Source organism: Rhodoferax sp. LS1P39 (assembly GCF_056521425.1).
Window position 1 is genome coordinate 173,015 of the sequence record NZ_JBWMAV010000001.1, and the last position, 56,775, is coordinate 229,789.

The 56,775-nt window shown below is 60.0% G+C and carries 55 protein-coding genes and 5 pseudogenes (2 of these 60 only partly in view); 16 read left to right on the forward strand and 44 right to left on the reverse strand.

Translation table 11 applies throughout. The annotated features are described in order from the left end of the window. From AC097O_RS00665 to AC097O_RS00700, 8 genes are all read left to right on the forward strand, one after another. Positions 1 to 213 carry the 3' portion of a hypothetical protein gene (locus tag AC097O_RS00665; RefSeq protein ID WP_479590824.1) on the forward strand. 336 nt of this gene lie to the left of the window's left edge, so only the last 213 of its 549 coding nucleotides appear in the window; its start codon lies beyond the left edge, outside the window; it ends in the stop codon at positions 211 to 213. A 171-nt stretch (positions 214 to 384) separates the two neighbouring features. Next, on the forward strand, positions 385 to 828 hold the full coding sequence (locus tag AC097O_RS00670) for a hypothetical protein (protein ID WP_479590827.1): 444 nt from the start codon (positions 385 to 387) through the stop codon (positions 826 to 828). Between the two features lie 92 nt (positions 829 to 920). After that, complete coding sequence (locus AC097O_RS00675) at positions 921 to 1,082, forward strand: DUF4926 domain-containing protein (RefSeq protein ID WP_479591460.1); 162 nt, start codon at positions 921 to 923, stop codon at positions 1,080 to 1,082. Next, entirely contained in the window at positions 1,079 to 1,381 is a 303-nt protein-coding gene (locus tag AC097O_RS00680; RefSeq protein WP_479590829.1) for a BPSL0761 family protein, read from the forward strand. Before AC097O_RS00675 ends, AC097O_RS00680 begins: the two co-directional genes overlap by 4 nt. Before the next feature lie 116 nt (positions 1,382 to 1,497). Beyond that, positions 1,498 to 1,935 carry a hypothetical protein gene (locus AC097O_RS00685; RefSeq protein ID WP_479590831.1) on the forward strand — a complete coding sequence of 146 codons (438 nt, stop codon included), beginning with the start codon at positions 1,498 to 1,500 and terminating at the stop codon, positions 1,933 to 1,935. Further along, entirely contained in the window at positions 1,932 to 2,402 is a 471-nt protein-coding gene (locus AC097O_RS00690; RefSeq protein WP_479590833.1) for a hypothetical protein, read from the forward strand. Before AC097O_RS00685 ends, AC097O_RS00690 begins: the two co-directional genes overlap by 4 nt. A 762-nt stretch (positions 2,403 to 3,164) precedes the next feature. Then, positions 3,165 to 3,575, forward strand: a complete 411-nt coding sequence (locus tag AC097O_RS00695) for a hypothetical protein (protein WP_479590835.1) — start codon at positions 3,165 to 3,167, stop codon at positions 3,573 to 3,575. Then, positions 3,553 to 4,344, forward strand: coding sequence for a metallophosphoesterase (locus AC097O_RS00700; protein WP_479590837.1), 792 nt, complete (start codon positions 3,553 to 3,555; stop codon positions 4,342 to 4,344). The genes AC097O_RS00695 and AC097O_RS00700 overlap by 23 nt, the downstream gene beginning before the upstream one ends. A 563-nt stretch (positions 4,345 to 4,907) precedes the next feature. Here AC097O_RS00700 and fdhA read toward each other — a convergent pair. From fdhA to AC097O_RS00800, 20 genes are all read right to left on the reverse strand, one after another. Beyond that, a complete protein-coding gene (gene fdhA / locus AC097O_RS00705) occupies positions 4,908 to 6,104 on the reverse strand; it encodes a formaldehyde dehydrogenase, glutathione-independent (RefSeq protein WP_479590839.1) in 1,197 nt (398 codons plus the stop codon). A 60-nt stretch (positions 6,105 to 6,164) separates the two neighbouring features. Continuing rightward, complete coding sequence (locus AC097O_RS00710; protein ID WP_479590841.1) at positions 6,165 to 7,142, reverse strand: Bug family tripartite tricarboxylate transporter substrate binding protein; 978 nt, start codon at positions 7,140 to 7,142, stop codon at positions 6,165 to 6,167. A gap of 225 nt (positions 7,143 to 7,367) precedes the next feature. After that, positions 7,368 to 8,333, reverse strand: coding sequence for a PDR/VanB family oxidoreductase (locus AC097O_RS00715; protein ID WP_479590843.1), 966 nt, complete (start codon positions 8,331 to 8,333; stop codon positions 7,368 to 7,370). Positions 8,334 to 8,533: 200 nt separating this feature from the next. Beyond that, entirely contained in the window at positions 8,534 to 9,568 is a 1,035-nt protein-coding gene (locus AC097O_RS00720) for an aromatic ring-hydroxylating dioxygenase subunit alpha (RefSeq protein ID WP_479590845.1), read from the reverse strand. A gap of 139 nt (positions 9,569 to 9,707) precedes the next feature. Further along, a complete protein-coding gene (locus tag AC097O_RS00725) occupies positions 9,708 to 11,450 on the reverse strand; it encodes an arylsulfatase (protein WP_479590847.1) in 1,743 nt (580 codons plus the stop codon). A 67-nt stretch (positions 11,451 to 11,517) separates the two neighbouring features. Then, positions 11,518 to 12,660 (reverse strand): MFS transporter, encoded by a 1,143-nt coding sequence (locus AC097O_RS00730; protein WP_479590849.1) that lies wholly within the window; start codon positions 12,658 to 12,660, stop codon positions 11,518 to 11,520. Positions 12,661 to 12,696: 36 nt separating this feature from the next. After that, complete coding sequence (locus AC097O_RS00735) at positions 12,697 to 13,701, reverse strand: formylglycine-generating enzyme family protein (protein WP_479590851.1); 1,005 nt, start codon at positions 13,699 to 13,701, stop codon at positions 12,697 to 12,699. Between the two features lie 34 nt (positions 13,702 to 13,735). Continuing rightward, positions 13,736 to 15,082, reverse strand: coding sequence for a DUF1329 domain-containing protein (locus AC097O_RS00740; protein ID WP_479590853.1), 1,347 nt, complete (start codon positions 15,080 to 15,082; stop codon positions 13,736 to 13,738). A 20-nt stretch (positions 15,083 to 15,102) separates the two neighbouring features. Continuing rightward, positions 15,103 to 16,737, reverse strand: coding sequence for a DUF1302 domain-containing protein (locus AC097O_RS00745; RefSeq protein ID WP_479590855.1), 1,635 nt, complete (start codon positions 16,735 to 16,737; stop codon positions 15,103 to 15,105). Between the two features lie 85 nt (positions 16,738 to 16,822). Further along, positions 16,823 to 17,716, reverse strand: a complete 894-nt coding sequence (locus AC097O_RS00750; RefSeq protein WP_479590857.1) for an alpha/beta hydrolase — start codon at positions 17,714 to 17,716, stop codon at positions 16,823 to 16,825. After that, positions 17,713 to 18,945, reverse strand: a complete 1,233-nt coding sequence (locus AC097O_RS00755) for an amidohydrolase family protein (protein WP_479590859.1) — start codon at positions 18,943 to 18,945, stop codon at positions 17,713 to 17,715. The genes AC097O_RS00750 and AC097O_RS00755 overlap by 4 nt, the downstream gene beginning before the upstream one ends. A gap of 63 nt (positions 18,946 to 19,008) precedes the next feature. Continuing rightward, positions 19,009 to 20,025, reverse strand: coding sequence for a universal stress protein (locus AC097O_RS00760; RefSeq protein WP_479590861.1), 1,017 nt, complete (start codon positions 20,023 to 20,025; stop codon positions 19,009 to 19,011). Between the two features lie 14 nt (positions 20,026 to 20,039). Beyond that, entirely contained in the window at positions 20,040 to 22,472 is a 2,433-nt protein-coding gene (locus AC097O_RS00765; RefSeq protein ID WP_479590863.1) for an efflux RND transporter permease subunit, read from the reverse strand. After that, positions 22,469 to 23,545 carry a WD40/YVTN/BNR-like repeat-containing protein gene (locus AC097O_RS00770; protein ID WP_479590865.1) on the reverse strand — a complete coding sequence of 359 codons (1,077 nt, stop codon included), beginning with the start codon at positions 23,543 to 23,545 and terminating at the stop codon, positions 22,469 to 22,471. The genes AC097O_RS00765 and AC097O_RS00770 overlap by 4 nt, the downstream gene beginning before the upstream one ends. A gap of 36 nt (positions 23,546 to 23,581) precedes the next feature. After that, on the reverse strand, positions 23,582 to 24,211 hold the full coding sequence (locus AC097O_RS00775; RefSeq protein ID WP_479590867.1) for a glutathione S-transferase family protein: 630 nt from the start codon (positions 24,209 to 24,211) through the stop codon (positions 23,582 to 23,584). Positions 24,212 to 24,222: 11 nt separating this feature from the next. After that, complete coding sequence (locus AC097O_RS00780; RefSeq protein WP_479590869.1) at positions 24,223 to 25,764, reverse strand: bifunctional 3-(3-hydroxy-phenyl)propionate/3-hydroxycinnamic acid hydroxylase; 1,542 nt, start codon at positions 25,762 to 25,764, stop codon at positions 24,223 to 24,225. Position 25,765: 1 nt separating this feature from the next. Next, positions 25,766 to 26,632, reverse strand: a complete 867-nt coding sequence (locus AC097O_RS00785) for a fumarylacetoacetate hydrolase family protein (protein WP_479590872.1) — start codon at positions 26,630 to 26,632, stop codon at positions 25,766 to 25,768. Between the two features lie 24 nt (positions 26,633 to 26,656). Then, positions 26,657 to 27,562 carry a VOC family protein gene (locus AC097O_RS00790; protein WP_479590874.1) on the reverse strand — a complete coding sequence of 302 codons (906 nt, stop codon included), beginning with the start codon at positions 27,560 to 27,562 and terminating at the stop codon, positions 26,657 to 26,659. 13 nt (positions 27,563 to 27,575) lie between these two features. Further along, complete coding sequence (locus AC097O_RS00795) at positions 27,576 to 28,586, reverse strand: amidohydrolase family protein (RefSeq protein ID WP_479590876.1); 1,011 nt, start codon at positions 28,584 to 28,586, stop codon at positions 27,576 to 27,578. 9 nt (positions 28,587 to 28,595) lie between these two features. After that, entirely contained in the window at positions 28,596 to 29,021 is a 426-nt protein-coding gene (locus tag AC097O_RS00800) for a GlcG/HbpS family heme-binding protein (RefSeq protein ID WP_479590879.1), read from the reverse strand. A 122-nt stretch (positions 29,022 to 29,143) separates the two neighbouring features. Here AC097O_RS00800 and AC097O_RS00805 point away from each other — a divergent pair, with 122 nt between their 5' ends. Further along, positions 29,144 to 30,058, forward strand: coding sequence for a LysR family transcriptional regulator (locus AC097O_RS00805; RefSeq protein ID WP_479590881.1), 915 nt, complete (start codon positions 29,144 to 29,146; stop codon positions 30,056 to 30,058). Positions 30,059 to 30,172: 114 nt separating this feature from the next. Next, positions 30,173 to 30,556, forward strand: a pseudogene (locus AC097O_RS00810) (IS66 family transposase); the annotation flags it as partial. 152 nt (positions 30,557 to 30,708) lie between these two features. On the opposite strand, the pseudogene tnpC (AC097O_RS00815) reads toward AC097O_RS00810, so the two are convergent. The 19 genes and pseudogenes from tnpC (AC097O_RS00815) to AC097O_RS00905 all read right to left on the reverse strand — a co-directional run. Next, positions 30,709 to 31,722: pseudogene (tnpC, locus tag AC097O_RS00815) on the reverse strand (IS66 family transposase); the annotation flags it as partial. 68 nt (positions 31,723 to 31,790) lie between these two features. Continuing rightward, positions 31,791 to 32,123, reverse strand: a complete 333-nt coding sequence (gene tnpB, locus AC097O_RS00820) for an IS66 family insertion sequence element accessory protein TnpB (protein ID WP_479590885.1) — start codon at positions 32,121 to 32,123, stop codon at positions 31,791 to 31,793. Continuing rightward, on the reverse strand, positions 32,120 to 32,557 hold the full coding sequence (locus tag AC097O_RS00825; protein ID WP_479590888.1) for a transposase: 438 nt from the start codon (positions 32,555 to 32,557) through the stop codon (positions 32,120 to 32,122). The genes tnpB (AC097O_RS00820) and AC097O_RS00825 overlap by 4 nt, the downstream gene beginning before the upstream one ends. 86 nt (positions 32,558 to 32,643) lie before the next feature. Beyond that, positions 32,644 to 34,227, reverse strand: a complete 1,584-nt coding sequence (gene tnpC, locus AC097O_RS00830; RefSeq protein WP_479590891.1) for an IS66 family transposase — start codon at positions 34,225 to 34,227, stop codon at positions 32,644 to 32,646. An 82-nt stretch (positions 34,228 to 34,309) separates the two neighbouring features. Continuing rightward, positions 34,310 to 34,645: an IS66 family insertion sequence element accessory protein TnpB gene (gene tnpB / locus AC097O_RS00835; protein ID WP_479590893.1), complete on the reverse strand. Its 336-nt coding sequence runs from the start codon at positions 34,643 to 34,645 to the stop codon at positions 34,310 to 34,312. Beyond that, positions 34,642 to 35,001 (reverse strand): IS66-like element accessory protein TnpA, encoded by a 360-nt coding sequence (gene tnpA, locus AC097O_RS00840; protein ID WP_479590895.1) that lies wholly within the window; start codon positions 34,999 to 35,001, stop codon positions 34,642 to 34,644. Before tnpA ends, tnpB (AC097O_RS00835) begins: the two co-directional genes overlap by 4 nt. A gap of 32 nt (positions 35,002 to 35,033) precedes the next feature. Then, positions 35,034 to 35,303, reverse strand: a complete 270-nt coding sequence (locus AC097O_RS00845; protein WP_479590897.1) for a transposase — start codon at positions 35,301 to 35,303, stop codon at positions 35,034 to 35,036. Between the two features lie 84 nt (positions 35,304 to 35,387). Next, positions 35,388 to 35,731: pseudogene (locus AC097O_RS00850) on the reverse strand (IS3 family transposase); the annotation flags it as partial. Positions 35,732 to 35,947: 216 nt separating this feature from the next. Further along, positions 35,948 to 36,310 carry a DUF202 domain-containing protein gene (locus AC097O_RS00855; protein ID WP_479590899.1) on the reverse strand — a complete coding sequence of 121 codons (363 nt, stop codon included), beginning with the start codon at positions 36,308 to 36,310 and terminating at the stop codon, positions 35,948 to 35,950. A gap of 88 nt (positions 36,311 to 36,398) precedes the next feature. Further along, the gene (locus tag AC097O_RS00860; protein ID WP_479590901.1) at positions 36,399 to 37,217 is read right to left on the reverse strand and encodes an alpha/beta fold hydrolase; all 819 of its coding nucleotides are present in this window, start codon (positions 37,215 to 37,217) and stop codon (positions 36,399 to 36,401) included. A gap of 45 nt (positions 37,218 to 37,262) precedes the next feature. Further along, positions 37,263 to 37,616: a YidH family protein gene (locus tag AC097O_RS00865; protein ID WP_479590903.1), complete on the reverse strand. Its 354-nt coding sequence runs from the start codon at positions 37,614 to 37,616 to the stop codon at positions 37,263 to 37,265. Positions 37,617 to 37,669: 53 nt separating this feature from the next. Next, a complete protein-coding gene (locus AC097O_RS00870) occupies positions 37,670 to 38,029 on the reverse strand; it encodes a protocatechuate 3,4-dioxygenase (RefSeq protein ID WP_479590905.1) in 360 nt (119 codons plus the stop codon). Beyond that, on the reverse strand, positions 38,026 to 38,868 hold the full coding sequence (locus tag AC097O_RS00875) for a gallate dioxygenase (RefSeq protein WP_479590907.1): 843 nt from the start codon (positions 38,866 to 38,868) through the stop codon (positions 38,026 to 38,028). Before AC097O_RS00875 ends, AC097O_RS00870 begins: the two co-directional genes overlap by 4 nt. Positions 38,869 to 38,883: 15 nt before the next feature. Next, positions 38,884 to 39,321, reverse strand: a complete 438-nt coding sequence (locus tag AC097O_RS00880) for a nuclear transport factor 2 family protein (RefSeq protein WP_479590909.1) — start codon at positions 39,319 to 39,321, stop codon at positions 38,884 to 38,886. Continuing rightward, on the reverse strand, positions 39,314 to 40,042 hold the full coding sequence (locus tag AC097O_RS00885) for an alpha/beta fold hydrolase (RefSeq protein ID WP_479590911.1): 729 nt from the start codon (positions 40,040 to 40,042) through the stop codon (positions 39,314 to 39,316). The genes AC097O_RS00880 and AC097O_RS00885 overlap by 8 nt, the downstream gene beginning before the upstream one ends. Before the next feature lie 20 nt (positions 40,043 to 40,062). Continuing rightward, positions 40,063 to 41,148 (reverse strand): porin, encoded by a 1,086-nt coding sequence (locus AC097O_RS00890; protein WP_479590913.1) that lies wholly within the window; start codon positions 41,146 to 41,148, stop codon positions 40,063 to 40,065. 74 nt (positions 41,149 to 41,222) lie between these two features. Further along, a complete protein-coding gene (locus AC097O_RS00895; protein ID WP_479589142.1) occupies positions 41,223 to 42,512 on the reverse strand; it encodes a LysR family transcriptional regulator in 1,290 nt (429 codons plus the stop codon). 67 nt (positions 42,513 to 42,579) lie between these two features. Continuing rightward, on the reverse strand, positions 42,580 to 43,911 hold the full coding sequence (locus AC097O_RS00900; RefSeq protein ID WP_479590915.1) for a sulfatase family protein: 1,332 nt from the start codon (positions 43,909 to 43,911) through the stop codon (positions 42,580 to 42,582). Beyond that, on the reverse strand, positions 43,908 to 44,789 hold the full coding sequence (locus AC097O_RS00905) for a Bug family tripartite tricarboxylate transporter substrate binding protein (RefSeq protein WP_479590917.1): 882 nt from the start codon (positions 44,787 to 44,789) through the stop codon (positions 43,908 to 43,910). The genes AC097O_RS00900 and AC097O_RS00905 overlap by 4 nt, the downstream gene beginning before the upstream one ends. Before the next feature lie 219 nt (positions 44,790 to 45,008). Between AC097O_RS00905 and pcaQ the strand changes: the two genes are divergently transcribed. Next, complete coding sequence (gene pcaQ, locus AC097O_RS00910) at positions 45,009 to 45,971, forward strand: pca operon transcription factor PcaQ (RefSeq protein WP_479590920.1); 963 nt, start codon at positions 45,009 to 45,011, stop codon at positions 45,969 to 45,971. A gap of 20 nt (positions 45,972 to 45,991) precedes the next feature. Here pcaQ and AC097O_RS00915 read toward each other — a convergent pair whose 3' ends face one another. Together AC097O_RS00915 and AC097O_RS00920 are read right to left on the reverse strand one after the other, a co-directional pair. After that, positions 45,992 to 47,104 (reverse strand): Rieske 2Fe-2S domain-containing protein, encoded by a 1,113-nt coding sequence (locus AC097O_RS00915; protein ID WP_479590923.1) that lies wholly within the window; start codon positions 47,102 to 47,104, stop codon positions 45,992 to 45,994. A 24-nt stretch (positions 47,105 to 47,128) separates the two neighbouring features. Then, the gene (locus AC097O_RS00920) at positions 47,129 to 48,106 is read right to left on the reverse strand and encodes a PDR/VanB family oxidoreductase (RefSeq protein ID WP_479590925.1); all 978 of its coding nucleotides are present in this window, start codon (positions 48,104 to 48,106) and stop codon (positions 47,129 to 47,131) included. Positions 48,107 to 48,299: 193 nt separating this feature from the next. On the opposite strand from AC097O_RS00920, the gene AC097O_RS00925 reads away from it, so the two are divergent. After that, positions 48,300 to 49,190, forward strand: a complete 891-nt coding sequence (locus AC097O_RS00925; RefSeq protein ID WP_479590928.1) for a LysR family transcriptional regulator — start codon at positions 48,300 to 48,302, stop codon at positions 49,188 to 49,190. Between the two features lie 698 nt (positions 49,191 to 49,888). On the opposite strand, the gene AC097O_RS00930 is transcribed toward AC097O_RS00925, so the two are convergent. Further along, positions 49,889 to 50,542 carry a GntR family transcriptional regulator gene (locus AC097O_RS00930; protein WP_479590930.1) on the reverse strand — a complete coding sequence of 218 codons (654 nt, stop codon included), beginning with the start codon at positions 50,540 to 50,542 and terminating at the stop codon, positions 49,889 to 49,891. Positions 50,543 to 50,734: 192 nt separating this feature from the next. On the opposite strand from AC097O_RS00930, the pseudogene AC097O_RS00935 reads away from it, so the two are divergent. The 4 genes and pseudogenes from AC097O_RS00935 to AC097O_RS00950 form a co-directional block, all read left to right on the forward strand. Continuing rightward, positions 50,735 to 51,493, forward strand: a pseudogene (locus AC097O_RS00935) (transporter substrate-binding domain-containing protein); the annotation flags it as partial. Positions 51,494 to 51,535: 42 nt separating this feature from the next. Beyond that, positions 51,536 to 51,952, forward strand: a pseudogene (locus AC097O_RS00940) (amino acid ABC transporter ATP-binding protein); the annotation flags it as partial. A gap of 32 nt (positions 51,953 to 51,984) precedes the next feature. Next, entirely contained in the window at positions 51,985 to 52,941 is a 957-nt protein-coding gene (lhpI, locus tag AC097O_RS00945; protein WP_479590932.1) for a bifunctional Delta(1)-pyrroline-2-carboxylate/Delta(1)-piperideine-2-carboxylate reductase, read from the forward strand. Next, the gene (locus tag AC097O_RS00950) at positions 52,938 to 54,185 is read left to right on the forward strand and encodes an NAD(P)/FAD-dependent oxidoreductase (RefSeq protein WP_479590934.1); all 1,248 of its coding nucleotides are present in this window, start codon (positions 52,938 to 52,940) and stop codon (positions 54,183 to 54,185) included. Before lhpI ends, AC097O_RS00950 begins: the two co-directional genes overlap by 4 nt. A 1,122-nt stretch (positions 54,186 to 55,307) precedes the next feature. Here AC097O_RS00950 and istB read toward each other — a convergent pair. Next, positions 55,308 to 56,045, reverse strand: a complete 738-nt coding sequence (istB, locus tag AC097O_RS00955) for an IS21-like element helper ATPase IstB (protein ID WP_479590936.1) — start codon at positions 56,043 to 56,045, stop codon at positions 55,308 to 55,310. Between the two features lie 26 nt (positions 56,046 to 56,071). Further along, a protein-coding gene (gene istA / locus AC097O_RS00960) for an IS21 family transposase (protein WP_479590938.1) crosses the window boundary here: on the reverse strand, positions 56,072 to 56,775 show its 3' portion. 841 nt of this gene lie beyond the right edge of the window; the window shows 704 of its 1,545 coding nt (coding positions 842-1,545); its start codon lies off the right edge, out of view; the stop codon is at positions 56,072 to 56,074.

The following is a 56,775-nucleotide window of genomic DNA, read 5'->3' on the forward strand; positions in this document are numbered from 1 at the left end:
AACCTGATTCTCCCGGACATGGATGGGGCTGATTGCGATACCGCCCACCTAACCCTGCACAAAGCGACATGGCTTGCGACGCTGGTACTCACAAGGAACGGTGGATCCCGACTGATGCAGCAGATTCCCCGATCTCTGCAAGATTTGAGCGTGGGAGAGCTGTTTGCTGAAATGGCATCTCGACTGCTCCTTCGCAGGCCCTGGCTCTTCTAGTCCATCGCCAACGTGCAAAAAGTAGCAGGAACCCCTGCCATGCAGAGCTTCGTCAATAGGCGCACACGACCCGATGCGGCATGAAGCAGCCCACGGTTCATACCTCTTGCGACTTCATGGTGCCTTGTCTGATAGTGGGATCCATCAACACCGAAGACGCCACACCACCCTATGCAAAGCCCAATCGAAATGAAGCCCTACGAGCGCTATAAAGAAGAAGCGTTCCTGATCGAAACCATTCCGGGGCACTACGCCATCAAATTTCGCGGCGTGCAGTACCGCGATTCAAACAACGACACTGCCCTGGGTGTTCTGATGTTTGGGCTACGCCCGAGTGGCTTCAATGTCCGTTGCAGCACCGACCCCGCGGCGGCCATGCATTGGATGGAGCATGCTGCATACATCTTGCACCTGCATGCAAACGGAGACCGCTTCATGGATACCGGTGAGCGCCGTATTTCGTTGGAGGACCTGCATCGATGGGTTGCGATGGCGGTGGACCTTGCGCCAGACGCCGACAGTGCGGTGTTTGTTCGCATGTGCGTTGACGAAGCTTTGGGGCCCCACGCCTACCTGGGTGACAGGGAGTGGCTGGCGCTTAAGGAAACCCAGTGATGCCGAGGCGGGTACCCACCTTGACCGCCGCTCAAGAAGCGTTTCTTTCTGGGATTGACAAAGAACGGTTTTCGCTGGAGAACGCCGTGAATATGTATGCAAACAGAGTTACGCATGGAGCGGTCGGAGTCGTAGTTCACACGTACCCCAATAATGCCGCGTACGAGATAGAAGTCTTTCGATCTGATAGCAGCACTGTTGCCGTCAACACGGTGGCAGCATCCGCATTGCGACCGAAGAAGGCGCAGATATGACAACACCTTATGAGCGCAGCCGGGCACTTGTACAAACAAGAGACTTTCTGCAACGGCTTGTCACGCTTGGCGATGATGCCGTGCCGATTTCTCTGCTCATGGAAGCGGAAGCGCTTTTGCGGCACTACCCGGGACTGGCGCACATTGAACTTGCACACAAAGCATTGCCTATGTTTTTCGGACCAGTTCCGCCGTTTTCACGGTTGGCAGGGACGACAGAGGTTCAGGGCATGATCGATGTAACCAAAGACGGAGCGCACTCTCCGCATCTGCATGAAAAAACCCATTGCAATGACTGATAAGGAGGCGGGTCTGCATTACGTGGTGCCAATGTTCAGGCTGGGAGCCGAACATGCATAGTCTTCACGCACAGTACAAAGCAATGAGGGGTAGCGGCCTCTCGCGCTTGGGCGCCATGTGGTTTGTGACGTTGATGGTTGTCGCGTGGCCTTTTCTAGCGCTAGCTGATTGGGCAATTCCGCCCCAAGAGGTATTTGGCAAGTTCAAAAGGGAAGACGACCCAGATGGATGTCAAGCAGATTCCTTTGTAACGACGACTGACATGGCTGATCTTTCATCGGAAGAATCGGAGCAAAACTGGGAGTCAACGATGTGTACCGAGGGCAAGTACGCGCTCAACACGCCTATTCCGGCGGACCAGGCAGAGGCGTGGTGGCTACAGGAAACGAGGTTGTTGTGGATGTTGGAAGCCAAGGCGTTACTCGCTGCAGCCATCGTGCGGCGGCGCAGTGAAGCTGATGAGCGTCGGTTGAACTGGCTCACCGGCATCTGTGTCGGTGGCATGCTGGTCTGCCTTGCCGTCGCTGTGTATGCGATGAAGTACCTCAAATGACCAAGTGCAAGAGACCTACGCGCACCAGCGCCTCGTTTTTGCCACTTACGACAGCGCAACATACAGTGATTGCCGCAGCGGCGCCCCAAAAGCGCGGCCAAACGATCACCAGCATCGTTCCTGACGTTGACAGTAGCGTCTGGAACACATGCGCCGCGATTTCATATCCCCCCAATGCCCCTATCTTTAACCGGGAAGCCGCGCGACAACCGTTGGAACATGTGCGCGTTGATGGCGACTCTCATGCGCTGACAGATCGACTTCCCGCTGCACGGGAGTTGCACACAAGCGGGCAAATGTCGGATGCAGAGCTGTCGTATCTGGTGCTGCTTGCAAATACAAAAACCATGGCTGAGGCGGAAGTGATGGCAAGGGTTGAAAAAAAGTATCCAAGGGGAGACCAGTCGGTGTCGCTGGAGGACATCTTGTCGCCTGAGCGCATGGTTGAAATTCGGGCATTGCGCTAGGTGGAGTCGGGATGAGGTGGTGGCTTTACAGGACGGGCAGTCCTTTTTTGAGTTGCTGCGCTTGCTGTACCAGCACCGCTGCCTGAAGTACGTCAGCAGCAACCGCATGTAAAACCAAGGCCTGCGGGATCGATTCAATTTGCCCGAATCCAAAGCTTTTACCGCCTCGCAGCTGATCGGAGCGACCAAAGATGCGGGGCAGACAAAGGCAGACGAATCTGAGACGACTTCGACGCGGCATGCCCGGTAGTGGCCTTTCTGGGCTTGAAAGTGCTTAAACGCAAACCTGTTTACACCTTGGTCGGCATGGGAAAGTCAATTAAATCAAAGGTTTAATGGTTAATTGCAAACCGACCACTGGCTGTTGTCACACGTTGTGTCGGTCATGAAAGGCAGTGTGCCGCTTGCCTGCCATTGCTACGGTTCTGATTTGACGGCATATCGCAAGCGCATGGAAATCAGGCTGTTGTCGCCGACATTTGCTTGAGCCACCGCCAGCGGTGCCTTCCCCTGGCTATCGCCGGACACTGCAGGCCTCTGCCATGAAGCTGGGCACAGTTTCCCGGTATTGCGGCGTCATGGCATGCCACGGCATAGTGAAGAATCACCCACAACTTTCCATGAACACCCTTCCCCGCTTTGGAGAAACACCCATGCGGCGATAGCTGCGCATCGGCAGGACCTGGCCGCTTATCTTGTGAACCATCAGAAACGACCGCGCTACACGCCCCTCGAAGAGTAGTGTCTCCACGAAAGGAAAAAATGCAGACTAAAGAAGCCAAAAGACTGGCATGGTGCGCGATGGCCGAGGCCTACCTGCAAGATGCGCGACGCATCGAGAACTCCCTTCTAACGCGGGCCGACCTGGCTTTTGAAGCTTGTTACATGTGGTCCTTGTGCCTGGCTGAGGAGGTCTTAGGCCAGATCAACCATCCGGACCCGGCGATCTTCGGGTTGGCTGCCGACAAACTCGGCTGGCGCAACGCGGAATTCGCCTCCGCGCAAATGCATCTGGCCACACGACTGATCCCGGAATGCCATGGGGTGCTCTGGGATGCGCTGATACCCCTGGCAGAGCGCCTACAAGCCGCAGTGGCATCAGCAGACTTCGCAACCGCCTCGTCCAGCACCAATCCGGAGGAGAGCTCCCATGCACCTTCAAATCGCCAGTGACCTGCATCTCGAGTTCCTGAAACAACGGTTTCCGACCGAACGGCTGATCCAACCTGCTGCCGAGGCGGATCTCTTGGTACTCGCGGGCGATATCGGCCACGGTACTGATGCGATAGAGCTATTCCGGAATTGGCCCGTGCCCGTCCTCTATCTCGCAGGTAACCATGAGTTTTACAAATGCGACCTCCAAGCCACACGGGACAGCCTACGCGTAGCAGCCCAGGGCACCAACGTCCGGTTTCTGGACAACGATGCGATCGACATCGATGGCATCCGGTTTTTAGGTACGACCTTGTGGACTGACTACCGGCTAGGTGCCGATCGCACGCAGCAACAGCTGATGGCCTACGCCGAACCCCGCATCACCGACCACTCCCTGATCCGTTGCGGCAACAGCATGTTCACGGCACAGCGGGCGCTGGCAGAACATGAACTCTGCCGCGCATGGCTTGAAGCGGAACTGCGGGTTCCGTACCACGGCAAAACGGTGGTCATCAGCCACCATGGCCCGCATCCACTGTCGACCCATCCGCGTTACGCAGGTGAACCCTTGAATGCAGCGTTCAACAGCGACTTGAGTGCACTGCTTCCGTGCGCCGATCTGTGGGTCCATGGCCATGTGCACGACTCCTTTGACTACGCAGTCCATGGCTGCCGGGTGGTGGCCAATCCGGCGGGCTATGCCCGCAACCGGCAGTCAGCAAAGGAGGCTGCAGGCCTTGTGTTTGAGAATGCGATGTTTGCGCGGACCTTTGTGGTCGAGGTTTGAGTGCGACGGTTGTGCTCACGCACAGGGCTCGTGACATTGACCAACTGCTGCCAGCATCGCTGGCAGCCTTCCGACGTCTGAGCTTTAACCGCGACGGCCGTCAGCGGTCAATATGCGAGTGGGCCGGTCTGGAGAATGCTAAGAAAGAGTGGCGCAAGCCCGCTGCCATGTCCGTCTGCGAGGCCCCGGCGATGGGGTTGCTGCCGGGTGCTCCGGCGCTGACCGAGATCGCCAGCGCCCCGTCGTTTCCGATCTGACCTAGGCCCGCATATGCCGCCGTGCGCTTGGACAGCGCTGCACGTGCCGCGCACAATCGTCAACTGTGCCTTGTTGCCCGAGTCCTTGAACTTCAGCTGCGACAGCTGGGCGTCCACCGTGGAGCTGGGCGTCACGGGATAGCTAACACCGACAAAGATCAGATCGCTGCGCGGTGTGGCGGCGCTGCCCTCGTTGTTGCGACTGATCAGCCCGCCGACCACCTTGGCACTACCCAACTTGACGTAGCCATTGAGCGTGGTTCACCGGATGCGAGCCAGCCAGTCAACTGTCAGGGAGCACTCTCGTTATCGGATCAATTGGTTGTGCGGATCGATCACGAACTTGGTCGGCGCACCGGCATCGAACTGGGCGTAACCGGCCGGTGCCTCATCCAGCGAGATCAACTTGACGCCCACGATGTCGGCGATCTTGATGCGGTCCCACAGAATCGCCTGCATGAGTGCGCGGTTGTATTGCATCACCGGCGTCTGCCCGGTCATGAAGCTGTGCGACTTGGCCCAGCCCAGGCCGAGGCGGATGCTCAGCGAGCCGGTCCTGGCCGCCTTGTCCACGCCGCCTGGGTCTTCCGTGACGTACAGGCCGGGAATGCCGATCTTGCCTGCCGCTCGCGTGATCTCCATGAGGGAATTGAGCACCGTGGCGGGCGCTTCGTGCTGCGCGCCTTCGTGGCCGTGGCCTTTGGCTTCAAAGCCGACGGCGTCGATGGCGCTGTCCACTTCCGGAACACCCAGGATCTGCGCGATCTGGTCTGCAAGCGGCACGTCGGTGGAGAGGTCCGCGGTTTCAAAGCCGACGCTTTTGGCATGCTTTAGGCGTGCCGGATTGACGTCGCCCACGATCACCACCGCCGCGCCCAGCAGGCGAGCTGATGCGGCTGCGGCCAGGCCGACCGGACCGGCTCCTGCCACATACACCGTGCTGCCGGGACCGACGCCTGCGGTGACGGCGCCGTGGTAGCCAGTTGGCAGGATGTCCGACAGGCAGGTCAGGTCGCGGATCTTTTCAATCGCCTGGGCGCGATCCGGGAATTTAAGCAGGTTGAAGTCGGCATACGGCACCATGACATATTCGGCCTGGCCGCCGACCCAGCCGCCCATGTCGACATAGCCATAGGCTCCGCCGGGACGGGATTCGTTAACGGTGAGGCAGACGCCGGTCTGACGTTCCTTGCACAGGCGGCAGCGCCCGCAGGCGACGTTGAATGGCACTGAGACGATGTCGCCGACTTCCAGGGTTTCGACGTCCTTGCCGGCTTCGATCACTTCGCCGGTGATCTCGTGGCCGAGCACCAAGCCGGCAGGCGCCGTGGTGCGCCCGCGAACCATGTGCTGGTCGGAGCCGCAGATGTTGGTGGTCAGCACCTTGAGAATCACCCCGTGGTTGGCGGTGCGTCCCTTCGGGTTGAGCAGCTTCGGAAAGTCAATGGAACGGACTTCGACTTTGCCTTGCTCGACGTAAACAACGCCTTTGTTTGTTGACATGATGATTCCTTGTATTTGAGATAGTAGCGAAACCAGATGGAAAATGCTCTGCGGAACTGTTTACTCTGGCTCAATGCCAATTGATCGGGTCAGTCGTGTCCACAGCTCCTTTTCAGCTTGGACAAACTTCGCGGCGTTCTCCGGAGTCCCCGCAGCATCGGCCACAATGCCGAAGTCCCGCATTCTTGCTATGACGACGGGGTCCGAAAGTACCTTGTTCATCTCCGCATTCATGCGGCGAATAACATCGTTTGGAGTGCCAGATGGGGCTGCAAGAATGAACCATCCGTTGACTTCGAAGCCAGGCAGTGTTTCAGCAATGGTTGGTACGTCTTCAAAACCGGAAACTCTTGCGGACGAACTCACTGCTATGGCTTTCAACCCACCACTCTTCAGGAATGAAGCGGCAACGCCGACCGCTTGCACGGTTAGGGGCGTCGTGTTTCCTACGGTGTCCTGGAGTCCTTGTGTTGTCACCGTATAGGGGATCTGACGGAATTGGGTACCGGCAGACTTGTTTAGCCACTCTCCCAGCATACCCGCAAAGCCCCTGGTGCCATCGCTCGCAAATGCCAATTTCCCAGGAGATTTCTTGTCCAGTGCGATCAAATCACGAAGGTTGTCCACGGGGAGCGACGGATGAGCCAGCAGAAAGAAAGGGCCTTTGCCAACCAGTGACACGGCACTGAAATCACGATCTGGTTGATACGGCAGAGACTTGAAGGTGAGTGGATTTGTCACAAGCGCCGCGGCAGTTGCGAGAAAAAACGTATAGCCATCCGGTTGCGATTTGGCTGCGGCTTGCGCACCAATAATATTTCCCGCTCCAGGCCGATTTTCCACAATCACAGGCTGTCCCAATCCAGTGGACAGCTTGTCAGCAATTTGTCGAGCCAGAATGTCCGGAGCCGCACCCGCCGCTTGCGATACGATAATTTTCAGGGGGCGACTGGGCCATGCCTGGGCAAATGATGGCGCTGTAATTGTCAATAGAGTTGCCGCTGTGAGGACTCCAAATATGACGCTTCGAGATTTCATTATGCTGTCTCCTGTTGTTGATATAGAAAGCTGTGACTTACAAAGTGAAAATCAGTCGATCAGTAAGAGATCGTGAAGAACGCGGCAGAAAATGATCGTTGCATGCTTGTTCTTAAGGAGTCTTACCCCACGGAGGTGCGGCGCCAACACATGGCGGGCCTTAGCGCAATAAAGCCTCTCCGAATACAAGCGTGCATGCGGGTTGTGGGGGTTTTGCAGGGGCGGCTAGATATCGAGCGTCAATTGAGGCGTTTTGGAACGGGAACAACACGGCGTAAACTGGTCGTTGCATGCTTGTTCTTCTGGAGTCAGGTACAAATCCTTATGATCCGGCGTTCCTGTAAGTACACGGGTCAGGCATGTTCCACAGACGCCCTGTTCGCACGAGGTTGGGATCTCAATGCCTTCAGCCGCCAGCGCTTGAACCACAGTCTTATCCTTCGCCACCGTGATGACCCGGCCGGAACTGGCCAGTACGACTTCAAAACTCAGGTCATTTTCCGTGTTGAGGGATTCAGCGCCAAAGAACTCATAGTGCAGTTGCTCCGTTGGCCAGCCAGCTGCGCGGGCGGCATCGAGAACCCAATCCATGAAACCTCTTGGTCCACAAACGTAGAGATGCACTCCCAGACGCAACGATGACAGAACACTGTCAAGTTCAAGTTTTTCTGCGGCTTTTCCTTCGGTGGCATAGAAATTCACGCTCGAAGCGTATGAAGAAATTTCGATGCGATTGCGAAACGCCATCCGATCAGGCGAGCGGGCGCAATAGTGCATTTCAAATGATGCACCAATCTTCGCGAGCCGGTCGGCCATGCAGAGGATAGGCGTCACACCGATGCCACCGGCGATCAAGATGCTGTGAGCCGCGTCATGGGTGAGCGGAAAATGATTTTTCGGCGCGCTGATGTGTAGCACATCACCTTCGTGCACCTGCTTGTGCATGATCTGCGAGCCACCGCGTGACTGCTCACTTTGCAACACGCCGATGAGGTAGCAATGTGCTTGGTCAGGATCGTTGCAGAGTGAATATTGACGAGTGAGTCCATTGGGCAGATGCACGTCAATGTGCGAGCCGGCAGAGAATGCTGGCAAAGGCTGATGGTCATCACTGACCAACTCGAAACTGACGATGCCTGTTGCTTCAGTTTTTTTTCGTGCGACACGAACGTGCAATTCAAGTGTCTTCATTAATGTGTCCAGATTCGTGGTTAGGTCAGCTAAGTGTCTTGGTGATATTTGATAGCGCTACACCATCCTTGATAGAAGTCGGTGCGGCGGTCTTGTTCAGCAAATTGGCAATATGGCGGCGGGCCCTGTTTGGTCCCACGTCGACATGGATGTCTGCGAGCTGGCGTGAGGGGAGTTCGAGCTGTTCTGGCGTTTTCACTTCACGCTGCTGAAGCCGCTTTTGCTTCTAGCTGGATAAGTTGTTTAAGGACTCTTCGGGCGCGGACGGGGCCGCCATCAGTCGATAACATCACTGGCACGAGCGAATCCAGATCAGTAGTTCCCATGTTTTTCTGCACAGCCTCGATCATCGGCTTGTCCTGGGTGTCAAAGGCTTTGCGCAATGAGTCCAAGCGGAGTGCATCCATTTCCGGGTTGGGCTCACCCCAATTTCGACCTTGGGCCCAGAAATAATGTGTCGTCGTTTCAGTTGCGGGCGTCATCAGATGGCAGCCTTGACTTTCATGCGCTTGTTCACGCGATTCACCTACAGGCAACACCCCAACTGTGAGTTTCATTGTGGCTGCGGGATCCCAGCGGACGTTCAGCCAGCGCTGAACCGGTCGCTCTCCTACTTCGTACCACTTCTGCAATACCGGCGGCAACACCTCGTTCTCTGTCAGACGGTTGGAATGCACTGTGTTGCCTTGCTGGATGATTTCCGTGCCAGCCCGTCTTACTGCGTCGCTGCCAAGCAATCCGGGGTGCAAAAACTCAATATGACCCAGATCCATAATGTTGTCGGTCATGAGCTCGTAGTGCCCTTCCGCCAAGGTATAGCCTTTGACATTTTGGAAGTCAGGATTCGTTAGAAACTCAAACTCCGGAATAGTCTCCGGTTTCGCCTGGGAGGCGTCTCCCATCCAAATCCAGACCAGCCCATATCGTTCAACCAATTGATAGCTACGGACCATTGCCTTCACCGGGATTTGTCCACTGCCATGGGGGTTAACTACACATTTTCCGGTGCAGTCAAACTGCAGGCCATGGTAGGCGCATTCGATAGCGTCTCCCGCAAGCCGCCCCATGGATAGCGGCGCGAAGCGGTGGGGACACCGGTCTGCCATAGCCGTCACCGTACCATCTTGCCGGCGATAAAGGACGACTGGATCACCGAGTATCTGCCTTGCCAACAGTGAGCGAGAAATCTCGTCAGCCCAGGCAGCTACATACCAAGCATTTTTTAGGAAACTCATCAAACACCTCATTTAGGTTTAAAAATGGATAAAGGTACACCGTACAAATCGAGCACGAGAAGTTACCTTTTGCGTGTGGAAAGGCACGCGGTCAAGCGGCCTTTGCCTAGAAGCACTCGCCCCCTGCTTCTTGACTCCCCTACTGCATATCTTGCCCCGGAATCGGACGACGCCCCCAACGGAGATCGGGCATGCGGGTATTCGGTATCAACGCCGTTCCCGTACGGCGAGCGTAGTCCTCCCACTTTGCGGTCAATTGTTGGACGGTATCGGGATGCTGTGCCGCCAGATTCGTGGTCTCTCCACGGTCGGCATGAATGTCAAACAGCTGCCAGGTGTTGTCACCAAACGGAGTCATCACGGAAACCAGTTTCCAGCGGCCGTCGATCAGCCAGCGCCCACCAAACAACTCACCGGCGATCACGCGCTGCCTGACATCGGCCTGCGGCTCTGTACTTTTCAACGATGGAATCAGGTTCACACCTGTCATGGGCAGAACGGTGCGCCCCTGGTAGACGCCCGGGGGCTGCTGGATACCTGCAAGTTCGAGCACGCTGGGAGCAATGTCAGACACGTGCGTCGGTGCCGTGAACGTGGGCAGAGGCCGGGTCTGTCCGGGCATGCGAACAATGGATGGCGAAGCAATGCCGCCCTCGGAGTTCCAGCCCTTGAAATGCAGAAATGGTGTTGCGCTGACTTCAGCCCAGCGCGCGCCATAGCCGACATTGGACAAGCGCCGGCCGATGTTGTCGATGCTGTTGTCGGTGTTGGGGTTATTTGGGAAAAAGCTGTCACTAGGTTCGGCGCCGTTGTCCGACATGAACAGGATCATCGTGTTGTCGTACTGGCCAGTGTCCTTGAGGTGCTTAACCAGACGCCCGATGTTGCGGTCCATGTTGTGGACCATGGCGGCGTACACCTCCATCTTGCGTGCCTCCGTAGCCCGGTCTTGCGGGCTTAGCATCGACCACGTCGGGTAATCGGCGGAGGCGGGAATGGCTGCTGCTACCTTGAAGTCGGCAGGCAGCAAGCCTAGCGCCTTCTGGCGGGCCAGCCTTTCGTTGCGGATCACCTCGTAGCCAGCGTCATAGCGGCCTTTGAATTTCGCAATATCCTCGTCGGGTGCGTGCAGCGGCCAATGGGGCGCGGAGTAGGCCGCATAGGCAAAGAACGGCTTTCCAGTTGCCTGGTTGCGCTTCAAGTACCCGATCAGCTTGTCGGTGAAGGTAGTCGTCGAGTAGAAATCTGCGGGCAGCTCGACATTGGCATTGTCTTCCACATAATTGGGCCGGTCCGCCGCAATGGGCTTGCCTGGCACGGATGCAAAATGAGAGCCCCCTCCTTGCAACAAGGCGAACGAGGCTTCAAATCCTCGCGCCACTGGCCAGGCCGTGGGCTCATTGCCAAGATGCCACTTGCCCGCCATATAGGTGTGGTAACCAGAATCCTTCAGCAGTTCTGGCAACCAATTCACATGCTCATTCAGATAGCCTTCATAGCCGCGCCGACCACGAAACTGCGGTATGGACCGAAGGTTTTCCCCCATAGTGCCCAAACCCGACAGGTGGTGGTCGGTGCCCGACATCAGCGACGCCCGCGTGGGTGAACAGGTCGGGTTGACGTAGTGGTTCGTCAGCAGTCGCCCTTCCCCCGCCAGACGGTCGAGATGGGGCGTTGGGATCTCGCCACCGAAAGCACCGAGGTCGGAATAACCCAGATCGTCGGCAACGATCAGCAACACGTTAGGGCGGAACTTGGCTGAGGGAGCAGCCAGCGACTTGTCGGCACTATTCGGCAGGGCACAGCCACTCAGACCGATGACGGCGACGCCAATGACCAAAGTGATACAAGCAGACCTGATCGGGGTGATGTTGGATTTCATGTTTATCTCTGTCTCTTGGTTTAAGAATGAAGTTGCGTGACATTAACGCGAGCGGTTTCCAGGCAAATCAGGCGATCGCCGATTGAGCGGACGTGCGTGTCTGGCGAAAGCAGCCCATGGCGATCGCAGCGATCACGACGGCAGCGATGCCCAGGCTGCTGTAGCCTTGCAGCTTTACCAGCGTGCCGCCCAGAATCGGACCGATCGCCGAGCCGAGCATCAGCATGGCTGGCGTGGAGGCCGCCGCACGACCACTGGGGTCGAGCCGCGCCAACAAGCCGAACGCGAACGGCTGCGTGAAAATAATCACTGCGGTGAACACGATGGCACCGGCGGCATAGGGAATGAATGTCGAGCTTTGCGTGATGAGCAGCGCAATGATGGCCTGCATGAACGGACCCACCAACAGCACTGTGGGCGCCGACAGTCGGCGCTCCAATGCGACTGCCAGCGCGGAAGGCATCAGGTTCACAATACCCAGAGCAATGAGCACGCCCGTGATCGCGTCGACGCCAAAGCCCCGATCGCTCCCCATGCGCTCGACAAAGCTGAAGGTCATGGCTTGCACAAGCGACATCAGTGTCACGCCGGCAATGCAGAACCAGACGGCAGACGGCAAAGATACGGGTTTGCCAGTGTTGACCTCCTGCTCGCGGGGTTCGACCCGGGGAAACGCCACCCCACAAACCAAGGTCGCCACCGCCATCACCCCACCAAACACATAAAAAAGCGTCGGACCACCAAATGCCTCCACGAGCTTGGGCGTCGCTCCAAAAAAAAGAATCGCAAACACGCCGAGCGAAATACCGACGATGGCGAACAGCTGATGCGGGCGGGCAGAGCGCCCGATCGTCCCGTGCGTGAAGCTCAAGCCACAGCCAACAGCCACACCCGCCACCGCATGCAAAGCCGCCATAGCGGCATAGCTTTCGACAGCGGACAGCACAAAGAACGCCAGAGCCGCCAAGCCAAAACCAAGGGTCGCGGCCACTCTGCCGCTCATGCGGTTGAACCTTGACGAAAAAAACAGGCTGCTGACCACTGCGCCCACCAGGAACAGGGTCACAAGGCCACCGGCTTGCTGGGGGTCAAGCTGGTAGTGCGCGATCAAGGTACCTACCCAAACAGGCAAAGCCACCAGGTCCACCATACCGGCACAGTGCGCCACCATGAGGGCGATTCGGCCAGGCCATCGATCAGTGCTAGACATGAGTATTCCAATCTTTCAAAAATTTTAAGGCTGCGCTCAGGGACGAAGCACGGTTCTGAAGCCCACATGCGATGTCGCCATGTCCGCCTCGTGGGGGTGACGCGCCGCCACCCGGTAGCGCACACAATAGTTCGCCGCACACATGAATGACCCGCCCTTGATGACCATGGCTTCACCGCGGCGCGGCGCCCCGCCCATAGATGCAATAGAGGCCTTGGGGTCACCATTTCCATGGGCTTGGTGCGCACCGGTGTACCGGTCGCGCGTGAGTTCCCAGACGTTGCCGATCATGTCGAGCAGTCCGTAGCCGTTGGCGGGGAAGCACCCCACCGGCGCCAGCGCGGCATAGCCGTCCTCCTTGACGTTGATGTCCGGGAACATGCCCTGCCAGTAATTCGCCACCGGTCGGCCATTCGGATCGCGGGGCTCGCGGTCGATCTGTTCCGGTGACCCGCCGCCCAGGGCGGCGTACTCCCACTCGGCCTCGGTTGGCAAGTCCCGGCCCAGCCAGCGTGCATAGGCCAATGCATCGTGATAGGTCACCATCACGACCGGTTCGTTGGGCCGCGCCTTCACGGGGCTTTTCGGGCCTTCGGGCATGCGCCAGTTGGCGCCCGCCTCCCACGCCCACCAGTCGCCCTCTCGTTTAGGCGCCTGCCCTCGCGCAGGCGCATGGAACACGGCGGCGGCGCCCTCCCGCTCGGCCTGCGTCACATAGCCTGTTGCCTGCACAAAGCTGGCGAACTGCGCATGGGTGACTTCAGTGCGGTCCATCCAGAACGCAGCCACGGGCAGTTTCTCGCCCGTTGGGGCCTCGTCGGCATAGCCACTGCGAGAGCCGAGTTCCACCCTACCTGACGGCACCCAGACCATGCCGGCATGGGCCAGCTTGCCCAAGCCATCCGGCATGCCCGAACCCTCCGTGCAGAGCCTAGCGCTGGAGGCTGCTGACGGGTGCTCTGGAGCACCAACGGAGACCGCAGCGAGCCCGAAGGTGCCGGCAGCGGCCAGCGCCCAAAGATCCGCACGAACTGCACGCATCCAGCGCAAGACAGCAGAAACCCGGCCGCTCACCTCAACGCCCGCCCTGGGACGTGAGCCCGGTGGAGGTGAAGATCACAGCAGGCCAGCGCTCCGAAGCGCGTTGATGGAACGACTTGTCGTTCATCACGTTGGCCACATAGCCCGTGCCGGAAAGCAGATCGTAGTAGCCAAAGGTCTGCTGCACCGAACCGCCAATTTCCGGCATCGCGAAGTTAAAGCCCCACAGCGTCTTCCAGAGCTGCCCATTGGCATCCCAGCGGTCGCCCAGCATGGCCTGCCAAGAGTCTTCATCCAGGTAGTACACACTCTTGGGCGCCTGATGGCGTTCGCCCGCTGCGAGCTTGGCCTCCACAACCCACACCCGATGCAGCTCCCAACGCACATGGTCCGGATTCAGGTGGTTGCCCTTGATGATGTCGGACTCCTTGGCCTGCAGGAAGCGGTTCTGGTTGTAGGGAATGAGCATTTCCTTCTTGCCCACCAGCTTCCAGTCGAACAGCGATGTCTTGCCAGAAAAGACACTGAGCTCGTCAAAGGTCATCAAGCCCGCCGTGTTGGCCGTTGGCGTGTCGCAACAGGCGTTGGGCAGCTTGCGAACGCGGCGTTGTCCGGCCAGGTAAACATAGGACGAAGTCTTTTCTTCCTCCAGGTTCTGCCGTCCCACGACGCTTTCCCCGGCACGGATCGGCGGGCCTTTGCTGACCAGATTGATCTCCCAGAAGTAGCCGTCGAATTTGTCCGCACTTCCGTCCTCAAAGTAATACGGCATGCTCTGGCGCAGCTTAACGTCGTTGGTCAGTACCACCTTGCCGTCGCCCGTGATCTGGTATTGGTTCACGTCCACCTCCCATGAACTGCCACGCCAGTTGAGCTTGTGGTTCCACATGGCTTCAATGCCGTTTTTCGGGATAGGAAACGGAATGCCGCCGTACACGTCAACTGGCGAATGCCCATCAAGCTTGCCCTTGACTGCGTTCTTGGCCGTGTTCTGGTACACCCAGTCTGGCGCATTGGCCGTGCGACGCGTGGGGTACACGTCAATCCGGTAACTGTTGGGGTATTTCTTGAACAGGGCCTTGACGCCGTCACTGAGCTTGTCGGCGTACTGGTCCATGTTCTTTGCGGTCACGGAATACAAAGGCTTGTCGTCCTTGAAAGGATCGCCACGACGGCCACCCGGCTTATCACCCGCGATCGCTGATTTGAAGCCGCCTGTCCACGCCGGGATAGTGCCTGCCGCATTGGCAGCCTTTTCCGCCCCCAGAGGCGTGAGTTCGCTCTTGAGTTTGGCGGCCTCGTCTGCAGAAACGGCGGCCCAGGCGGGCAACACCGACAAAAATAATACGGCTGCGCCGATCACACTGCGTCGATTGGTCATGAATGTCTCCTAAATTGAGTTCAGAAAGTAGTGCGCACAGAAACCGACACGAAGTTACGGTCCTTGAAGGATTGCGCGTAGGAAAAAGTGGGCGCGCCCACACCATTGATGGGCGACGTGTTCAGGTCGGCCTTGCCAAAAAAGCGCGTGTAGTCCAGGCTGAAGAGCCACTTGTTCAGATAGGTTCCAGCCAAGCCGACACGCACGTCCCCGCCCTTGTCCGGACCGAATGCAGGGCCCAGAGCGGCAGAACGACCCAGGGTGTAGCCAATGCCCACGGGCACCGACAGATCCAGGCCGTCGAGCGCCTGGCGGTAGGTGGGGGTGTACTGCAAGCGAATGGCGGTTGCGTCGCGGGTGGCGCGACGCGCCAGCAGGCTCGCGCCGTAGTCGACGCTCAGCAAGCGGTTCCAGGCCAGCTCACCGACGAATGAAGCTTCCGTGGCCAGCCACGATGGGGCCAGGGTGGCAATCCAGTTGACTTGGAAATGCCCGGTCTTGCCCACTGCAAACGCTGGGTTGTCAGCGCCAATAGGCGCAAAGTTGGTCTTGTCCGCGACATCGCTGGCCAGCGCTACGTTGTTACGAACCGACCCCTCTGCGCCCCAGCTCACGTTGCCAATCGTCTTCGCTGCGCTGATGCCATAGGCCCGAGTCCCTTCATGGGTGACCCACTGCAGCTGCCTGGCGGCGGTTTGATAGAAGAAGTTGACCGGTCCATTGGCGTGATACCGGATGGCATGGAACCCAAAATCGGTATCGAGCGCCTCCGCGCGCCAACGCAGACTGACGCCGCCCTGTCCGCTGCTCTTTGGCTTTTGCGCATCAATAATGGTGAATGTCGTCGCACCGCGGTACGAAAGTTCCCCGGCGGGCGCCAGGTTTTCGCCTGCTGAAAAGTACGATCCCGCCCATGGCACCTTGGAGTTCTCCCACTCGTAGGGGACATAGGCCGATACCGACCAGTTCTCGGTCACTTGGGCATCAACAGACAGCTTGCCTACTGGCCGGATGATTTCCTTTGTCGTGGAGCCCGGCACTGACCGCGCCTTGATGACGTCGGTGGGGTTCATGCCGGCTGCAATCGAGTTGGCGGCAAAAAACAGACTTTCGCCCCACACCAGCGAGTGGCGTCCTAGGCGGGCCGTCAGCGGCTTTCCATCCAAGTCAAACTGGCCGTACACAAACGCATCAAGTAGTTCAATGTCTTGACCCAAATCCTTGCGAACGGCATCCGAGAATGCATTGCGAGGCTGCGAGGCCGGCCGGTTGGAGGTATTGCCTGCGGGATGATCATTGGCACCGAGGTAAGCGGCATCGCGCCAAGCCGCCGCGCTGACGCGCAGACCGAAATTCTTGTATTTCGCATCAAACTCGGACAGCAGATCGAAACGGTTCTGGATCAAACCTTTGCTGAAATTGCGGTCGCCATCATCCTGGTTGCGGTTGCTCACCAGAAGGGGCAGCTGTTCATCCAGCCGATAGGCGGCGCTGTACTTGATGGTGTTGTTCCAGCTCATTTCAAGATCGGGGTTGTCGGTCTTGATCTCAAAAGCATGCGCCTGCGTCGCAGCCATCAAGGCTGCTGCAGCGGTCAGGCGCAGCACGCCGGGAGGTCGCTTGGACTTTGTATCTTTGTCATCTTGTTTTTTCATGAATGTCTCCTGTTGTTATCGAAATGAAAACCGCTGTTCAGGCAGTGTCGTGGGGGAAAACGGATGAAATCGATGAACGGGTCTTTCAGGCCGTCGTCACGCGATGCAAAAAATCCAGCAGGGGCGCACTGACCGACGTGTCGGCGGTGCCAACGCTGTAGCCTTGAGAAAAATGGTTGTGCTGGGCGATCACTTGCAAATCGGGCGTGAAGCCGTGACGGCTGACCAGCCGGGCAAACAACTCGCCAGCCTGCACCTGCATTTGCAGCAAGTCGAGCTCGGTAAAGCTGATCAGCAACGGCAGCGGGTCGGCCGTGACGTGATCGACCGTGCAGGCCGCATCCCATGCCGACAGATCGGCCCCGAAATAGGCTTCGTTGCGCGGGTCCGGGGTGGCGATACCGAATTGCGGCCGGGCCAAGCCCTCCAGCCGGGGGTTGTATGGGCCGGACAACAGCGCCGCGCCGCGCACATCCCAGTCTGCGGGCTGGAATTCCTTGCGCAGCACGGCAGCCGCCACATGGGCCGCGCCTGCGGATTCACCAGCCAAGACGATGCCGGAAGGGTCCGCGCCGATCGACGGGGCGGCCTGCCGCACCCACTGCCAGACGGCCACGACGTCCTGAGGACCACAGGGCCACGCGCTCTCGGGCGCCAGGCGGTAGTTGGGCAGCACGGCCACGAAGCCTTGCCGGGCCAGGAACCAGCCCAGGTTCTCCCGGTGCTCCTTGTTGCCACGGATGAAGCCGCCCCCGTGAAAAAACACCACCACCGGCCAGCCGTTCGCCGGCGCCGGTGCGTCAGGCGCGTAGACATCGAGACGGTGACGCGCGTGCGGTCCATAGACCAGGTCGCTGCGCCTGGACACAGCGCTGCGGTCCTGCGCCGCCAGCAAGGGGGCGTAGAGCGCAGCCACCGCCGGCAGGTCATTGCCCATCTCGCGCAGCCGGGCTGCCATGGAGGCCGGCATGGCCGTCATGCAACCACCTCGAGCGCCTTGTGGAAGCAACCATCCTTCATGATGGCGGTCAGCTTGCGCTTGTCCTGCAACACCCGTACATCGACCGTGGGATCGCCATCCACCAGCAGCAAGTCGGCCAAGTAGCCTTCGCGCAGCTGGCCCAGCTCAGTGCCCATGCCCATGATCTCGCCGCCGAGCGCGGTGGCCGCGTGCAGGACCTCGGCCGGCGTGTAGCCAAAGTGGCGAACCCAAAGTTCCAGGTCCCAGGCATTGCGGCCATTGGGGTTGAAGGGAAAGCCGTAGTCGCCACCGGGCAGCAGCTTGACGCCCAGGGCGCGCAGCTTGGGCACCAGCGCTTTCTGGTGCTCCAGCACGATGGCGGCGTCCGCCTTCATGTGGGTCATGTTGAAGTGCGGCGGCGGGTTGGCGTCCAGGGTGGCCTGCACGATACCGATCGTCGGAGCAATGAAGATCGTGTCCTTGTGGGCCGCCAGCATCGCCAGCGCCTCATCGTCGGCATAGGTGCAGTGGTAAAGCACCCGAAAGCCCGCCTTCACGCCGAGCTTCACTGCTTCGGCGGCGTGGGCATGGCCGGTCAGCCACACATTGGACTTACGGGCCTGCTCGCCAGCGGCCATCAGTTCTGCCTCGCTGTACAGCAGCTGTTGCGAGGCGCCGGGCTTGAGGGCACTTTCCCCGGAGATGAGGAACTTCACCGCCTTGGCGCCAATGTCGGCGCATTCCTTGACGAAGGTGCGCATGCCCTCGGGGCCACGCTGGTGGTCAGCCACATGGCCAGGGTCCAGGTCGGTCTCGTTGGGCGGTTCGCGCTCGACCGACGACGGGATTAGGCGTGGGCCTGGCATGCCCCCGGAAATGATTTGCTCGTTCAGGAATATTTCAAGCTTCTTGCTCAAGGCACCTGCCGAGTAAGCGCTGGTATAGCCGTGGTCAAGGAGGATCCGCGCATTGCGCGCAGCTGTCAGCGCCAGCTCTTCGGGCGGGAGGTACATGCCAGGCACAAACTTCTCGACGGACGAGGGCCAAGTCAGGTGGGCGTGGGCCTCCACCAAGCCTGGCATCAGCACCTGGCCATGCCCGTCGATGAGAGCTGCATCAGCACGGGACACTGTCTCGGGATGCCGGGTCACCGACACGATGCGGTTGCCCTCGACGCGCAGTTCACCAGCAAACGGGGCGCTGCCCGTGCCGTCAAAGATCCGGACGTTGGTAAAGACGGTATTCATGGGATGACTCCTATTTGTGTTGAAGAAAGGGAAAATTTCTGTCGGCTGACGGCTTGCCAGCGATCAGTGGTGGTCAGCAGCCAAGTTCAGCAGCTGTGAAAAAAGTGCTTCAAACGGCATTTCTGCACTAAAACGTGGATCCGCATTGGCTTCAAAGGCCTCAGCGATCACGGACCAGTCCGAGGGCGTGAGGTGCTGGCTCGCAGCCGGCAGCACATAGCGCTCCTCAAGGCACATGTGGCTCCACTGCGCCTGGGCGAATTGCTCAAAGGCCGAGAAAAAAGCCGCCTGTCCACCGGGCAGGTCAGACTCCCAGGCTTGCAATTCACGGCGCAATGCCTGCATCTGGGTGGCGCCAGCCGCGTGCTGGCCTTCGAGCTCGGCCAGCACGGCGTTACATGAAGAGCTGCGGCGCTGCAGGGCCCGAAACAGGTAGTCGTCTTCCTTGGGGTGATGGCGCTTTTCGGGAAAAGCCCCGATGTAGCCCAGCATGGCGTGCAGCAGCGCAAACAAGGGCGTGGCCACGGGTGGGTGCTTGAGCGCCTCCTGCAGGCCATGAACCACTGCAGCCAGTGACCGGTGCTCGTCCTTGATCATGGCAATGGCGCGTTCTTCGTCGCTCAGAACCCGGTTGCGCTCGATGGCCGCCACCAACACCGGCAGCGTCGTGCCTTGCAGTACCTTGTCGACGACGGAACCGCCAATAATGCGCTGGAGGCCGCGTTGTCCCCTGGAGGACATGAAGATCAGGTCGCACCCCTTGGCATACGCTGTCGATAGAATGGCCTCGTGGGGTTTGTCTGTGGTCGAGATGACGGCCGCGCACTCCACGCCTGCCGCGCGAGCGGCAGCCTCTGCCTTCGCGACGATGCCGCGGGCGTTGCCTGCCGCCGTCTCGGCAAAGTCCCTTGTCGACATGGCGTGCAGCAAAGCGCCGTCGCTGCTGTTGGCCACATCGGGGCGGGCGTGCACAAAAGTGATGGCAGCGCCTGCCGCACGAGCGTAGGCCACGGCCTGTTCGACCGTGAGCGCAGACAAGGGAGAGCCGTCAACGGGAACTGCCAGGTGTCGGTAGATCATGGTGTGGTTCTGGGTTAGTGCGCAGTGGCGGACGAGGGAACCTGCAGCGCCAATGCCTGTCTGGCCTCATCACGCTCGGGTTTCAAAAGGAAGTGCGCCAGCGCGGGCAGCAGCACCAGGGCGCCGAGCATGTTCCAGATGAACATGAAGGCGAGCAGCACGCCCATGTCGGCCTGGAACTTGATTGGGCTGGCCACCCAGGTGATGACGCCGATGGCCAGCGTGACGCCGGTGAGCATCACCACCTTGCCGGTGAACAGCAGCGCCCTGTAGTAGGCTTCGGACAGGCTCTTGCCAGCGCGCATCTGGGCCAGCGTCACGCTCAGGATGTACAGCGCATAGTCCACACCGATGCCGACCCCGAGGGCAATCACCGGCAGCGTAGCGACCTTGACCCCCATTCCCAAGGCGACCATCAGAACTTCAGCAAGTACCGACGTCAGCATCAGAGGCAGCACTGCGACCACGACAGCGCGCCACGACCGGAAGGTGATGAAGCACAGCACGATCACCGCGCCGTATACTAGGAAGAGCATCTGGCGCCAGGCATCCTTGACCACAATGTTGGTCGCAGCCTCGATGCCCGCCGATCCTGCGGCGAGCAGGAACTGGACCTTGGCGGTATCGTTGACGCGGGCAAATGATTCAACATGGCTCACCACGCGACTCAGGGTCTCGGCCTTGTGATCCTGCAAATAGACGTAAACCGTCAGCAAGGCGCAGTTGGCGTTGTACAGACCGCGCGGCGCGCCCCCGGTCACGGAGTTAAGCATTTCCTGGTTTGGCAGAAACTCATACCACTTGGGATTGCCTTCGTTCAGGCCCGAGAGCATGCGCCGATTGAGCAGCGACAGCGTGTTAGTGGTTTCGACACCGTCGAGCTGACGCAGCTCCCACTCCAGCACGTCCACCTTGTTGAGTGTTTGGTAGTCGGCGCACTGCCCCTCAGGTGTCTTGACCATGATGGCCATTACATCGCTGGATGCGCCATAGGACGCATTGAGAAAGGCTGCGTCGCGGTTGTAGCGGCTGTCCGGGCGCAACTCGGGCGCGCCAGCGTCCAGGTCGCCGATCTTGAGCTGGGTGCTGACCGCGAAGCCGCCCAGGCCCAAGGCCAGGCCCAGCGCCACGGCCATACCAGCCCAGCGGCGCTGGGTGAACCGGTCCAGGAAGGCCCACAGGACCTGTTTTTGCGCTCCTGCGGCGTCGGCTATTTCGGCGCGCAGGCTGCGCTCGGCCGCCTTGGGGCTCACGCCAGCGTAGCTCAAGAGTATCGGCAGCAAAATCAGGTTGGTGAAGATCAGCGCAGCCACGCCAATCGACGCGGCAACCGCCAGTTCACGAATGACCTGGATGTCGATCACCAGCAGCACGGCAAACCCGACGGCATCGGCCAGCAAAGCCGTCAGGCCCGCGAGGAACAAGCGGCGGAACGTGAAGCGGGCGGCCACCAGCTTGTCCAGACCCCGCCCCACGTCCTGCATGATGCCGTTCATTTTCTGGGCGCCGTGGCTCATGCCGATGGCGAACACCAGGAACGGCACCAGGATGGAGTAAGGATCGAGCGCGTAGCCCAGCGTGGGGAGCAGGCCGAGTTGCCACACCACGGCCACGACCGACGCGGTCACCACCAGCAGCGTGGAACGGATGCAACGCGTGTACCAGTAAACCATGGCGGTCGCAATCGCCACGGCCAGCGCAAAGAAAGCCAGCACTGCTTTGACGCCATCGATCAGGTCACCAATGATCTTGGCAAAGCCGGTGACGTGGATGGTCACTCCCTGCGCCTCGTACTTCTTGCGCAACTGCTCGATGGCACTTGAAAGGGCAGCGTAATCCAGTGGTTGGCCATCTGCGGTTTGCGCCAGCAAGGGCACATAAATCACGGAAGACTTCGCATCGCGGGCCACCAGCTGCCCGATCTGCCCGGAACGCTGCACGTTGATCTCCACCTGCTGAAGGCTCTGGGGGCTGCCGTCGTACTTGTTCGGGATGACGGGGCCGCCCTCCATGCCTTCTTCGGTCACGCCAACCCAGCGGGTTCCGGGTGTCCACAGGGAGCGCATGAAGGAACGGTCGACTCCCGGCAGCAGGAAGACCTCGTCGTTGATCAGTTTCAGGGTTTCCAGGTATGCCTTGTCGTAGATCGTGCCCTTGGGGCTCGTCACCGCGATACGCACTGCGTTGCCAAGGCCGGTCAACTCATTTTGGTTTTCCAGGTAATTCTGGACGTAGGGGTGCTGGGTCGGGATCGTCTTCTCGAAGCTGGCATTCAAACCGATCTTGGTGGCCTGCCAGCCCAGGACGGCCGTGATCAGCGCACAGAGCGCCACGATCCACAGGCGGTTGTTGAATAGCAGGCGCTCGACCCAGGAGCCTGACTGGGGATCGAAGGCGCCAGACGCTGACGCCGTGCTCGTGTCGAGGGCGTTGGGGGTGCTGATCACGGGTTCACTCCTTGCGATTTGAGGGACACCGGCACGACACCGGTCATGGCCAGGCCTAAGGCCGTGTCGCTGCCCAGGGGCAGCAATTCGGTGAGCGGCGGCAGCTTGGTGCGTGCGACCACCAGCGCATTGCCGTTCAGGCGGAACAGCATGCCAGCCTGATTGGCCAGCCAGACACGACCTTGTTCATCCACAGCGGAGGTCTGAAAGTTAGCTTGCACAGGCACGGGCGAACGCAGGGCGGTCCAGGTGGCCCCGGCGTCGGTACTGCGCAAGGCGTTGCCGCGCAACCCGGCGACCACGATCTCGCCATTGCCCGGCAATGCAGCCGTGAAATAGCTGCCTTCGTAGGGAAGGGTCAGCGCCTGGAAGCTCTCGCCGCCATCCGTGGAGTGCAGCACCAGCCCTTGCTCGCCGGCCATCAGCACGTCCTGGCCTCGGGTGCGCACCGCGTAGAGGTGCAAGGCCCGAGGGTTGGGCAGTCGGCTGGACACCGGCTTCCACGAAGCACCGCCATCACTGGTAGCGAAAGCCAGGTTGTAGGCGCCCACCACGAGGCCGTGCTTTGCATCGCTAAAATGCAAGTCCAGCAAGGGCTTGTCGGCGCCATCAGCCACCAGGCGCTCAGCTTCGGCTTGCGCCTTGGCATCGCCGCGCGCCTTGGCTTCACCGAGCATCAGTTGGGCCGCTCGCACCCCATCGAATTGTTTGACCCAGGTCTGTCCGCCATCATGCGTGCCCAGCACCACCGCGCCGTGCCCCACGGCCCAGCCGAGCCGGTCGCCGACAAAACGCACCGCCGTCAGCCCGACGCTGGTCGGTACCGATGCCTGGCGCCAGCTTTTCCCCTGGTCGTCCGAGAAAACGATGACGCCGCGCTCACCGACCGCGACCAGTCTTGCGCCCGCCTTGGCGGCGCCAAGCAGCGCCACCCGCTGCGGGGCCTTGACCATCAGGGAGGGACGATCCAGCGCGGGCTGCACGGCTTGGCCCATCGCAGCGCCATGTATCGCGGCCACAACAGCCGTTAGTGCGAGGTGCCGGCCCAGGCGCACCATCCATTGCTTGTTCATTTTGTCTTGTCTCCGTTATTGCTTTTTTTGGGTGTGTCAGGATTCGCGCTCTACCGCACGGATCCACGGCGGGAACACGCTGCACCGCAGCGCCCACGCAGCAAGCGCCGTGTCGGCAGCCAGCGGGTAGCCCGACTGCACCGCCCGCTGCAACACCCACAGTAGGTAGCTGTCGGACAAACACCATGCACTGCCACACAGCCAGTGGCGCCCATCCGCCAGGTGGCGCTCGGCCAACAACAGCTGGGCGTCCAGCGCGTGCAGCGCTGTCGCCCGAAGGACGGCATGCGTCTGGACATCGGGGTGAATCCGTCCCGTCATGCGCAGCCGGTAGATCAGGGGATGCAGGGTCGTGGCGCACCAGGCGAGCCACGACAGGGCCGATGCCTCGGCAAAAATCCCCTCCGACGTCAGCAGGGCGGAGTGAGGATGGCGCTGGTGCAGGAAGAGCGCGATCGCCACGGTCTCTGTCAGGGGGCCCTCCGGCGTGATCAACAAGGGCACTTTGCCCTTGGGGTTAAGCGCCAGGAAGGCGGCTTGCTGCTGCTCGCCCTGCGCCAGTTGCACCGGCCGGGCGTCATAGGCCACCCCTGCATGCTCCAGCGCGGTCAAGGTGACACGCGAGCAGGCACCAAGCCCGAAATATACGATGTAGGAAGGCACCATGTTGAGCGTCCTCAAGCCGCCAGCGCCTGACCGAGCTGCGCCTGCAGCGCCGCCAGACCGGCACCGTCCACGGCAGTGCCGTACACATAGTTGTCCGGACGCACTAGGGCCGCACGCACGCCATGCCGGTCAAACCAGGCGGCCAGCACGCCATCTGCCTCGGTCAGATGCCCGAGCTCAAACACCGCCTGGCGCAGTCCCGCGGCCTCAACCAGCGACGGCGTCATCGCCGCTTCTGGCATCCCCAGGCAAACAAGACGCCAGCCGTTGCCCAGCGTCTCGTCCATGCGCTTGCGTTCACCGGCCACCCACAGCCAGGGCTGGGGAAAAAGCGTGCCTGCCGCTGCCGTCTTTGTCATAAGCCCGCCGCTCAGCGCAGGCAGCACGTCCTGGCGAGGCGTGTCTTTCACCACGCCACCACAGTCGGCAAGCAGCCGGGCATCGCGCTCACGCGCCTTGACTGGATCGCGCTCACAGATCACCGCACCAACCGCCTTGATGCGTGTCGTCAATTCCCGCACGTGCGCCTGACGCTCCTGGCCATAGTTGTCGAGCAAGCGCTCAGCCGCATCGCTTTGCACTTCACCCTTGGCCACAGCGATCAGCTTCCAGCAGAGGTTTGCCGCATCACGCACACCCTGGCACATGCCCTGCCCCAGGAAGGGTGGCTGCATGTGGGCGGCATCACCCGCCACAAACACACGCCCCACCCGCCAGCGATCAGCCACCAGCGCGTGGAAACGGTAGCTCGACTGGCGCCACAGCTCCCCGTCTTCCGGTGTCAGCCAACGCGACAGCAGCGCCCAGGTGCGGGCGGGCGTGGCAGCATCCTGGGGATCCTCGCCGGAATTAAGTGAAATCTCCCAGCGACGGTGATTGCCAGGGCCAATCACATAGGTGCAGGGCCGTTCAGGCTCGCAGTATTGAACGCTGGTCTTGGGCAGCTTGGCCAGACCCCGCTCATTCACCCGCACGTCTACCACCAGCCAGGGCTCGTCGAAATCCAGATCGATCAACCCAATGCCCAGCTGGCCACGCACGCCACTGCCACCTCCATCGCAGGCCAACGCCCAGCGCGCACGCACCTGCGCCGTCTGGCCATCGGGCTGATTAATGTCCAGCGTGACGCCCTCAGAATCCTGTTGTACGGAGCACACATCGGTCGAGAGCGCCACGGTGACCGAGGGCAATGCGGCAACGCGTTCGCGCAGCGCGCGCTCGACCGGTGGCTGGGTGAACACCATCGACGGTGTGTAGCCCTGCGGATACGGTGGTGCCACCATGGTCATGCGGCGGATCAGCTGGCCATCCACACCAAAGAATTCAGAAGGCGTGAAAGGCTCGAAATACGGCGCTATGGCATTTACCACACCGATCTGCTGAAACACCCGCATGATCTCGTGGTCCAGTGCAATGGCACGCGGGATCTCGTACACGCCGGGCAACCGGTCGCCCACCCAGACGCTTAGGCCAGCCTGCCCCAACAGAGCGGCCGCCACGGCGCCGACCGGGCCAAAGCCGATGATCGCCACGTCATAGACGCTGTCTGTCATCTCAGGCCTCTTCGTGGCGAATGGGGTTGACCAAGGTGCCGATGCGCTCGATCTCGATTTCGATGATGTCGCCATCCCTCATCCAGACCGGCGGGGTGCGAGCTTGGCCCACACCGGCGGGCGTTCCCATTGCAATCACGTCACCAGGTTCAAGCGTCATGCATTTGGAGAGCAGGGAGATGGTTTCAGCGACCGACCAGATCATGTCGGTGGTGTTCGCGTCCTGCATGACCTCGCCGTTCAGACGGGCCTGGATACGCAGATCCTGCGCACCCGCAGGCAACTCGTCGGCGGTCACGAGCACAGGCCCCAGACCACCAGTGGCGTCAAAGTTTTTGCCGATAGTCCACTGGGGTGTGCGCTTTTGGTAATCGCGCACCGACATATCGTTGAAACAGGTATAGCCAAATACATACTGGAGCGCCTGCGCCTGCGATACGTGCCGGGGCACCTTGTGCCCGATAACCACACACAGTTCGGCTTCGTAGTCGAATTTTTCGGAGACCTTGGGCAAACACCCTGGCTTGCCATGGGCCAGCAAGGAGCTCTTGCCACGATAGAAAAACCAAGGGTACTCGGGCTTTTCACGGCCGCCTTCCTTGGCATGATCGAAGTAGTTAAGACCCAGACAGATGATCTTGCCCGGCTCAGGCACCAAGGGCGCCAGTTCAAGCTCGGCCATGGGCAGCCGCGGTGCCTGGCTGGCCAATGCAGCCTGGGCCGCAGCAACCAAGTCAACACCCGCTTCCAGTGCGCCGCGCAGGCTCGCAGGAACCTGCGGCACGGCTGCATTGAGATCGATTACGGCATTCTGGTCAACAACGCCCAGGCGGGGGATTCCATTGAGAAGAAATGTGGTCAGTTTCATGGTGATTCTCGCAATAAAGGTTAGTCAAACATTGGCAAAGAAGAGGCTGCGTTGTGCCCGCTTCAGGGATTCGGCTGGAACGGCAGAGATGCCCCACTGGTCGATGCGCCCTGGCGCCCATTTCCAGTCGGCGGGGCCGCGTGGGTGGTAGTTGTCGTCGATCTGCTCAACTTCGGCGGTGTATTCGATGACTTCACCAAACGGACCGATAAAGTAGTTGAACGCGTTGTTGCCCGGCCCATGGCGCCCGGGACCCCAGGCAATGTCGAAGCCTGCGTCCTTCATGCGGCCGCCACCGCGCATGACCGAATCAATGTCGGGCATGAGGAAGGCGATGTGGTTTAGCGCATCGTTGTCGGTATCACCCAGCGCGATGGTGTGGTGGTCGCTGTTGCAGCGCATGAAAGCCATGATGCGGGTACGGTCCGATAGCGAGAAATCGAAGACCGATTCCAGGAAGCGCCGCGTCACTTCAACCTGAATGCTGTTGAGAACCACATGCGCCAGGCGCACAGGCCGGTCCACCGATTCAGTGGCGGCGACACCCAGGGCATCGCCATGCACCAACTGAAACTGCCGCCCGTCAGCATCGGCCACTGTGACCGACATGCCGCCGCCGGGCTCGCTCACCACTCCGACGGGAACAACCACCCGCCCGCCCTCTGCCAAGATCTTTTTCGCCACCGCATCGAGGTCTCCAGGATTTCTGGCCCGCAAGGTGATATGTCGAATGCTGGCGGGGCCCGCACGCTCATGCAATGACAGCAGGTGATGATCCACCCCCGCGCCCCTGAGGTAGAGAGCGTCTGCGGTGCGCGCGACCACCTCCAGGCGCCAGATGGAGGTGTAGAAAGATTCGGCGCGGACCAGATCCGGCACATAAAGGGCAACGCTACGCAGAGCGCTTACCCGTGAAGATGCGTGAGTCAAACAATTTCTCCTTTCAGGATGCATCCAGGCCGAGGAATCGCCTGGCATTGGAATGGATGAGTTGGCTGGTCACACGGTCGTCGAAACCAGCCTGTCGTATGCGCTCGATAGGCGCGCGATCGTGAAAATTGAAGGGATAGTCGGTGCCCACCATCAACTGGGTGTCGCCAAAAACAGCCACCAGATGACGCAGCGTCGGCGCGTCGAACACCAGCGTGTCAAAGTACAGCGAGCGCACCTGCTCGGCGGGGGACGCCAGCACGCTTTCTTGCAATGCCGGGAATACCGACATGGCCTGCTGCAGGCGTGGAAGCAACAAGGCTAGCGTGCCGCCCCCATGGCTAAATGCCATGCGTAGCTTGGGATGGCGCAGCAGCACATTGCCAGTCAACACGGAAGCCGCCGCCAAGCCCACGTCGGTGGGGTAAGCCAGCACCTGCTGCAGCGGCCCAGGCCCGACCAGCCGGTCCATGCCCACCGGTTTGAGCGCATGGACAAAGACAGGCATGTCCAGCGCCGCGCAGGCTTCGAAGAAGGGATCGAACCGGGCGTGCCCAATCACCATTCCGTTGATGTTGCTGCCCACCTCCACTCCGGTGATGCCCAGCACGAACTTCATGTGCCGCAGTTCGTTCAGCGCCAGGTCCATGTCCTGCAGAGGCACGGCACCCAGCCCAAGCAGACGCCCCCCCGAATCAGCAACCATGGTCGCAATCTGCTCGTTGAGGTAGCGAGCCAAACGCGCGCCGTCGGATGCAGGCAACCAGTAGCTCAGCAACTCGGGCATGGGCGAGATGGCCTGCAACTGCAGCTCCATCTCGTCAAGATCAGCAATGCGGCGGGAGGTAGTCCAGCACTTGTCAGACACCGTGCGGTAGTTCTTGCCATCAATCATCACGTGCCGGTGGCAGGCATCGGCGGCAGCCATGGATGGCCAGCCCTTGGGCACGGCGTCACCTACGTAGGCCGGGAAGTCGGCAGGAATGACGTGAGCATGCACGTCCACACCACAAGCGCAAGTCATGGCCTGGTCTCAGCCGGCGCTGAAGCCGGCGCCCTCGACGCCGGCGATGCAGATCAGCTCATCCTCATCGCCAGTGCCTCCGCTGGCGCCCACCGCACCCAGCAGACGTCCATCTGCCGACAAAATGGGCACGGCACCGGCCTGGGGCAAAAATCGTCCGGAAGAAGTGGACGCCAGGGAAACGAAGAAGTTGGGGTTGTCCTTGGCGCGCTGCGCCAGTTGCCGGCTGGAAATACCCATGCCGACCGTGCCCCATGCCTTGGCCTGGGCAATGTCGCAGCGAAACATGCTGGCGCCATCTTCACGCACAAAGGCCTTCAGGTGCCCTGCCTCGTCAAGCACCGCCACGGCCATTGGCTTGTAGCCAGCGGCTTGTGAAGCGGCCAATGCGCGCGCAGTGATGCGCTGCGCTGCATCCAGCGAAATCGTGTTCATGTCTTGTCTCCTTTATGATCTGCACCGGCTTGAAAGCTTGGCAGATTTGATCTATGGAGCCGAGTTTAGAAGTGCGATGAAAATTCACCAAGATGATTTGATAGATAGATACAATCCACGAAATGGATAGAAAATCGGTCGATCTCAATCTGCTTTTGGTGTTTGATGCCATGTTTCGCCACCGGAACGTGACAAAGGCCGGCGAGTCTTTGGGACTGAGTCAGCCAGCCATGAGCGCGGCTGTCAATCGCCTCCGAACGCTATTCGATGACCCTCTGTTCGTGCGGGCGGGCTTCGGCATGGCGCCCACGCCACGCGCAGAGACGCTGAACCCGGACATCATGCAGGTCGTTCAGGCGATCGAGAGCACCATCCTCAAACCGCAGAAGTTTGAGCCCGCCCTGAGTGAGCGGTCTTTCGCTCTGCTAGCACCGGACATTGCAGAAGTCAATTTCCTGCCGCGCTTGCTGGCTGCGCTGGCCCGGTCTGCACCGTTGGTCAATGTGAAGACCTTTGGCATGCCCCGCGAGGCGGCGACACATGCGCTGGAATCGGGCGTGGCGGATCTGGCCATAGGCTACTTTCCGGATCTACACCGGGCCGGTTTTTTCCAGCAGCGTCTGTTCAAAAGCACCCACGTGTGCTTGTTCAGGCGAGACCACCCCCAACTGGGTGATAGCTTAACGATGTCACAGTTCTCCAGTCTGAAACATGCCGTCGTCAAGCCGGACGGCCGCGAACACGTCTTTGATCAGTTCCTGCAAACCAAAGGGATACAGCGGCGCGTGGTGGTTCAGATTTCACACTTCATGAGCTTGCTGCCCATCATCGAGAGTTCCGACCTGATTGCCACCGTGCCGCGCGACCTGGCTGAACTGCTGGTGCGCTACGGCAACCTGCGCTTTGTCGAGACGCCTATGCTGTCACCGGTGATCGAGGTACAGCTGATTTGGCACCACCGTTTTCAGAAAGACCCCGCACACGTTTGGTTGCGTCAAGAGATGTTCCGGATATTGGGTCCAACTGCTGCCATGTGACTCTGCCAATAACAAGAAACGAATCACTGGCGGTGGTTTGTAGAACCAAGGATGGTCCGGCTTGTTTAAGGCGACGCTGAATAAGGCGAGTTAAAGCGCGACTTTGGTATTCGGGTGCTCGATGCCCTGCACCAGTGGATGACATTGCAGAGGCAGAAGCTGCCGGACAGCTCAGCCACCGCCCGGGCGCTGGAGTACAGCCTGCGGCGCTGGGTGGCGCTCACGCGTTTCACAGATGACGGGCAGTTGCCCGTGGACAACAACTGGATCGAGAACCAGATCCGGCCAATTGCCATTGGCAGGAACAACTGGCTGTTCGCTGGCAGCTTGCGCGCGGGCCAGCGGGCGGCGGCGGTGATGAGTCTGGTGCAGTCGGCACGTATGAATGGGCATGACCCCTATGCCTACCTGAAGGATGTGCTGACCCGGTTGCCAATGCACAGGGCCAGCCGGGTGGAAGAGTTGCTGCGGTATCGCTGGCAGCCCATCACTCCTTGACATCAACCATGGCCGTCGCCAGCGGTCAACACGGGATTGCTGCGCGCTTACGCAAGTTGGCATTCATGCCATGTTGCAGGGCCACCGCAGCGATCGATGCGCCGGGCTTCTGGCACATGGCCACCAGTTCGGCCTTGAATTGCGGGTTGTAGGTGTGCCAGGCAACCAGCTTCCGTGATGCCATGGGCAAACCCGGCCTTGTAGCCACTGAAGTCATCACACACCAGACTGCCCTTCCAGTCTCCGAGGAAGTGCCTGGCATGCTCACCGGCTCTGGATTCACAGAAGTCGTACACCACGGCCTTGATGTCCTCGAAGGCCCCTGGTGCGTAGGCCCACAGGTAGGCGCGGTGTGTCGTGCCTTTGCCGGGCTGGAGCATTTGCACCGGCGTCTCGTCGGCATGCAGTACGCGGTGGGTGAGCATCTCGGTCTTCAGAGCATCCACCAGCGGTTGCAGCCGCACCCCGCAGGTACCCACCCACTGCGCCAGGGTGGAGCGGGGAATAGCCAGGCCGGCGCGTGCAAAGATGGTTTCCTGCCGGTACAGCGGTAGGTGATCGGCGTACTTGGCCACCAGCACCTGGGCCAGCAGAGCGGCGGTCGGGATACCTTTGTCGATCACATGTGCTTCGACCGCTGCCTGTTGAATAGTTTCGCACTTCGCGCAGGCCCACTTGCCCCGGATGTGGCGCTCCACAGTGAACACGCCGGGCACATAGTCCAGCTTCTCGGCCACGTCTTCGCCGATGCGTTGCATCTGGCAGCCACATTGGCAAGTGGTGGACGCTGGCTCATGGCGAATCTCGCGCCGGGGCAGATTGGCCGGTAGCGGCTGGCGTTTGGGCTGTTGTTTGACTTCGGGCGCAGCAGCCGGTGGCTGGAGCTGTTCGATCTCCAGAGAGACGGCTGCCAGGTCGGCCTCGATCTCGTCTTCGAGCAGGCTCTTTTGCTCGGCGTTATAGCGCTCGGACTGGGCGGCAAACTTCATGCGCTTGAGCAGCGCGTTCTCGTGGGTGAGTTTGGCGTTGAGCGCCTGGCTGTGCTTGAGCTCCGTTTGGTGGCGGGCGATTTGCGCATCCTTGTCGGTCACGTGGCCCATGAGGCTGGCGACCATCTCGCGCAGTTGCTCTGCGCTGAGATTGTTCAGGGATTGTTGCTGCACCACCATGGCAGCAAGTGTGCCAAGGAAGGCCCTGCGCTGCCATGCGCAGATCCACGGATTGCGCGCCGACTTCAGACCACAGTGATGATGCCGGCGTTTCCCATGCGCTGCCAGGGCAGACCCAACACCAGTGCGTCGAGCTGGGCGGGTTCCAACTGCCACTGGGCTTCTCCCGGCGCAGGCCAGATGAACTTGCCCTGGTGCAGTCTACGTGCGGCCAGCCAGATGCCGATGCCGTCGTGCACCAGCACTTTGAGTCGGTTGGCCCGCTTGTTGGCGAACAGATAGGCGTGGTGGGGGTGGGCTGCGCCGAAGACGGTGATCACCCGGGCCAGCGCCGTGTCGGTGCCAGCGCGCATGTCCAGCGGGGCGGTAGCCAGCCAGGCTGCGTCGATGCGGATCATCGCAGCAGCTCACGCAGGAGTGCTGCGCATTGCGACAGCGGGCACTGCAAGCGCACCAGCAGTTCGCCACGCTGAATCTGTAGATGAACCTCAGGCAAGAGAGGCTCGTCGGCAGGTGCAGGACACCCGGCGGAGATCGACTCCAGTGCGGGAACACATGGGGCAGTGTGCATCGGCAAAGACACGAATGCAGGCGGTGCCGATGTTTGTCTTTCTCGCTGCTCGCGGATCCAGCGGTGCACCATGTTCGAGTGCAGGCCCTGCGCCAGGGCCACACCGCCTACGCTGGCCCCAGGCTGGGCACAGCGGGCCAGTACCTCTGCCTTGAATTGCTGGCTGTATTCACGCCGCCGTGGGCGGTCTTGATTCAAAGTTTGTTCCATCGTCTCCACGATCCTCCATCGTGGGGACGATGCCCGCTTCAAGCGGTGCATTCAAGATGGGTTCGCCGCGCGCTTACATGGCACGCTCGTGCCAGCAACGTATGCGTCCGGCCATCCCCTCTTGACGAGCGGCGCAATCAGTCTCCGGTGCTGCCAACGACAGTCCAGCGATGCGGCAGCAACTCACCCACCCGGCGCGCAGGATGTGTCGGCAGCCGCTGCAGCACATCCTTCAGATACGCATACGGGTCCAGCCCGTTCAGCCGGGCCGACTGCACCAGGCTCATGACGGCGGCTGCACGTTGGCCCGCACGCAGGGAGCCCGCGAACAACCGATTTGCGCGTCCGAGCGCGATGGGCCTTATCTGGTTTTCGACCCAGTTGTTGTCGATGGGCAGGTGCCCGTCGTCGAGATAACGGGTCAGCGCCGCCCAGCGTTTAAGGCTGTAGTCCAGTGCCCGGGCCAGTGCGGTGCCGTCGGTGGCACGCACGCGCTGCGCGAGCAGCCAGGTGTGCATGGCGACCGCTACTGGCCGGGCCTTTTCCTGACGGACGGCGGTGCGCTGCTGCGCGTCCAGGCCGCGCACCTCGCGCTCTATCGCATAGAGTTCGCCGAAGAACACCAGGGCCTTGGCCGCCGTCGCGCTTTGCGTGCTGGCGTGCAACTCGAAGAACTTGCGCCGGGCATGCGCGGCACAACCGACCTCCACGATGCCCTGCGTGAAGCTGGCCTTGTAGCCAGCGTAATCGTCGCACACCAGTTGGCCTTGCCAAGCGACACCGTCATCACGCCGAAGGAACGCCCGGGCATGCTCACCGGCGCGGCTTGGCGCGAAGTCGTAAACGACGGCCTTCATCTCTTCGAAGACGCCAGGACAGTACGCCCACAGGTAGGCCTTATGGGTCTTCTTCTTGCCCGGTGCGAGCATCGCCACCGGGGTTTCGTCGGCATGCAGAACCTTGTGACCCAGGACCTCTTGCTTGAGGGCGTCGACCAGCGGCTGCAACTGCACGCCGCAGGTGCCGACCCACTCGGCCAAGGTAGAGCGAGACAGCGCCATGCCAGCACGTGCAAAGATGCTCTCCTGTCGGTACAGCGGCAGGTGGTCGGCGTACTTGGCCACGAGCACCTGCGCGAGCAGCCCGGCCGTCGGTAAGCCTTTGTCGATGACCTGTGCAGGCACTGGAGCCTGTACCAGGCGCTGACACTTGGCGCAGGCCCATTTGCCCCGGATGTGGCGCTCGACTGTGAACACGCCCGGGGTGTAGTCGAGCTTCTCGCTGATGTCTTCGCCAAAGCGCTTGAGCGCACAACCGCAGGCGCAGGTGGTGCTCTCGGGCTCGTGGCACAGCACGGTGCGCGGCAGGTGTGGCGGCAGCGGCGCTCGACGCGGCTGCAGGCGTTCTGTAGGCCGCGGTGTGGAACGCATCGACTCCAGCTCGAGTTCGACCGCGGCGATGTCGGCATCGACGTCCTCGTCGAGCAGGCTCTTCTGCGTGGCACCGAGTTGTTCGCTGCGGGCGCTGAACTTCCAGCGCTTGAGCACCGCTATCTCGTGGGTCAGTTGTTCAATGCGGGCCGTGCTCCAGACCAGCTTGCGCTCCTTGGTCTGCAGCTCGCCGTCGGCGTTGGACAGCCGGGCCATCAATTCCTGCGCCAACGTACGCAACTCGGCTTCACCAAGTTGGTCGAGTTGCTGGAGTGGGGCGCTGCTGAGCATGGGCCAGAGTGTGCCCAACACCGCTGCAATGGGGCTATTGGCACATGCCCCGATTGAACCGGCTAGGCCTGGTCGTACGGGCTCAGGCCAGGGTGATGGCGCCGTGTTCTCCCAGGCGCTGCCAAGGCAGGCCGAGCACCAATGCCTGGAGCTGTTCGCACGTGAGTCCGGCCTGGGTGCCGAGTGCATCCGTGCCCCAAACGAAGCGGCCCTGGTGGAGGCGGCGGGCACACAGCCAGATACCGATGCCGTCGTGGACCAGCACCTTCATTCGGGTGGCACGTCGGTTGGCGAAGAGGTAGGCGTGGTGAGGCTTGGCTGCGCCGAAGACCTGAACGACACGACTCAATGCCGTATCGGTGCCGCAGCGCATGTCCAGAGGCTGGGTGGCCAGCCACACCGCATCGATGCGTATCACCGCAGCAACTCGCGCAGCCACGCCGCGCATGCGGGGGTGGCAGACACGGGCCAGCTCACCTTGATGGCCAACGGGCCGCGGTGCAGTTCGATGCGCACGTCCTCGCTTGGCTGCGAGAAGGCTGGCACAGGCGGCGCCAGCGGCAGTGCGATGAACGAAGGCGCAGGCGCTGGTGCAGGCACTGGTTCCGATGCCTGCCGGCGCCACTTGTGCACCAGGTTTGCGTTCAGCCCATGGGCCATCGCGATGCGGGCGACGGAGGCTTCGGGCTTGGCGCACTCGGCCAGGACCTGGGCCTTGAGGGCTGCGCTGTGACGCCGCCGGATGAGGGGTTTGGAGTCTTCGATGGTGTCCACCTATTGCTGTTGGTGGACACCATGTTGGCCCGTCAACGGGCCTCAATCAAGATGGGTTGGCCGGACGCATACCCAGCAACGTCCACGGCAGTGGAGTCACTGAGCATTGACTGTCTGGATTGGGATGACTCTTTGAGCCAACGGTGCAGCACATTGGCGTTCATGCCATTGGCGCTGGCGACCGCCGCAATCGATGCGCCCGGTGCATTGCAAGCGGCCAGCAATTCGGCCTTGGTCTGGGCAGAATAGGTGCGCTTGGTGCGTCGAACTGCGTACCTCGGGGTATCTACGTCTTTGAGCATTGTGTCCACGATCGTTTGATGTGGACACAATGTTGCTAGGTCGGGTGCCAGTCAACAAGATGACTTCGCTGGCCGCTTACAGCTTTCCTGCTTCATCAGCCGCTGCACCACCTTCTCGGAGATCGCGACGTCCTGCCTGGTCAGCGGAGCCAGTAATCTGCGGTAGCCGTAGCGGCGATGGTTCGATTCAAAGATGTCGGTGATGGCTTGCCGCACCGAACGGTACTTGTCGTCCACCGCCGTACGGGCCCGGTGGTAGAAGTACGAGCTACGCGCAAGACCCAACTGGGCAAGGAGCTCTGGCAGATCATAGTACTCCATGAGGGCGTCAATCAGCTGTGTCTTCTCCCGGTTGGACAGGAGCTGGAGATCGACGCCCAGGCCTTTTTTAGCAGCTCATTGGTCTTGTTCAGCAAGTCCCGCTCAAGCCACACGGCCGTCTCGCCTAACTTCATGTCCCGGCAGGCCTTGCTAGTGCTCAGGCCTTGCGCCCGAATCATCTGAACAACCTCCAGTTTGAAGCTTGCGTCAAAGACTCTTCGCTTTGTTGTAGTCACGTTATTACATAGGTGATTTACACCTATCTGTTTGTGCGAATTCATTAGACCAAGACAAGCTTCACAAAAAGAAATGGGAAAGCGACTTTAAAGTAGTAAGCTAACAGTCGACAATATGCTAGTCATTAACACGCATCCAGCGACAAGCTTAATAAAATAAGATGCGGGCGATTTAAGCGTCCCGCTTTCCAAGAGTGACCGGCACCTAAAGCTCCCAATCAACGCGACCGCTAGAGCACTTGCTATGACCCCAACGCCTACGGCACCGAAGACATAACTACGGGTCTCCCAGGAACCTCTAATTAGCAGTAGGCCATTGACGAATATGGCCAGCGCTGTCCTGCGCCACGCCAAAGCGGTGCGCTCTGGCTGCAATCCGGGGTCACGCCGTAGATCCAATCCATCTGGGTGGGGGATACTGGAAGCCTCCGTACTATCGCTTTGCATCATTGCCCTACAGCGGACCTACACGTGTTCCGTTCGATTGATTCGGTGTCTCGAAGCATTGTCATCAGGAGAAATTATCGAGTACCAAGGTTCAAGACGACTCTTCCAGAATCCTCGAGAGCTGCACAGGCGCATCAACCATTACGTCATGCCCAGTCTCCTCAGCCGAGATGGTATAAGTTCGCCAAGAAGTGTCGGTCCTCGCATCAGCCAGGTATTTGTCAAACTTCTCTTGAGGAAAGCCTACCGCTCGAACATAGATCTTTTTTGCAATGCGCTCCCTCGCTCCGGTCAGTTGTATGGGCTGAATGGCCACAGACGCAGGCTGGGGGGTCATTTTCGACTGCACCCAGGCGGCCTTCTTCGAATCTCTTACGCCAAACGCAGCTTGTGCATTGGGAACCGGTCGACCAACATCGCCTCGAGATATGGCGTCTTGCAGTTGCTTCTGAAACTGGATGGCGTTTGTGTCAATGACCCGCTGGCCGTTTTCAGGGACAAAGGCATCTACAAAAACCACCGAGCGAACTCTTGAAGAAATCTTCTCCAATGCGCCCGAAACAGGCCACCCCCCATAGGAATGTGCAACCAATACCGCGTCCTCGATGTCCTCCCACTGGAAGAGGTTTACCAAATCATCAATGTGCGTCTGTAAGGTGAGCGAAGTGGAAATCAGGTGAGAACGATCTGCCAAGCCTGTCAACGTGGGCGTGTAGACGCGGTGGCCTTTGGCCTCAAGAATATCTCGAACGTATTTCCAGCACCATCCCCCATGCCACGCTCCATGCACCAGCACGTAGGTATGCTGACCAGATCCGGCGGTTACCTGCGGATTTGCGCATCCAGCAATCGCCATAGCGCCCCCTGTGATCCCAAACAGGGCATGCCTACGTTTAAAACGTTCGCTCATTGTCGTCTCCTCTTATTGTGAAATGATGGACTCCAAAAATACCCGCTAGCTCACCAGAATCAGGAACGCCAAGATCAAACCAACTCCACTGAGACAAACAGCAAGTAGAAGAATCGTATATCCAGATGCCAAAGGCTGCCCATGGCGCATCGCAATTTCGTTGGCTTTCCAACGAAAGTATGCGACCGCCGCTACGACACACGCGATGAGGGCGAGCGGTATCCCCATCGTCGCAGACAATGCATTCGGGCGAAGATGTGCAGAGAACTGGTGAAGAAGTACAGCACCTGCAATGATCGCAAGGGCTGTACGAATCCAAGCCAGAAATGTCCGCTCGTTGGCCAAGCTGAATCGGTAGTCGGGTTCGTGCCCATCTCGCTGCCACGCAGCCCTACGCATCGCGGTCCTCAGCTTTCATCAGGTTGCGCTCGTCCCTTCGCGCCGGAGTCGCTTCAGCGCGCATCGGGTACAAGCCGCGTCTTCATAAATTCCCCCAAGGATTCCCCACGCATTGCTGCGTAAACCTCGAAGTTGGACATCCGCACCACACGGGCAAATTTTTCCAGAACGAAGAAGTTGACACCATATTGAATCAGTCCGAGCCAATCGTGGGAACGAACGAGCTGCCGCTCGATCTCATTAAGACCGGCTTGATCGAACGCTTCCTCCGGTGCACGCAACAGCAATTCGCGGCATTCCTGCCGGGCTAGCATCCAGAAGAACCGATTGAGGCGCAGGGTCTTGACGCTGATCTTCAAATCGAACGGGTAGGTCCCACGAACGTCCTCAATTCCGGCAAGCTGCGGGTTCATGACCGTTCTTCCTCATACAAGACGACGGTCATCGCCGTGGTGGTTGCCAAGTAGTAGTTTTGGTGCAGCTTGCGGATGCCATCGCTCAAAGCACCACGCATCGCCAGCCACATTATCACTTCCGCACCCTCAGCGCCGCCGAGTCGCACGTAGTCTGCGTGGGTCAGAGCGGTGAGGTTTGCCGGGTCGTGTTCGAGGAGCCGCAGGAACTCCATGTCCCATTCGGTGTTGTTGAAGCCAGTGCGCTCGCCGTGGATTTGGTGCGACAAGCCGCCCGTGCCTACGACCACCACGCGCAAGTCCTCAGGGTAGGACTCCACCGCCCGACGTACAGCTTGCCCCAGCTTGTAGCAACGCAGCGCGGTCGGCAACGGATACTGGAGCACGTTGATCTCGATCGGAACGACCGCACCGGGCCAATCCGGTTCCGGCCGCCACAGCAAGGGGAGAGGCGAATGACAGCCATGGTCCAAAGCCTTCTCCTGGAACACCGCCATGTCGAATTCCTGGTTCACAAGTGATTCGGTGACGTGGATGGCCAGATCCGAATGCCCTTTGATCGGAGGTAGCTGGCGAGGGCCGGCACCCTCGTCCGCGAGCTCGAAACTAGGGCTGATACCCACAGCAAACGTAGGGTACAGGTCAAAGAAGAACGTATTCGCGTGGTCGTTGTAGAAGATAAGAAGAACGTCGGGCTTTTGCTCTTCAAGCCAGCGCGCAACTGGCTCGTAACCCTCGAACAAAGGAGCCCACGCTGGCTCATGCTGTCGCCCCTTGTCGTAAACAATGCCGATCGATGGCACGTGCGAGGTGCCTATACCGCCGATGATCTTGGCCAAACGATTGTCTCCCGATTAGTTCGATGTATGCAAAATGAACCTGGCTTCACGACTGGCGATCCGCCAGCAGTCAGCAAGTTTATGAAATCGGTCGATGAACTCGCCTACGGCAGCTGGTTGCCGGCACGGCCGTCCTTGCGGGCCAGCGTCGTCGGTTGTCGAGCCAGACCAAACCTGGACGTAACTGACAGAGCTTGCTTCGGTCTCGGAATGGACATCGACGCGGATGTTGCTTACAAGATGCAGTGTGATTCGCTCCGGCGAGCGCAATGCATAGGCGTCGTAGATGGCAATGCGGCCACAAAGCACCGTTCCACCCGGCCTGACAAGCATGCCATGATCAGTGAACAGGCCAGACAGCTTCTGTGCTTGATTGGCGTCAGCGAAGGCTGCCGCGTCCAAAACAAGTCGCTCGCAGGCGCGTTCAATGGAATGACGCTGAAGTTCATCCATGATCGCGGTCCTCACCCTGTAGCCATTGGTACAAGGCCATTGAGGTTGCCTCCGGTTGCTCCATCGTTGTCATGTGGCCCGAGTCCTCGATAACAACTAGGCGCGACTGGGGCAGCGATGCCTGCATCTCCTGGTGCCTTTGCAAAGGACTCCATGCATCCTGCCGACCGCACAGCAACACGGTTGGACAGGTAACTCCGCCCAGGATCGATCTGGCATTCGGACGATTGAGCAGCGCGTTGATCTGAGCCTCAAAGATGTCCGTACTGCTTCGCTCGATCATCTCCAGGATTTCCCCGAAAACCTGCGTTTTCAACCGTGACGGATGCACCATGCCTTGGGCCCATTGCTGACCCATGGTCCGCATCCCATTTTCTCTGGCTTCTTGCAGAAGCCGAAACCGCTTGGAGCGCTCCTGTTCGCCCTCCTCACCCAAGGCAGTTGGATCGATGCCAGTATCGGCCAGGGCAAGCCTGTTGACCCGCTGCGGAGCAAGACGCATGATCTCCAGCGCAACGCGCCCCCCCATGGAATGGCCTACGAGCGCAAAACGCTCGGTCGGTGCCTGCCTTAACACCAGCTCGGCCATCGCCGTGATGGACGAAAGGGCACCAAACGATGGTACGACGGAGTTCCACTCGGAAAGCGCAATCTTCTGGTGCGCCCAAACAGCCTCATCACAAAGTAAGCCTGGCAGAAGAATAACGGTGCCCTTTGACATGCCTAAAGCTCCTTTTGTACCTAGAAGGAATGGTTCATGCCGACCAGCGTCGCCCGGGGATCGGCACCGAAAACAGAGCCACCAACCCTTTGACTGCCGGTATTCAACGCCAGCCGGGCGTTGCCGTCGTTGCTGACGCCCCCCCATGCGGCGTACAGATTTGTCCGCCGCGACAGCGGATACGAGTAAGCGACACCGAAAGTCGTCGCCGCACCATCGGCCCGGCCCACCACTTTGAAATCCGTGCGCGTGACCTGCACGTTGAGATCACCGCCGCCGATGCCAACGCCCGCGCCAAGCCATGTTGCTTTACTCTTGGTAACGACCCCCGCTGTTGCCGTCAACGGATCGACAAGCCAACGGCCTGCAGAAAAAGTCCACGCACCCGCCTTGTATTCGCCACCAAAGCCTCCGTCATTCATCCAGTCGGTCTCGGTCGTTGATCCGGGGACCAGATCGCGCCGACGCTGTGCGGCGGCTGTGAGCACAAGATTGTCCCGCTTGAAGTCCACTGCCATCGCTTGAACTTTGCCTTGAGATCGAGCCGGCGTGGAACCCTCCGTTCCAAATGTCATTGCCAGGCGACCGGAAAAGCCTCCGGCAGATGGCGTCGTATAGAAGACGCCGTTGCTTGCACGTGTCATTGAGATCTGGCTCGCAGTAAGCAGGTGGCCCGGCAAACCCATGCGGAATCGGTCGATTTGCAGCAGGCTGCGAAATGCAGGAGTCAGATCTCGTCCGAGGTTGACCTCTCCGAAACGTCCTTGCAAACCGACCACGGAGCGTCGCGCGAAAAATGAGGTCGGTTCATCGGGGAAAACCGCGGTCGCCCCTGTGTCGATAAACAGACCAGCCTCAATATTGAACAACGCTTTGAGTCCCCCGCCGAGGTCCTCGCTCCCTCGAAAGCCCAGACGAGATGCAAGCATGTTTCCGTTATTCAACATGTAATTTTTGACACTGCCTGGCGCGCCTGTATCGTTGACTTCGATACCTGCATCTAGCGTGCCGTAGATCTGCAGTGAAGACGTCTGTGCGAACGCCGGTGATCCGGTGAGCCACACAACGGCGACGGCCGGCAAAGATTTCTTCAAGTTCTGGAACATTTTGTCTCCTCATTTTAAGTAGTTACAAGGATCGCAGCACGGTCTCGGCAACGCCAATGCGATCACGCAACGAGCTATGCGTTCGCCTTATTGGTGATGCGATTCGACTCCTGGTGCAACGATTCAATCAACACCTGTAGATCCGGCGAAACTTCATCGTCGTGACGTAATGCAATGCCAATTTCGCGCGATGCGTCAAGGCCGGGGACCGGCACGATACGCAGCAGCGCGGCCATCTCGTCCTCAAGCGCTTGACCATGCGATGCCAGAGCCAGATGGTCCGTATTCGCGACCATGGCGCGCGTGAACTGCGCGCTGGTTGCACGAATGCGGTCCGAGGGCGGCGCGAGCCCGTCTTGCGCAAAGACGCGATCCAGCGCGGCACGTGCTGGTGTACCGGGAAGAGGCACCACCCAAGGCCAGTGCTGGAGCGCTTTCAGTGTTGGGACTCCATGTTGGAAACAGGGGTGGTCGGGTCGCGCAACGACGGCCAGGTCATCAATGAAGAGAACATGTTGCGAGACGCCTGGCGGTGGCTGGGCACGCAGGGCTCCGATGACGATGTCAACATCTCCCACCCTCAGTTGTTCCATTAGACTTTCGTAGGTGCCATCCACCACGGTCAGACAGATGCCACTATGGTTTTTGATGGTCGATGAAACAGCTGCGGGAAGGACGACGTGGACGGACAAGGGCAATGCACCGACCACGATGCGGCCGCGCAGTTGCCCCTTGGATGCGGCAATTTCAGCCTCCATTGCGCGCAATTCCGCCATGGCAAGCTTGACCCGTGCCAACAGCGCATGACCACTTTCCGTCAACCGTGTACCGCTGGACAATCTGCGAAAGAGAACGGCACCGCAGGCATGTTCGAGCGCGGTCAACGAACGGTGAACTGCGGGTTGCTGTACACCCAGTGCACTTGCAGTTCTACCACCACTCTCCTGAACCGCGAGCATCAGCAGCGCCTTGAGCGAGGAAGGCGACGCCATGCTGGCGAAGCGTTGGGACACCACCGCATCTCTCTGCACCTTGTCCGACACTTGCAATGCCTCACTGGCACCAACCGAAAGATGCCAGAACATCTGCTTGCCGCGTGCGGCCACACGCCGACCCGGCGGCGTAGACAGCATACCTCGCGCGGTCCGATCAAACAGAGGAAACCCGATTAGCTGTTCCAAGCTTGCAATTGCCCTTGCGACAGCCGATTGAGAAAGGTGGACCGCCTCGGCTGCTTGCATGGTGCTGCCATGTTCCGCGACGGCGATCACACAACGCAGTGGTTTCAACCATTCAATCGACTCCGGGAGGTCCCGGCCTGGCACAGATTGTGTAGCTAAGCCCGCATCGCCCAACGAAGTCATGGAATATCTCGCGACGGCGCGCGCTCAGACGAAGAGGTCCGGCCCGGCGAAGCGTCTGGCGGCAATCTCACGCATCCGGCATGTCCTTGTCGGTGTACGTAATGCCAACGAACGCATCGGCAGGGATTGCCGGCATCTGTTGACTCCACTGCAACCAATCTGCCCGCATCTCCGCCAGGCGTCCGGGTTCGGCCTTGGCGCGGTTCGCGCGTTCACGCTCGTCCTTGGCCAGGTCGAACAGGTATTCGTTGTCTTCCACGCGGAGATACTTCCAGTTCCCCAAACGCATCGCGCACTGGCTACGGTGGTTCATGCGCCAATACAGTGGCCGTTCGAATGGTTCGGTTTCGTCGCAGAGCACCGACAACAGCGACACACCATCGAACGGAAATTCCGGGGCAGCCTGCAGGCCCGCTGCGTCCACAACCGTGGCGGTCCAGTCCATAGACATGCACTGCTGCTCCGAGACTGTGCCTGGAGCGATCGCTGCGGGCCACTGCGCGACCCATGGGACGCGGATACCGCCTTCGGTCAGATCCATCTTGCCGCCAACCAGCGGCCAGTTGTCGGAGAACCGTTCGCCGCCGTTATCGCTGGTAAAAATGACCAGCGTATCTTCCTCCATCCCATGCTTGCGCAAGGCATCCATGATCCAGCCGATACCCTCGTCCATGTGATGGATCATTCGGCGGTACGTATCCACGCTACCGCCGTCGAGGTGAAAGATGTTGCCGCCAAGTTCCGCTGCGACGGCGACGTCGTCGCGCGTTTCCCATGGCCAATGAGGCGCGGTGTAGTGAAGACTGATGAAAAACGGCGCAGAACCTTCGGCCGCCACTCGATCGATGAAATCCACCGTCCGCTTCGACAGAAGATCGGTCATGTAGCCTTCGTCAGAAGACTCAGCATTGCCATCCCACAGATCATGAACTCCGCCTTGGCCGCAATGGCTGAAGTAGTCGACCCCGCCGGACATGGGACCGAAGAACTCCTGGTAGCCAGAGCGCAACGGCCCGAAATGCGGAGGGAATCCCAAATGCCACTTGCCGATGAGCGCAGTGCGGTAGCCGCCTTCCTGTAACAGCGAAGCAATGGTCGGATGCCCAGGCGGAAGCCCCAAGATCTCGCTTCCACGGCTATTCTTGCTACTGATCGGTTCATCGGCACCGCCCCTCAGCCGATATTGGTAGCGCCCGGTCGCCAGCGCAAACCGGGTTGGGGAACAAACGGGGGAATTCGAATACCCTTGCGTGAATCGAATCCCTCCGGCCGCCAAGCGATCAATGTTTGGCGAAACCGGACCAAAGCTCGCATTCCGGCCGCCGTAGCATCCCAAGTCCGCATAACCGAGGTCATCGGCAACGATGAAGATGACGTTGGGTCGTTTGTAGGTTTTCATTCGAGTGCCTTGAATCCAGTGGCCTTCACGACCTGTGACCATCGGGCCGTTTCTTCGGCGATGGCCTTTGAAAAGACGGGGCCAACTTCATCCGACATATCGAAACCTTGTGCCTCAAGACGACTCCGCAGGCTGGCATCGGCGTGTGCATCCTTAATCGCCAAAAGTATCTGATCCAGCATGGGCTTCGGGGTTGCCGACGAAACCAGCACCCCGAACCAAACCGCAGTTGTCAGTTCTGGCATGCCCAACTCCGCCACCGTAGGCACATCGCTAATTTTCTTGACACGCTTGGGTGAGGTAACCGCAAAAGCTTTGAGTTTTCCTGCACGGATATGCGGCTCAGCCGTCGCTAGCTGCGTGAAGCCCAGCATTACCTGGGCGCCGAGGATATCGTTCACCTGGGCGGCCGATCCTTTGTACGGTATATGGACCATATCGGCCTTCAGCCGTTCGTTCAATTGGTAGCCGAGGAAATGGGATGGCGTCCCGGCACTGTAGGATGCGTACGCGGCCTTTCCCTTCTGAGCTTTGATCCAGGCCCCAAGTTCTGCAAAGTCCTTGGCCGGTACCGAGGGGTGGGCGACAAGCACCAGGGGCGCCTCTACACCCTTTGCTAACGGCATGAAGTTTTCAATTTTCCACCGCAGTTGCGGGAAAGTGGCCGGGTTGATGGTCATCAATCCTTGCGTTCCGATAAGCAGGTTGGTGCCATCAGCTGGGCCGCGCATGACAGTTTCAGCAGCCGAGTTTCCCGATGCGGCGGCCTTGTTGTCAACAACGAATATGCCACCCGTGGCCCGGTTCAGGTAGTCAGCCAAGGCACGGGCGTATGTGTCTGGTGCCGCGCCCGCTGCGGTCGGGACGATGATGTTCACGGGCCGATCAGTCCATCGCTGTGCTGCCAACGTGTTTTTGGAAATAGCCGCCAAAGCGGCCGTTGCGAGCAAACTACGGCGTGTCAGGCTTAGTGGGCCGTACGGGAAGGTGGGGATCGAATTCAAAGCGATGTCTCCATTTAAGTTCTTACGAAATGCTATAGTTTCCGCGATGGCAAGTAAATTGAAAAATAGTCGATTAATATTTACTGTTAGTTAATGAACTCTTGGACCCATATTCAACTCAGGCATCTGCGTTGCGTCGTCGCCGTGGCGCAGGAAAAGAGTCTGCGCAAAGCCGCAGACCAACTGAGCATCACAGTCCCCGCAGTTTCAAAGACACTGAGCGAACTCGAAGACATCGTCGGACAGCATCTGGTGCGGCGCCTTCACTCTGGTGCCCAACTCACTCCGGCCGGAGACGTCTTCTGTCAATTCGCTGTGGCGTCGCTCAAGAATGTGCGGGAGGCGTGGGATGCCGTTGATGCGAGTGGCCCTCTCAATGCGCTGCCCATTCGCATCGGCGCCCTGCCCAACGTGGTCACGACTGTGCTGCCGAGAGCGGTCAGTGCGCTCCTTCAGGAGCTGCCGCAGACGCGGATCGACGTCTACAGCGGTACTAACGCAGAGTTGCTGTCGCGACTGACGGGAAATCACCTCGATGTGATCGTGGGGCGCATGGGAGACCCGGCGCAGATGGTGGGCTTGACGTTCGAGCACCTGTATTCGGAGCCCCTTGTCTTCGCATGCCGACCCGAGCACCCCCTGTTGCGACAGGAGGGCGACCTGCTCGAAGCGCTGCAGGACGTGCACGTGATGCTTCCGCTCGGGGGCACTACGATCCGGGATTACGCCGATAATTTTTTCGCGAAACGTGGACGCGCATTGCCGCGTCTGCGGATCGAGTCGGTGAGCGCTACGTTCGCCACCAACTTGTTGCCGCAGTCGGATGTCGTATGGTTCGGTCCCTGGGGTGTCATCGAACCGGATGTCGAAAACCAACGGCTGGCACTGCTGCCCATCGACACCGAGGACTCGCTCGGCCCGGTGGGCCTCACGCTGCGCCGGGACGAGCAAGTGTCGCAGGTGGGCCAGGAATTTCTGCGGCAACTGCGCATCGTCGCGGCAGCGAGGCGGGAAGATCCCTGGCGCGGGCCGCTTCGAATGGGGCTTAGACGCTAGCTGGTTCGAAGTAGCCATGGTCAAAACCTTACACCGGCTTCCTTCGCAGCCATTCGATAGAGTGCTTGCCGCATCAGCAACCCGGGTTTGTCGGGCGCAAAATTGAGGTCAAACTGCTGCTCCGTGTCACCGCGTACGGCTTCCATGATCCATTGCAGCGCGTCTACGTCTTCCAGGTACGCCTTCGCCGAGGCCGCATGCAAATAGGCGTCCGTCTCTGGATCCAGAAGCTTGAAGTTGCGGCTGTTGAACCACCAGTAATGGATGCTGTGATTGGTTTCAGGCGTGAAAATATGCGTGATGTTGAAGCGGTAGGTGTGTGGTAGTCCACTTGGATCGTTGTTGTCCACTATGCGCGCATAAGCCGTGTGCAGTGCAGGGGACACGAAGCGCGCATCCGAGAACCGGTCCACCGGTTTTCCGACAAGTCCGGTCGGCACGCCATAGATACCGGGTGGAGACGAGTTGCGCAGTGCGCGGTCGATGATGACCATGTCGCCTTCTTCGCGCACGTTCAGTTTCGAGCGTGCGTATTCCGGTGTGCCCACCGCGCCCGGATGCAGGAACGGAAAGTGGGTCTGATCCAGCAGGTTCTCGTGCATAGCCACGTAATCGGAATTGATGTGAAAGCTACCTTCGACGCTTTTCCATTCCGGGCTTGCCAGCCACTCTGTGTCGGGTACCAGTGACTCATCGGCGTGGTCGGGTTGCCCCATCCAGATCCATACCAATGGCCCGCGTTCCACCGTCGGAAAGCTGCGCACATTGGCGTTTGTCGGTACGATCGGCATCGCCGGCATGTTCACGCAGCGGCCAGATGGATCGAACTGCATGCCGTGGTAGCCGCACACAAGAGCGTCTCCGATCAGCTTGCCTTTGGCGAGGGGAAAGGACCGATGCGGGCAGCGGTTGCGGACAGCGACGACATCGCCGGCCAGCGTACGGTACAGCGCTACCTCGACGCCAAGCAGACGGCGGCTGAAGATCTCCCGCGATACCTCGCTTGCCAGCGCTGCGACATACCAGCAGTTGCGGACCAGAGGTGTGGCATGGTCTGCAATACCACCCAGGACGAAGCTCGTCTGGGCGGGCTCACTCAGGACTTCGGGGGCAATGTCGATGACTTTGTTCATGGGGGATGACTCCTAAAGTAAGGCTCAAGCATCAAGTTCCAGCGTTGTGCCCGTGGTGCGGGAGACGCAGATGCAAAGGGTTTCGCATGAGGCTTTTTCCTCTTCCGATAAGTACCGATCGTGGTGCTGAATCGGTCCATCGGATGCAATGACCGATAGCGGGCACAAGCCGCACTCGCCGCGGCGGCAATCCCATAGAGCGGGCACCCCATTGGCAAGCAGTGCGTCGAGAATGCTCACGTTTGGCCCTACATGCACTGTCTTGCCGCTACGCCGCAAGACGACATCGAACGCAGAAGCATGGCCAGAAATGCCGGCACCAAACAGTTCGCTGCGCACCCTGTCGGCCGACCACCTCAACTGCGCGGCAGCGGCATGGGCAGACTCGATCATTCGCGCCGGACCGCAGACATAGACAGTGGTGCCGACAGGCTGTCTTTGCAAAAGCGCCTCCAGGTCCAAGTGGCCGCAGGTGTCGCTGTAGTGCAAGTGCACCAACCCATGCGCAAGCCGGACGAGCTCGTCTCGGTAGGCCATTTCGGCTGCACTGCGCCCGGCAAACACCACTTGAAAGGGACGGCGACGGCGTACCAGGCTACGCACCATTGAGAAGATTGGTGTGATACCGATGCCACCCGCCAACAACAGGACGTGGTGGTCGCGGCGGTCCAAGGGGAAGTTGTTGACCGGCGGCCCAATCTGCAGCCGAGTGCCCACCTCGAACGTCGCATGGATGTGGGCGGAGCCGCGCGCGTGGTCCTCCCGCTGAACCGCGATTCGGTAGACGTTGCGCGGGTCATCGACCTCATCGGCACCGCCTACCAGCGAGTAATGGCGCACCACCAAGCCCAACTCCGAAGAGATGGTGTGCACCGCCACGTGAGCACCTGCGGAATAGTCCGGCAGGGGCGATCCATCTGCGGACCGGAGCAGAAACTCGCGGATACGTGGTGTCAGCTGGCGGACACTGGCCACGACGACATCGAAGTTACCTCTTGCCATGGGGTACCTCAGACGACCTGTAAGACAGAACCTGGCACTGGAGGTCTCCCGACGAAGCGCTCAGATTCCTTTGTCAAATCCGTACTCTGCATGATTGTCTCCGTTGAAAACTATTGTGTGCATGAAGTTTATTGAGCTTTATTGGGGATAATTAGACTTAATTTTGACTATCAATTAACGATTTTTTGCATCAATGGATGTCATCACCCACGTACGAACCTTCACGGCGGTTGTTCGCTGCGGTGGGTTCTCAGAAGCTGGACGTCAACTCAACGTCGTGCCGTCCGTCGTGGCAAGGCGGATTGCGCAGCTCGAACAGGAACTCAAGACGCGGCTGTTCGAGCGCACCACGCGCAAGGTCAGCCTTACGGAGGCCGGAGAGAGGTTCTATGCACGCGCAGCCGAAGTGGTGACGAACTTCGAGCAATTGGTGCAGGCCACTGAGCGCGACGAGGGCAAACTGGAAGGCCACTTGCGCGTCATGGCTCCTACCACCCTGACCATGCAACAGCTCGCACCGGTGTTCTGCGCATTTATGCTGGAGCATCCCCTGATCACGTTGCAGGTCGTACTGGAGGACCGATCAGCCAATCCTGCTGAGCTCGGATTCGACCTGGCGATCAGCGGCCGGTTGGCGAGTTACGAAGGGGTTGTAGACGTTCCGCTATGCCCAGTCCGCCCCGTTCTCTGCGCAGCACCGTCCTACCTGCAAGCCAATAGGACGGCGACACATCCGCGCGATCTGACCGAACATGCATGCCTCGTCTTCTCGGGCACCGGAACGACATGGACTTTTCACAGCAACCGGGGCATGGTCTCGGTGGACCTGCAGCCCCGCCTTTTGGCGGATGACAATCTCACACTGCTCGGTGCCGCCGTCGCAGGCCTGGGTATCGTCCTCCTGCCGCTTTATGTTGCAGACGATGCCTTGAGAGATGGCTCGCTGGAAAGAGTGTTGCCAAAGTTCCCACCACAGGAGAACTGGTTCAAGGCATACGTACCGCGGCGAAGGATGCGGACTGCGCGGGTGAAAGCCTTGCTCGACTGGCTGCAGGAAAATTGGGCAAGTCGGAAGCCGCAATAGTCGGCCTGGCGGTCGAACGCACCATGCCTAGTCTTGTTGCGCCAGCGACGCAGTAAAGTTTGGCTGGTCCCGTGTCGAGCACCCCAGCCCCGCTATCCGGTGCGGAAGCGGCGGAGGTTAACCCCCCCCGCATAGATCCCCCGAGGTCCGCGAACGTGCTGTCGCATGATGCGAGAACGCCGAAGCGAGTATCCCTGTTGCCACCAAGATGTCGGCAAGCAGCAAGCCCAGCGGCTGGCGGGCAAGCCTTTCACTGGGGCTCACCTCGTAGCCAGCGTCATAGCGGCCTTTGAACTTCGCAATGTCCTCAGTCATGAGACTTTTCCTTCCAAAATGGTTGCAGATTGACTTCCCGCACGCCAATCTTGGCACTCCTATGCCGTTACCAGGCGCGGGAAGTGCGTTCGTATTCAGGTTGGCGCGCAACATCGCGGAGGACACGCAGGGCTGCCGCACGCGGTGGCGGTGGCCACCGCCGAGGTGACTTGTCGCAAAGGGAGGCGTTGCAGGCGCTGGCGCGTGGCAACCCAGCCTCACACAGATGAAAAGCGTCTTGTGCGACTGAGCCAACCCTTTGCGTAACGGTGAGCTCATCCCCTGGAAACACATGCTCGCCGTGGTGGCCGTTCCGACTGAAACCTGGGTCGGATAGCGTGATCGGCTTCTACTGACCCTGATTTTCAGCACAGGTGCCAAGGTTATCTTGGCAACCACGCGTATCGACCTGAGTTCAGGACGTGGGCGTGGACCAGTGCAGCCGCCTTGTCCGCATCGTGTTTGCGGCACGCGTCAAGAATTTCGCAGTGCTCTCGGTCTGCGACATTCAGGCTATCGGTCAGTGTGAGCTGGATGCGAAGATACCTCTCTACGCGCTCATTCACGGAGCGAATGAGGTTGACCAAAAAGGGGTTGTTAGCACCCGCATAGAGTGTGGCGTGAAAAGCCCAGTTTAACTCGGTCCACTTGGCCGCGTCGCCTTCGCGGGCGAAGTTCTCGCGCAGATGCTCCGCTTGGTCCAAATTGTCGTCAGTGAGGTTAGGCACAGACAGCCGAACGGCGTTCGACTCGAGAATCGCCCGCGTCTGAAAAATCTGGGCAACCTCTGCTTTTGACAAGCTGGTGACCATAGCCCCGCGGTTGCGCTGAAAAACGACCAGCCCCTCCGCTTCAAGCCGCTTCAGAGCTTCCCGCACGGGAATCTTGCTGACGTTGAAGAGCTTTGCTACATCCTCCTGATTCACCAGCTCTCCCTCTGGCAACTCACCGGACGCAATCGCCGCCCGAAGGTATTTGGCGACCACATCCGAAGCTGAAGGCGACTGCCGAATATCAGTTATGAGGTCAAAAGACATGAGAGAGGCTTTCAAAGGGCAAAAAATGCATACAGGGACAGAAGGTGAAGCGTGCGGTCCGTTTCCACGTCTCATCGTATACGGGATTCGAATGTGCTCAAGGCTGCGGGCTTTTATTAGATACTACCTACGATATACGATATACGATATACTGTCGTTACTCTAACAATTTTCTTGAAATGAGGTTCCGCCATGAATACGCTCCGCGCCCTCCTAGTAGCGCTGATCGCGTGCGCAGCCACCCTGCCGACACATGCCGACAAACTCGACGACATCGTCAAGTCCGGCAAGCTGCGCTGTGCCGTCGTGCTCGACTTCCCGTCCATGGGTTCGCGCGACGCCAAGAACAACCCGATCGGTTTTGACGTCGACTACTGCAGGGACGTGGCGAAGTCGCTGGGCGTCGAGCCAGTGTTCGTCGAAACGCCGTTCCCGGACCGCATTCCGGCGCTGATCTCCTGCCGCGCGGACGTGGGAGTCGCCTCGACTTCGGACACCATGGAGCGCGCCAAGACGATCGGGTTCTCGACTCCCTACTTTGTCTTCAAGACCGTGGTGCTGACGCGTACGGATGCCGGGATCACCAAATACGACAACCTCAAAGGCAAAACCGTTGATGCGGTTGCAGGCAACTACGAGACCATTGAACTGGAAAACAGCGTCAAGGCGAGGAAAGACCCGAAGGGAAAGTTCCGCGCCTTCCAGTCGCAGGCTGACGTGTTTCTAGCTCTCAGCCAGAAGCAAATCGAAGCTACGGTCACCACCTCCACCGTTGCCAGTGACATTCTCAAGTCTGGCAAATACCCGAACCTAAAGGTGACGGGAGAGGCGCCGTATGTCGACGACTTCTTCTCGCTCATCGCCTTGCGCAACGAGCAGGGCTTACTCAACTACCTGAACCTCTTTGTGAACCGCCAGGTGCGCACTGGCAGTTACACAGATCTGTACAAGCAATGGATCGGTACCGAGGCTGGTGCTGGGCCAGTTCTTGAGGTCAAGGTGTTGGGCATGTCGCGCGAAGAAGCCGAGGCCATTGCTATCAAGCAGTTAAAGCACGTCGGGCTGGGTGACAAACTCCATGTGTTTCCCAGCAAGTTGTCCGGTGGCCAGCAACAGCGCATGGCCATCGCTCGGGCCTTGGCCATGTCGCCCGAGTACATGCTGTTTGACGAAGTGACTTCCGCGCTCGACCCCCAACTGGTGGGCGAGGTGTTGCACACCATGCGGCTGCTATCGCAAGAGGGAATGACCATGATCCTGGTGACGCACGAGATGCGGTTTGCGCGGGAGGTCTCCGACCGCGTCGCGTTCTTCCGCAGCGGCGTCATGCACGAAATCGGCAGCGCAGAACAGGTCTTCACGGACCCGCGCCAGCCGGAAACGGCGGCTTTTCTCAAGTCCGTACTTTGAACACTTTGCTCCCAATACAAAAGCACCCAACCATGAACCCTAAGCACACTTCAACCCCAATGCCCTCCAGCGCCGACGTGCTGACCTGCAACTCAGCCCGAACCGCCGAACTGCTGAACTTCGCCGATCTGGTCGATGCAATCGCTAAAGCCTCTATCGAGTACGAAGCCCAAGCCATTCTGAGCCCAACGCGCATGGTGGTGCCAATCGGCGCGGATGGCGTGCTGTTGAGCATGCCGGCCACCGCATCGGACATCGCCATACACAAACTCGTGAATGTGCAACCGGGAAACGCCAAGCGAGGCCTGCCCACAATCCATGGCCTGGTCTCGGTTTGCGACACCCTGACTGGCCGCCCGCTGTGCATTCTGGACGGCCCCCAGGTCACCGGTCGGCGCACTGCGGCAGTGTCGCTTCTGGCCATCCGGGCTTTGCTGGGGCATGACCCCAAGCAGGTGCTGATCTTCGGGACTGGTGCGCAAGCCAGCTACCACATCCATGCCCTCCACGCGATGTACCCGGATTGCAAGATCTGGGTACAAGGCCTGGGCGAACAACAGGCACAGGCGTTTTGTCAACGGCATGCGACGGTGCACGCCCTGATCAGCCCCTGCGCCGGTGCCGTGCCGCAAGAAGTCGACGTCGTCATCACGCTGACGACGAGCACGGAGCCGGTCTACAACGAAATCGCGAAGCCAGGCCGACTGGTGATCGGCGTTGGCGCCTTCAAGCCCGAAATGGCCGAGATCGGGAAAACTACCTTGGACGGCAGCGCGCTGTACGCGGACGATCCTGTAGGGGCCCAACACGAGGCCGGAGACCTACTCAGGGCAGGCGTGGACTGGAGCCGCGTGAAGTCCTTGGGCAGCCTGATCAGCGAAGGACGCGGCGTTGCGGGGCCGGTCGTGTTCAAGAGCGTGGGTACCGCTGCGTGGGATCTGGCGGCGGCGCGCGTGGCGCTGAAGAACCTCGGCTTGACCGCACCATGAACGGCAGTCCCCCTGACGTCATCGTCATCGGCGCGGGCATCATCGGCATCGCCACGGCGCTGGCGCTCCAGTCCAGAGGGCAATCCGTCTGCGTGCTGGATCGCAAGGGTGTTGCCGCCGAGGCATCCCAGGGCAATGCGGGCGCTTTCGCTTTCACGGAGATCGAGCCGTTGGCGACACCCGGCATCATGCGCAAGGCACCCAAATGGCTGCTCGACACCATGGGGCCACTGGCTATTCCGCCGGCGTACGCGCTCAGGATAGCGCCCTGGATGTTGCGCTTTTGGCGAGCGAGTTGGCCAGACCGCTTTGAGGCCGCGGTGGCCGCGCAGGCGCAGATGATGTCCCTGTCCCGGTCGGCGCTGGAGTCGCTCATTGTGGCGGTCGACGGTGAGGCAATGATGCGCCGTGAAGGGCAGCTTCAGCTCTATGAAGGCGCCCGCGAATTCAATGCACACCTCCCGGCATGGGAGCTGCGCCGCCAACACGGCATTCCATTCAAGCTGCTCCAAAGCCCCGAAGAGATCGCCGACATACAGCCGGGATTGGACGCACGGTTCACCCATGGCGGCTTTACGCCGACCTGGTTGAATACCGTCGACCCCGCACGCTGGACTGCCCACCTGGCCCAGTGCCTGACCGCGCGAGGCGGCATGATCCGCATGGACGAAGTCCGGGCGTTGCGCCAGCAAGGAAACAGCGTGGTGCTGACAACGGCGAATGGCGAGTTGCGCTGCGCGCAGGTCATCGTCGCGGCTGGAGCATGGTCCCATCAACTGGCCCGCACGGTCGGCGATCACATTCCGTTGGAAGCCGAACGCGGCTACAACACGACTCTTGCCGCCGGGGCTTTCGATTTACGAACCCATGTGACCTTCTCAGGGCATGGCTTTGTTCTCTCGAAAATCGGTGACGGCATCCGCGTGGGTGGCGCGGTGGAGTTGGGTGGTCTGAAACTACCGCCCAACTACAAGCGTGCAGACACCTTGCTGCAAAAAGCCAAGCGCTTTGCGCCTGGGCTGAATACCGAAGGAGGGAGGCAATGGATGGGCTTCCGCCCCTCTTTGCCGGATAGCTTGCCGGTGATCGGCCGCTCGTTGGCAGCGGACCGGGTCATCTACGCCTTCGGCCACGGTCATTTGGGTCTGACCCAATCTGCCGGCACAGCGGAGTTGGTTGCCGCGATTGCAACCCGACGAGCGACCGCGATACCAACGGTTGCGTTTCGCCCCGACCGCTTCTGACCGCCATACACCTCTATCGCCACCGACAAGGTCTAGCTGTTCCTGACCGTCTTCGTTCACAACACGTTGCCGATCTAGACCGGCGCACAGGAAATCGTCATGCTGAAGTCATTGCTCGCCATCTCGGTTCTGACGCTTGCTGCCGCAGGCGCAGTAGCCCAAGACCTTACTGTCACAAGTTGGGGAAGAAGCTACGCCCAAGCCCAACTCAAAACTCCGACTCCAGGCACCACCAAAACCGCTCCGAGCCTCTTCGCCAGTGACAAATTCATGCAACCCGCCGCGGGCGACCGCTCTATCAAGCACTGAAGGGTTGGTATTTGGAAAATATCAACGCCTGCTCTCCATCAATCACGATACTGAGTTTCGTCTGAGAACCCACACGCAGCGATGGATGCCATAAAAATGGACAACTGTCACATTGTGGAGACCGGCTATGAGTCTTACCGGTTTCGGCACAACACCATGGCGGCCAAGACGCGCATCAAGGCCAGGGAAAGCGCCCGCAAAGACGCCAAGGCTGCACCCGCAACTGCGGAGCTAGACGAACCATTCTGAGGTCGCACCAGCAGGGAGAAATCCGCTACGTGGCTACGCCCTTCGCTCCTTTCCCCCTGTTCAATATCAAAGACAAGGAGACCAGGAAAACCAGTAACCCGCCCTGGGCCAATATTGGCTCGACAGGGCCAATGTTCAAGCGGCGCCGACACCTGTTGAACCGACACGGCCTGGTTGCTAGCATAAGCAGGAAGGGCAACTGCTGAGACAACGCGGTGATGGAGAGGTTCTTCCTGAATCTTAAAATGGAGTGCTCGCCGAACATGCATGAGGCGGGCCATGAGAAGCAGCCCGCCTGACGCACTCAACAAACCCGAGAATTGATCCAACTACCCGTTCGGCGTGTCCGAAAAAACTTGACCACGAGAAGGCGGAACGGTGCGGCCCGCAGGGACTCGAGGGGGTCTGAGTGCGCATTCCATTGATGGCGGACAGTGATTCCACGTTCATCGCGGACAGCATTCCAGCGAAGAGCGGACACCCTGCGCTGGTGTCCTGAGTGACGGTGGCAATCGTATCCCAACTGTCCGCGATGGCCGTGGAACGGCCCGCCTACGGAAGGTTTTAGACGGCCTTGGCAAGCTTCCTCATGGACTCGCCCTTCAGGGCAATCTTGTGCGAGCCGTGCACGATGCGGTCCAGGATGGCATCGGCCAGGGTCGGTTCATCCAGCCATGCATGCCAGGCCGTCACCGGCAGCTGGCTGGTGATGAGCGTGGCACGACTGCCGACCCGGTCATCCAACAACTCCAGCAAATCATTGCGCTCGTGCGCTGCAATGGGGGCGATGGCGAAGTCACCCAATATCAACAGGTCCAGCTTGGCTAACTGAGCCAGTCTCCGCGCAAAGCTGCCGTCGCCATGCGCCACATGCAACTCCTCCAGCAAACGTGGCGCTCGGGCGTAGAGCACGGAGAAACCCAGTCTGGCGGCTTGTTGGCCCAGGGCACAGGCCAGCCAGGTCTTGCCGCAACCGGTGGCCCCGGTCAGCAGCACGTTGTGACCCTGGCGCAACCAGTCACCGTTGGCCAGGGCGCCAATGACTTCGCGGCTGAGTCCGCGGTTGCTTCGCCAGTCGATGTCCTCCAGACAGGCGGAGGAAACCTTTAGCCGAGCAGCCTTCAACAGGCGCTCCAGACGTTTGCTGTCGCGCCAATCCACCTCACGCTGGACCAGCAGTGCCAGGCGTTGTTCAAAGGACAGTTCAGCGGCAGCGATTTGGTTTGTCGGGTCTGCCAAGGCGGCCGCCATGCCGTCCAGGCGCAGGGCGCGTAGTTGTTGCAGGGTGTGTTCGTTGAGCATGCTTGTTCCTTGTGTGTCCGGTGCGGTCAGTGGTAGTAGTCCGGGCCACGCACGTTCTCGTGCAGCGGCAGGCTGGCTTGGGTAGGGATGGGCGTGTCGATGCAGCGCTGGTCGAGGCCGCAACTGAGGATGGAGGCAATGCTCTTGTAGTGCGGGGCCCGAATCGACTGTGCACGGGCGCAAGCGGCTTCCAATCGGTCGTGACCGTACTCACGGCCCAGACGCATGAGTCCCAGGCAGGAGCGGTAACCCTGCTCGGGGTGGGCGCGGTGCTCCATCTGCCAACGCACTACGGCGGCTGTGGCGGCCCCTATGCGCTCGGCCCAGGTAACGAGCTTGGCCAGTGTCCACTGCAGGTGCGCCCGGTGGGACGCAGGCATGTGTTCTGGCGTGGTGCTGTGCGCACCCCGGCGTGGGTTCAAGGCGTGGGCGGCAACACGGGTCTGGCCATGCACCGCCTCGACCGTGGTGGCGGTGATGCGCAACTCCACCATCTCGCCTACTAGGCGGTGGGGCACCGAGTAGTAATGGCCGTCGAGCTCGACGTGGTAATCAATGTTGACCCGCGCGGGCTTAAAACGGGCAATGGCCATGCGCGTGGCAGGCAAGGGTTTGAGGGCGGGCTGGTCCAGGCTGGCGAAGGCACTTGCGCGGCAACCCGGCAGCTTCTTGAACGGGCGCTGGTTCAAGTCCTGCAACAGGGCCGCAATCGCTTTGTTCAACGCGCCCA

Coding starts and splice junctions, on each gene's coding strand:
- AC097O_RS00775 (WP_479590867.1), bottom strand. CDS start 24,211: ATGGTGCCTTCCTACATCGTATATTTCGGGCTTGGTGCCTGCTCGCGT.
- lhpI (WP_479590932.1), top strand. CDS start 51,985: ATGAACCCTAAGCACACTTCAACCCCAATGCCCTCCAGCGCCGACGTG.
- fdhA (WP_479590839.1), bottom strand. CDS start 6,104: ATGTCAACAAACAAAGGCGTTGTTTACGTCGAGCAAGGCAAAGTCGAA.
- AC097O_RS00670 (WP_479590827.1), top strand. CDS start 385: ATGCAAAGCCCAATCGAAATGAAGCCCTACGAGCGCTATAAAGAAGAA.
- tnpC (WP_479590891.1), bottom strand. CDS start 34,227: ATGCTCAGCAGCGCCCCACTCCAGCAACTCGACCAACTTGGTGAAGCC.
- AC097O_RS00690 (WP_479590833.1), top strand. CDS start 1,932: ATGACCAAGTGCAAGAGACCTACGCGCACCAGCGCCTCGTTTTTGCCA.
- pcaQ (WP_479590920.1), top strand. CDS start 45,009: ATGAACTCTTGGACCCATATTCAACTCAGGCATCTGCGTTGCGTCGTC.
- AC097O_RS00675 (WP_479591460.1), top strand. CDS start 921: ATGTATGCAAACAGAGTTACGCATGGAGCGGTCGGAGTCGTAGTTCAC.
- AC097O_RS00735 (WP_479590851.1), bottom strand. CDS start 13,701: ATGCGTGCAGTTCGTGCGGATCTTTGGGCGCTGGCCGCTGCCGGCACC.
- tnpB (WP_479590885.1), bottom strand. CDS start 32,123: ATGATCCGCATCGACGCAGCCTGGCTGGCTACCGCCCCGCTGGACATG.
- AC097O_RS00685 (WP_479590831.1), top strand. CDS start 1,498: ATGTGGTTTGTGACGTTGATGGTTGTCGCGTGGCCTTTTCTAGCGCTA.
- AC097O_RS00785 (WP_479590872.1), bottom strand. CDS start 26,632: ATGAAACTGACCACATTTCTTCTCAATGGAATCCCCCGCCTGGGCGTT.
- AC097O_RS00725 (WP_479590847.1), bottom strand. CDS start 11,450: ATGAAATCCAACATCACCCCGATCAGGTCTGCTTGTATCACTTTGGTC.
- AC097O_RS00700 (WP_479590837.1), top strand. CDS start 3,553: ATGCACCTTCAAATCGCCAGTGACCTGCATCTCGAGTTCCTGAAACAA.
- AC097O_RS00920 (WP_479590925.1), bottom strand. CDS start 48,106: ATGGCAAGAGGTAACTTCGATGTCGTCGTGGCCAGTGTCCGCCAGCTG.
- AC097O_RS00855 (WP_479590899.1), bottom strand. CDS start 36,310: ATGATGCAAAGCGATAGTACGGAGGCTTCCAGTATCCCCCACCCAGAT.
- AC097O_RS00760 (WP_479590861.1), bottom strand. CDS start 20,025: ATGATCTACCGACACCTGGCAGTTCCCGTTGACGGCTCTCCCTTGTCT.
- AC097O_RS00680 (WP_479590829.1), top strand. CDS start 1,079: ATGACAACACCTTATGAGCGCAGCCGGGCACTTGTACAAACAAGAGAC.
- AC097O_RS00715 (WP_479590843.1), bottom strand. CDS start 8,333: ATGAAGACACTTGAATTGCACGTTCGTGTCGCACGAAAAAAAACTGAA.
- AC097O_RS00780 (WP_479590869.1), bottom strand. CDS start 25,764: ATGACAGACAGCGTCTATGACGTGGCGATCATCGGCTTTGGCCCGGTC.
- AC097O_RS00895 (WP_479589142.1), bottom strand. CDS start 42,512: ATGACTTCGTTGGGCGATGCGGGCTTAGCTACACAATCTGTGCCAGGC.
- AC097O_RS00900 (WP_479590915.1), bottom strand. CDS start 43,911: ATGAAAACCTACAAACGACCCAACGTCATCTTCATCGTTGCCGATGAC.
- AC097O_RS00885 (WP_479590911.1), bottom strand. CDS start 40,042: ATGTCAAAGGGCACCGTTATTCTTCTGCCAGGCTTACTTTGTGATGAG.
- AC097O_RS00720 (WP_479590845.1), bottom strand. CDS start 9,568: ATGAGTTTCCTAAAAAATGCTTGGTATGTAGCTGCCTGGGCTGACGAG.
- AC097O_RS00750 (WP_479590857.1), bottom strand. CDS start 17,716: ATGACGGCCATGCCGGCCTCCATGGCAGCCCGGCTGCGCGAGATGGGC.
- AC097O_RS00860 (WP_479590901.1), bottom strand. CDS start 37,217: ATGAGCGAACGTTTTAAACGTAGGCATGCCCTGTTTGGGATCACAGGG.
- AC097O_RS00770 (WP_479590865.1), bottom strand. CDS start 23,545: ATGAACAAGCAATGGATGGTGCGCCTGGGCCGGCACCTCGCACTAACG.
- AC097O_RS00745 (WP_479590855.1), bottom strand. CDS start 16,737: ATGAAAAAACAAGATGACAAAGATACAAAGTCCAAGCGACCTCCCGGC.
- AC097O_RS00740 (WP_479590853.1), bottom strand. CDS start 15,082: ATGACCAATCGACGCAGTGTGATCGGCGCAGCCGTATTATTTTTGTCG.
- AC097O_RS00805 (WP_479590881.1), top strand. CDS start 29,144: ATGGATAGAAAATCGGTCGATCTCAATCTGCTTTTGGTGTTTGATGCC.
- AC097O_RS00925 (WP_479590928.1), top strand. CDS start 48,300: ATGGATGTCATCACCCACGTACGAACCTTCACGGCGGTTGTTCGCTGC.
- AC097O_RS00800 (WP_479590879.1), bottom strand. CDS start 29,021: ATGAACACGATTTCGCTGGATGCAGCGCAGCGCATCACTGCGCGCGCA.
- AC097O_RS00865 (WP_479590903.1), bottom strand. CDS start 37,616: ATGCGTAGGGCTGCGTGGCAGCGAGATGGGCACGAACCCGACTACCGA.
- AC097O_RS00710 (WP_479590841.1), bottom strand. CDS start 7,142: ATGAAATCTCGAAGCGTCATATTTGGAGTCCTCACAGCGGCAACTCTA.
- AC097O_RS00950 (WP_479590934.1), top strand. CDS start 52,938: ATGAACGGCAGTCCCCCTGACGTCATCGTCATCGGCGCGGGCATCATC.
- AC097O_RS00890 (WP_479590913.1), bottom strand. CDS start 41,148: ATGTTCCAGAACTTGAAGAAATCTTTGCCGGCCGTCGCCGTTGTGTGG.
- AC097O_RS00730 (WP_479590849.1), bottom strand. CDS start 12,660: ATGTCTAGCACTGATCGATGGCCTGGCCGAATCGCCCTCATGGTGGCG.
- AC097O_RS00825 (WP_479590888.1), bottom strand. CDS start 32,557: ATGCACCGCTTGAAGCGGGCATCGTCCCCACGATGGAGGATCGTGGAG.
- AC097O_RS00915 (WP_479590923.1), bottom strand. CDS start 47,104: ATGAACAAAGTCATCGACATTGCCCCCGAAGTCCTGAGTGAGCCCGCC.
- AC097O_RS00795 (WP_479590876.1), bottom strand. CDS start 28,586: ATGACTTGCGCTTGTGGTGTGGACGTGCATGCTCACGTCATTCCTGCC.
- AC097O_RS00695 (WP_479590835.1), top strand. CDS start 3,165: ATGCAGACTAAAGAAGCCAAAAGACTGGCATGGTGCGCGATGGCCGAG.
- istB (WP_479590936.1), bottom strand. CDS start 56,045: ATGCTCAACGAACACACCCTGCAACAACTACGCGCCCTGCGCCTGGAC.
- AC097O_RS00880 (WP_479590909.1), bottom strand. CDS start 39,321: ATGGATGAACTTCAGCGTCATTCCATTGAACGCGCCTGCGAGCGACTT.
- AC097O_RS00930 (WP_479590930.1), bottom strand. CDS start 50,542: ATGTCTTTTGACCTCATAACTGATATTCGGCAGTCGCCTTCAGCTTCG.
- AC097O_RS00755 (WP_479590859.1), bottom strand. CDS start 18,945: ATGAATACCGTCTTTACCAACGTCCGGATCTTTGACGGCACGGGCAGC.
- AC097O_RS00845 (WP_479590897.1), bottom strand. CDS start 35,303: ATGCTCAAAGACGTAGATACCCCGAGGTACGCAGTTCGACGCACCAAG.
- AC097O_RS00870 (WP_479590905.1), bottom strand. CDS start 38,029: ATGAACCCGCAGCTTGCCGGAATTGAGGACGTTCGTGGGACCTACCCG.